This window comes from Nocardioides sp. BE266, assembly GCF_031457855.1.
In the GTDB taxonomy this organism is placed as follows: Bacteria; Actinomycetota; Actinomycetes; order Propionibacteriales; family Nocardioidaceae; genus Nocardioides.
In genome coordinates this window covers 732,169-787,527 of sequence record NZ_JAURTI010000001.1, presented here as the reverse complement: position 1 = coordinate 787,527, position 55,359 = coordinate 732,169, and the positions used below count along the sequence as shown (strand labels likewise).

61 protein-coding genes (2 of these 61 cut by a window edge) are annotated in these 55,359 nt (G+C 71.1%); 39 read left to right on the top strand and 22 right to left on the bottom strand.

Annotation, left to right across the window (positions count from 1 at the left end):
- The 21 genes from rplB to J2X46_RS03695 all read left to right on the top strand — a co-directional run.
- On the top strand, nt 1-756 hold the 3' portion of the coding sequence (gene rplB / locus J2X46_RS03795; protein ID WP_310247067.1) for a 50S ribosomal protein L2. The gene continues 81 nt to the left of window position 1, outside the view; 756 of the gene's 837 nt are visible here — the last part of the coding sequence; the start codon falls outside the window, past its left edge; its stop codon occupies nt 754-756.
- 5 nt (nt 757-761) lie between these two features.
- Nucleotides 762-1,043, top strand: coding sequence for a 30S ribosomal protein S19 (gene rpsS / locus J2X46_RS03790; RefSeq protein WP_056906592.1), 282 nt, complete (start codon nt 762-764; stop codon nt 1,041-1,043).
- Nucleotides 1,040-1,474 (top strand): 50S ribosomal protein L22, encoded by a 435-nt coding sequence (rplV, locus tag J2X46_RS03785; protein ID WP_310247066.1) that lies wholly within the window; start codon nt 1,040-1,042, stop codon nt 1,472-1,474. The genes rpsS and rplV overlap by 4 nt, the downstream gene beginning before the upstream one ends.
- The gene (gene rpsC / locus J2X46_RS03780) at nt 1,474-2,280 is read left to right on the top strand and encodes a 30S ribosomal protein S3 (RefSeq protein ID WP_310247063.1); all 807 of its coding nucleotides are present in this window, start codon (nt 1,474-1,476) and stop codon (nt 2,278-2,280) included. The genes rplV and rpsC overlap by 1 nt, the downstream gene beginning before the upstream one ends.
- A 4-nt stretch (nt 2,281-2,284) precedes the next feature.
- Nucleotides 2,285-2,704 carry a 50S ribosomal protein L16 gene (gene rplP / locus J2X46_RS03775; protein ID WP_135838849.1) on the top strand — a complete coding sequence of 140 codons (420 nt, stop codon included), beginning with the start codon at nt 2,285-2,287 and terminating at the stop codon, nt 2,702-2,704.
- Nucleotides 2,704-2,949 (top strand): 50S ribosomal protein L29, encoded by a 246-nt coding sequence (gene rpmC, locus J2X46_RS03770; RefSeq protein ID WP_310247061.1) that lies wholly within the window; start codon nt 2,704-2,706, stop codon nt 2,947-2,949. Before rplP ends, rpmC begins: the two co-directional genes overlap by 1 nt.
- Nucleotides 2,946-3,215, top strand: a complete 270-nt coding sequence (gene rpsQ / locus J2X46_RS03765; protein ID WP_310247060.1) for a 30S ribosomal protein S17 — start codon at nt 2,946-2,948, stop codon at nt 3,213-3,215. The genes rpmC and rpsQ overlap by 4 nt, the downstream gene beginning before the upstream one ends.
- A 102-nt stretch (nt 3,216-3,317) precedes the next feature.
- Entirely contained in the window at nt 3,318-3,686 is a 369-nt protein-coding gene (gene rplN, locus J2X46_RS03760) for a 50S ribosomal protein L14 (RefSeq protein ID WP_056599693.1), read from the top strand.
- A 3-nt stretch (nt 3,687-3,689) separates the two neighbouring features.
- Nucleotides 3,690-4,043 (top strand): 50S ribosomal protein L24, encoded by a 354-nt coding sequence (rplX, locus tag J2X46_RS03755; RefSeq protein WP_310247057.1) that lies wholly within the window; start codon nt 3,690-3,692, stop codon nt 4,041-4,043.
- A gap of 1 nt (nt 4,044) precedes the next feature.
- Complete coding sequence (gene rplE, locus J2X46_RS03750; RefSeq protein WP_310247054.1) at nt 4,045-4,608, top strand: 50S ribosomal protein L5; 564 nt, start codon at nt 4,045-4,047, stop codon at nt 4,606-4,608.
- 1 nt (nt 4,609) lies between these two features.
- Nucleotides 4,610-4,795, top strand: a complete 186-nt coding sequence (locus J2X46_RS03745; RefSeq protein WP_011757321.1) for a type Z 30S ribosomal protein S14 — start codon at nt 4,610-4,612, stop codon at nt 4,793-4,795.
- 69 nt (nt 4,796-4,864) lie between these two features.
- Nucleotides 4,865-5,284 (top strand): 30S ribosomal protein S8, encoded by a 420-nt coding sequence (gene rpsH, locus J2X46_RS03740; RefSeq protein WP_310247052.1) that lies wholly within the window; start codon nt 4,865-4,867, stop codon nt 5,282-5,284.
- Between the two features lie 34 nt (nt 5,285-5,318).
- Nucleotides 5,319-5,861 (top strand): 50S ribosomal protein L6, encoded by a 543-nt coding sequence (gene rplF, locus J2X46_RS03735; protein WP_310247051.1) that lies wholly within the window; start codon nt 5,319-5,321, stop codon nt 5,859-5,861.
- A 1-nt stretch (nt 5,862) separates the two neighbouring features.
- Nucleotides 5,863-6,246: a 50S ribosomal protein L18 gene (rplR, locus tag J2X46_RS03730; protein WP_310247049.1), complete on the top strand. Its 384-nt coding sequence runs from the start codon at nt 5,863-5,865 to the stop codon at nt 6,244-6,246.
- 48 nt (nt 6,247-6,294) lie between these two features.
- Nucleotides 6,295-6,915, top strand: coding sequence for a 30S ribosomal protein S5 (rpsE, locus tag J2X46_RS03725; protein ID WP_310247046.1), 621 nt, complete (start codon nt 6,295-6,297; stop codon nt 6,913-6,915).
- Nucleotides 6,915-7,097 (top strand): 50S ribosomal protein L30, encoded by a 183-nt coding sequence (gene rpmD / locus J2X46_RS03720; RefSeq protein ID WP_090969275.1) that lies wholly within the window; start codon nt 6,915-6,917, stop codon nt 7,095-7,097. Before rpsE ends, rpmD begins: the two co-directional genes overlap by 1 nt.
- A gap of 1 nt (nt 7,098) precedes the next feature.
- Nucleotides 7,099-7,539, top strand: a complete 441-nt coding sequence (rplO, locus tag J2X46_RS03715) for a 50S ribosomal protein L15 (RefSeq protein WP_310247043.1) — start codon at nt 7,099-7,101, stop codon at nt 7,537-7,539.
- Nucleotides 7,540-7,729: 190 nt separating this feature from the next.
- Nucleotides 7,730-9,025, top strand: coding sequence for a preprotein translocase subunit SecY (secY, locus tag J2X46_RS03710; protein WP_310247041.1), 1,296 nt, complete (start codon nt 7,730-7,732; stop codon nt 9,023-9,025).
- Nucleotides 9,025-9,600, top strand: coding sequence for an adenylate kinase (locus J2X46_RS03705; protein ID WP_310247039.1), 576 nt, complete (start codon nt 9,025-9,027; stop codon nt 9,598-9,600). The genes secY and J2X46_RS03705 overlap by 1 nt, the downstream gene beginning before the upstream one ends.
- Before the next feature lie 19 nt (nt 9,601-9,619).
- Nucleotides 9,620-10,444, top strand: a complete 825-nt coding sequence (map, locus tag J2X46_RS03700; RefSeq protein WP_310247036.1) for a type I methionyl aminopeptidase — start codon at nt 9,620-9,622, stop codon at nt 10,442-10,444.
- Nucleotides 10,445-10,649: 205 nt separating this feature from the next.
- Complete coding sequence (locus J2X46_RS03695) at nt 10,650-11,678, top strand: TerC family protein (protein ID WP_310247034.1); 1,029 nt, start codon at nt 10,650-10,652, stop codon at nt 11,676-11,678.
- A 30-nt stretch (nt 11,679-11,708) separates the two neighbouring features.
- Here the strand turns inward: J2X46_RS03695 and J2X46_RS03690 are convergent, their stop codons facing one another.
- The 3 genes from J2X46_RS03690 to J2X46_RS03680 are packed head-to-tail and all read right to left on the bottom strand — an operon-like array spanning nt 11,709 to nt 14,916.
- The gene (locus tag J2X46_RS03690; protein WP_310247032.1) at nt 11,709-12,386 is read right to left on the bottom strand and encodes an HNH endonuclease family protein; all 678 of its coding nucleotides are present in this window, start codon (nt 12,384-12,386) and stop codon (nt 11,709-11,711) included.
- A complete protein-coding gene (locus tag J2X46_RS03685) occupies nt 12,374-13,774 on the bottom strand; it encodes a serine/threonine-protein kinase (protein ID WP_310247029.1) in 1,401 nt (466 codons plus the stop codon). Before J2X46_RS03685 ends, J2X46_RS03690 begins: the two co-directional genes overlap by 13 nt.
- The gene (locus J2X46_RS03680; protein ID WP_310247027.1) at nt 13,771-14,916 is read right to left on the bottom strand and encodes an FHA domain-containing protein; all 1,146 of its coding nucleotides are present in this window, start codon (nt 14,914-14,916) and stop codon (nt 13,771-13,773) included. Before J2X46_RS03680 ends, J2X46_RS03685 begins: the two co-directional genes overlap by 4 nt.
- 192 nt (nt 14,917-15,108) lie before the next feature.
- On the opposite strand from J2X46_RS03680, the gene J2X46_RS03675 reads away from it, so the two are divergent.
- The 11 genes from J2X46_RS03675 (at nt 15,109) to rplQ (ending at nt 30,116) form a co-directional block, all read left to right on the top strand.
- A complete protein-coding gene (locus J2X46_RS03675) occupies nt 15,109-21,384 on the top strand; it encodes an Ig-like domain-containing protein (RefSeq protein ID WP_310247026.1) in 6,276 nt (2,091 codons plus the stop codon).
- A gap of 53 nt (nt 21,385-21,437) precedes the next feature.
- Nucleotides 21,438-22,409 carry a MoxR family ATPase gene (locus J2X46_RS03670; RefSeq protein WP_310247025.1) on the top strand — a complete coding sequence of 324 codons (972 nt, stop codon included), beginning with the start codon at nt 21,438-21,440 and terminating at the stop codon, nt 22,407-22,409.
- Between the two features lie 8 nt (nt 22,410-22,417).
- Nucleotides 22,418-23,599, top strand: coding sequence for a DUF58 domain-containing protein (locus tag J2X46_RS03665; protein ID WP_310247024.1), 1,182 nt, complete (start codon nt 22,418-22,420; stop codon nt 23,597-23,599).
- Entirely contained in the window at nt 23,596-26,055 is a 2,460-nt protein-coding gene (locus tag J2X46_RS03660; RefSeq protein ID WP_310247022.1) for a transglutaminase-like domain-containing protein, read from the top strand. Before J2X46_RS03665 ends, J2X46_RS03660 begins: the two co-directional genes overlap by 4 nt.
- Nucleotides 26,056-26,259: 204 nt before the next feature.
- Nucleotides 26,260-26,481, top strand: coding sequence for a translation initiation factor IF-1 (infA, locus tag J2X46_RS03655; protein WP_056599768.1), 222 nt, complete (start codon nt 26,260-26,262; stop codon nt 26,479-26,481).
- A 30-nt stretch (nt 26,482-26,511) separates the two neighbouring features.
- On the top strand, nt 26,512-26,625 hold the full coding sequence (rpmJ, locus tag J2X46_RS03650; protein ID WP_004008316.1) for a 50S ribosomal protein L36: 114 nt from the start codon (nt 26,512-26,514) through the stop codon (nt 26,623-26,625).
- Between the two features lie 238 nt (nt 26,626-26,863).
- Nucleotides 26,864-27,238, top strand: coding sequence for a 30S ribosomal protein S13 (gene rpsM / locus J2X46_RS03645; protein ID WP_116570804.1), 375 nt, complete (start codon nt 26,864-26,866; stop codon nt 27,236-27,238).
- A 64-nt stretch (nt 27,239-27,302) separates the two neighbouring features.
- The gene (gene rpsK / locus J2X46_RS03640) at nt 27,303-27,698 is read left to right on the top strand and encodes a 30S ribosomal protein S11 (RefSeq protein ID WP_056906616.1); all 396 of its coding nucleotides are present in this window, start codon (nt 27,303-27,305) and stop codon (nt 27,696-27,698) included.
- 28 nt (nt 27,699-27,726) lie between these two features.
- Complete coding sequence (gene rpsD / locus J2X46_RS03635) at nt 27,727-28,335, top strand: 30S ribosomal protein S4 (RefSeq protein WP_230441858.1); 609 nt, start codon at nt 27,727-27,729, stop codon at nt 28,333-28,335.
- Nucleotides 28,336-28,450: 115 nt separating this feature from the next.
- Complete coding sequence (locus J2X46_RS03630) at nt 28,451-29,467, top strand: DNA-directed RNA polymerase subunit alpha (RefSeq protein WP_299922660.1); 1,017 nt, start codon at nt 28,451-28,453, stop codon at nt 29,465-29,467.
- A gap of 73 nt (nt 29,468-29,540) precedes the next feature.
- A complete protein-coding gene (gene rplQ / locus J2X46_RS03625) occupies nt 29,541-30,116 on the top strand; it encodes a 50S ribosomal protein L17 (RefSeq protein ID WP_310246985.1) in 576 nt (191 codons plus the stop codon).
- A 346-nt stretch (nt 30,117-30,462) separates the two neighbouring features.
- Here the strand turns inward: rplQ and J2X46_RS03620 are convergent, their stop codons facing one another.
- The 6 genes from J2X46_RS03620 to J2X46_RS03595 form a co-directional block, all read right to left on the bottom strand.
- Complete coding sequence (locus J2X46_RS03620) at nt 30,463-31,419, bottom strand: 2-dehydropantoate 2-reductase N-terminal domain-containing protein (protein WP_310246982.1); 957 nt, start codon at nt 31,417-31,419, stop codon at nt 30,463-30,465.
- Nucleotides 31,420-31,462: 43 nt separating this feature from the next.
- Entirely contained in the window at nt 31,463-32,062 is a 600-nt protein-coding gene (locus J2X46_RS03615; RefSeq protein ID WP_310246979.1) for a dihydrofolate reductase family protein, read from the bottom strand.
- The gene (locus tag J2X46_RS03610; RefSeq protein ID WP_310246976.1) at nt 32,059-32,637 is read right to left on the bottom strand and encodes a TIGR03086 family metal-binding protein; all 579 of its coding nucleotides are present in this window, start codon (nt 32,635-32,637) and stop codon (nt 32,059-32,061) included. Before J2X46_RS03610 ends, J2X46_RS03615 begins: the two co-directional genes overlap by 4 nt.
- Nucleotides 32,637-33,158, bottom strand: coding sequence for an SRPBCC domain-containing protein (locus J2X46_RS03605; RefSeq protein WP_310246974.1), 522 nt, complete (start codon nt 33,156-33,158; stop codon nt 32,637-32,639). The genes J2X46_RS03610 and J2X46_RS03605 overlap by 1 nt, the downstream gene beginning before the upstream one ends.
- Nucleotides 33,155-33,520 carry a metalloregulator ArsR/SmtB family transcription factor gene (locus J2X46_RS03600; protein ID WP_310246971.1) on the bottom strand — a complete coding sequence of 122 codons (366 nt, stop codon included), beginning with the start codon at nt 33,518-33,520 and terminating at the stop codon, nt 33,155-33,157. The genes J2X46_RS03605 and J2X46_RS03600 overlap by 4 nt, the downstream gene beginning before the upstream one ends.
- Nucleotides 33,521-33,600: 80 nt before the next feature.
- Nucleotides 33,601-34,080 (bottom strand): hypothetical protein, encoded by a 480-nt coding sequence (locus tag J2X46_RS03595; protein WP_310246968.1) that lies wholly within the window; start codon nt 34,078-34,080, stop codon nt 33,601-33,603.
- Nucleotides 34,081-34,142: 62 nt separating this feature from the next.
- Here J2X46_RS03595 and truA point away from each other — a divergent pair, with 62 nt between their 5' ends.
- Both truA and J2X46_RS03585 read left to right on the top strand, forming a co-directional pair.
- Nucleotides 34,143-34,979, top strand: coding sequence for a tRNA pseudouridine(38-40) synthase TruA (gene truA, locus J2X46_RS03590; protein ID WP_310246966.1), 837 nt, complete (start codon nt 34,143-34,145; stop codon nt 34,977-34,979).
- Nucleotides 34,972-35,568, top strand: a complete 597-nt coding sequence (locus J2X46_RS03585; protein WP_310246965.1) for a methyltransferase — start codon at nt 34,972-34,974, stop codon at nt 35,566-35,568. The genes truA and J2X46_RS03585 overlap by 8 nt, the downstream gene beginning before the upstream one ends.
- Here J2X46_RS03585 and J2X46_RS03580 read toward each other — a convergent pair.
- The 3 genes from J2X46_RS03580 to J2X46_RS03570 are packed head-to-tail and all read right to left on the bottom strand — an operon-like array spanning nt 35,565 to nt 38,523.
- Nucleotides 35,565-36,494, bottom strand: a complete 930-nt coding sequence (locus J2X46_RS03580) for a phosphotransferase (protein ID WP_310246964.1) — start codon at nt 36,492-36,494, stop codon at nt 35,565-35,567. The two genes, J2X46_RS03585 and J2X46_RS03580, sit on opposite strands and share 4 nt — an antisense overlap.
- A 42-nt stretch (nt 36,495-36,536) precedes the next feature.
- A complete protein-coding gene (locus tag J2X46_RS03575; RefSeq protein WP_310246962.1) occupies nt 36,537-37,232 on the bottom strand; it encodes a class E sortase in 696 nt (231 codons plus the stop codon).
- A 28-nt stretch (nt 37,233-37,260) separates the two neighbouring features.
- Nucleotides 37,261-38,523, bottom strand: a complete 1,263-nt coding sequence (locus tag J2X46_RS03570) for a cytochrome P450 (protein WP_310246961.1) — start codon at nt 38,521-38,523, stop codon at nt 37,261-37,263.
- 99 nt (nt 38,524-38,622) lie between these two features.
- Here J2X46_RS03570 and mgrA point away from each other — a divergent pair, with 99 nt between their 5' ends.
- From mgrA to J2X46_RS03555, 3 genes are all read left to right on the top strand, one after another.
- Nucleotides 38,623-39,657 carry an L-glyceraldehyde 3-phosphate reductase gene (gene mgrA, locus J2X46_RS03565; RefSeq protein ID WP_310246960.1) on the top strand — a complete coding sequence of 345 codons (1,035 nt, stop codon included), beginning with the start codon at nt 38,623-38,625 and terminating at the stop codon, nt 39,655-39,657.
- Nucleotides 39,654-41,030, top strand: a complete 1,377-nt coding sequence (locus J2X46_RS03560) for an FAD-dependent oxidoreductase (RefSeq protein ID WP_310246959.1) — start codon at nt 39,654-39,656, stop codon at nt 41,028-41,030. Before mgrA ends, J2X46_RS03560 begins: the two co-directional genes overlap by 4 nt.
- Before the next feature lie 134 nt (nt 41,031-41,164).
- Complete coding sequence (locus J2X46_RS03555; protein WP_310246957.1) at nt 41,165-41,902, top strand: N-acetyltransferase; 738 nt, start codon at nt 41,165-41,167, stop codon at nt 41,900-41,902.
- A gap of 3 nt (nt 41,903-41,905) precedes the next feature.
- Here the strand turns inward: J2X46_RS03555 and J2X46_RS03550 are convergent, their stop codons facing one another.
- Nucleotides 41,906-43,165 (bottom strand): Nramp family divalent metal transporter, encoded by a 1,260-nt coding sequence (locus J2X46_RS03550; protein ID WP_310246954.1) that lies wholly within the window; start codon nt 43,163-43,165, stop codon nt 41,906-41,908.
- 97 nt (nt 43,166-43,262) lie between these two features.
- Here J2X46_RS03550 and J2X46_RS03545 point away from each other — a divergent pair, with 97 nt between their 5' ends.
- Nucleotides 43,263-44,951 carry an ATP-binding cassette domain-containing protein gene (locus J2X46_RS03545; protein ID WP_310246953.1) on the top strand — a complete coding sequence of 563 codons (1,689 nt, stop codon included), beginning with the start codon at nt 43,263-43,265 and terminating at the stop codon, nt 44,949-44,951.
- A complete protein-coding gene (locus tag J2X46_RS03540) occupies nt 44,948-45,982 on the top strand; it encodes a GNAT family N-acetyltransferase (protein WP_310246951.1) in 1,035 nt (344 codons plus the stop codon). Before J2X46_RS03545 ends, J2X46_RS03540 begins: the two co-directional genes overlap by 4 nt.
- 116 nt (nt 45,983-46,098) lie before the next feature.
- Here J2X46_RS03540 and J2X46_RS03535 read toward each other — a convergent pair whose 3' ends face one another.
- From J2X46_RS03535 to J2X46_RS03495, 9 genes are all read right to left on the bottom strand, one after another.
- On the bottom strand, nt 46,099-46,677 hold the full coding sequence (locus J2X46_RS03535; protein WP_310246949.1) for a GNAT family N-acetyltransferase: 579 nt from the start codon (nt 46,675-46,677) through the stop codon (nt 46,099-46,101).
- A 39-nt stretch (nt 46,678-46,716) separates the two neighbouring features.
- The gene (locus J2X46_RS03530) at nt 46,717-47,865 is read right to left on the bottom strand and encodes an acyl-CoA dehydrogenase family protein (protein ID WP_310246948.1); all 1,149 of its coding nucleotides are present in this window, start codon (nt 47,863-47,865) and stop codon (nt 46,717-46,719) included.
- Nucleotides 47,865-49,001, bottom strand: coding sequence for an acyl-CoA dehydrogenase family protein (locus tag J2X46_RS03525; RefSeq protein ID WP_310246945.1), 1,137 nt, complete (start codon nt 48,999-49,001; stop codon nt 47,865-47,867). The genes J2X46_RS03530 and J2X46_RS03525 overlap by 1 nt, the downstream gene beginning before the upstream one ends.
- A gap of 10 nt (nt 49,002-49,011) precedes the next feature.
- A complete protein-coding gene (locus tag J2X46_RS03520; RefSeq protein WP_310246943.1) occupies nt 49,012-50,163 on the bottom strand; it encodes an acyl-CoA dehydrogenase family protein in 1,152 nt (383 codons plus the stop codon).
- 72 nt (nt 50,164-50,235) lie between these two features.
- Entirely contained in the window at nt 50,236-51,498 is a 1,263-nt protein-coding gene (locus J2X46_RS03515) for a trypsin-like peptidase domain-containing protein (RefSeq protein ID WP_310246940.1), read from the bottom strand.
- A gap of 101 nt (nt 51,499-51,599) precedes the next feature.
- Nucleotides 51,600-52,100, bottom strand: a complete 501-nt coding sequence (locus J2X46_RS03510) for a GNAT family N-acetyltransferase (protein ID WP_310246938.1) — start codon at nt 52,098-52,100, stop codon at nt 51,600-51,602.
- A 27-nt stretch (nt 52,101-52,127) separates the two neighbouring features.
- Complete coding sequence (locus J2X46_RS03505; protein ID WP_310246937.1) at nt 52,128-52,661, bottom strand: SigE family RNA polymerase sigma factor; 534 nt, start codon at nt 52,659-52,661, stop codon at nt 52,128-52,130.
- A 1-nt stretch (nt 52,662) separates the two neighbouring features.
- On the bottom strand, nt 52,663-53,358 hold the full coding sequence (locus tag J2X46_RS03500; RefSeq protein WP_310246933.1) for a hypothetical protein: 696 nt from the start codon (nt 53,356-53,358) through the stop codon (nt 52,663-52,665).
- A 119-nt stretch (nt 53,359-53,477) separates the two neighbouring features.
- On the bottom strand, nt 53,478-55,359 hold the 3' portion of the coding sequence (locus J2X46_RS03495; protein WP_310246930.1) for a helix-turn-helix domain-containing protein. The gene runs 428 nt beyond the window's last position; the window shows 1,882 of its 2,310 coding nt (coding positions 429-2,310); its start codon lies off the right edge, out of view — the gene reads right to left on this strand; it ends in the stop codon at nt 53,478-53,480.

Here is a 55,359-nt window from a genome sequence, read left to right as displayed (position 1 = left end):
ACGCCGGAGAAGTCGCTGACGCGCCCGCTGCCCAAGAACGGTGGCCGCAACAACCAGGGCCGCATCACCACCCGGCACAAGGGTGGCGGTCACAAGCGTGCCTACCGCGTCATCGACTTCCGTCGCTACGACAAGGACGGCGTGCCGGCCAAGGTCGCTCACATCGAGTACGACCCCAACCGCACCGCTCGCATCGCGCTGCTGCACTACTTCGACGGCGAGAAGCGCTACATCGTGGCGCCCAAGGGCCTCGAGCAGGGCACCGTCGTGGAGTCCGGCCCGAACGCCGACATCAAGCCCGGCAACAACCTGCCGCTGCGCAACATCCCGGTCGGCTCGACCATCCACTGCGTGGAGCTTCGTCCGGGCGGCGGCGCCAAGATCGCCCGCTCGGCCGGCAACTCCGCCCAGCTGGTCGCCCGTGAGGGCAGCCGCGCCACGCTGCGCATGCCCTCGGGCGAGATGCGCTTCGTCGACGTGCGCTGCCGCGCGACGATCGGCGAGGTCGGCAACGCCGAGCAGTCGAACATCAACTGGGGCAAGGCCGGCCGCATGCGGTGGAAGGGCGTCCGCCCGACCGTCCGCGGTGTCGTCATGAACCCGGTCGACCACCCGCACGGTGGTGGTGAGGGCAAGACCTCCGGTGGTCGCCACCCGGTCTCCCCCTGGGGCAAGCCCGAGGGCCGCACGCGCAAGCGCAAGGCCAGCGACTCCCAGATCATCCGTCGTCGCAAGTCCGGCAAGGGTAGGAAGTAACCGACATGCCTCGTAGCCTCAAGAAGGGTCCCTTCGTGGACGGCCACCTCCAGAAGAAGGTGGACGCCGAGAACGAGAAGGGCTCGCACAACGTCATCAAGACCTGGTCGCGCCGGTCGATGATCGTGCCCGACATGATCGGTCACACCATCGCCGTGCACGACGGTCGCAAGCACGTCCCGGTCTTCGTGACCGACTCCATGGTCGGCCACAAGCTCGGGGAGTTCGCACCCACCCGCACCTACCGCGGACACGTCAAGGAAGACCGGAAGGGACGCCGTCGATGAGCACCACCGAGCGCAGCCGCACCAGTGCGCGCCGCGAGTCGCTGCTCGGCGACCAGCCGGGCGCGTTCGCCAGCGCACGCTACGTGCGGATCACCCCGATGAAGGCCCGCCGTGTCGTCGACATGGTCCGCGGCCTCCAGGTCGACGAGGCCCTCACCCTGCTGCAGTTCGCGCCGCAGGCCGCCTCCGAGACCGTATACAAGGTGCTGGAGAGCGCCGTCGCCAACGCGGAGACCACCGAGGGCCTCAACCGGGCCGACCTCGTGCTCACCGTCGCCATGGTGGACGAGGGCCCGACGATGAAGCGTTGGCGTCCGCGTGCCCAGGGCCGCGCGACCCGCATCAACAAGCGCACCAGCCACATCACCCTCGCGGTGCAGCCGGCCGACGCGCTGACCACCAAGCAGGGCAAGAACGGAAAGGGTGCCTGATGGGCCAGAAGATCAACCCGAACGGCTTCCGCCTGGGCATCTCCACCGACCACAAGAGCCGTTGGTACGCCGACAAGCTCTACAAGTCGTACGTCGGTGAGGACGTCGCTATCCGCAAGCTGCTCTCCAAGGGCATGGAGCGGGCCGGCATCGCCAAGGTCGAGATCGAGCGCACCCGTGACCGCGTCCGTGTGGACATCCACACCGCGCGTCCCGGCATCGTCATCGGTCGCCGTGGCGCCGAGGCCGACCGCATCCGCGGCGAGCTCGAGAAGCTCACCGGCAAGCAGGTGCAGCTCAACATCCTCGAGGTGAAGCAGCCCGAGATCGACGCGCAGCTGGTCGCCCAGGGCGTCGCCGAGCAGCTCGCCGGTCGCGTGCAGTTCCGCCGCGCGATGCGCAAGGCCATGCAGACCTCGATGCGCTCGGGTGCCAAGGGCATCCGGATCCAGTGCTCGGGTCGTCTCAACGGCGCCGAGATGTCCCGCACGGAGTTCTACCGCGAGGGCCGCGTGCCCCTGCACACGCTCCGCGCCGACATCGACTACGGCTTCTACGAGGCCAAGACCACCTTCGGCCGCATCGGCGTGAAGGTCTGGATCTACAAGGGCGAGGTCGCCGGCACCCGTGCCGAGCGTCAGGCCCAGCAGGCCGCCCGCGCCGGTGCCCCCGGTCGCGGCGGTCGTCCCAACACCCGTGGCGGCGAGCGCCCGAGCCGTGGCTCGCGCGGCGACCGCGCACCTCGCACCGAGTCCTCCGAGGCTCCGGCTGCCGAGGCTGCTCCGAGCGCAGGAACGGAGGCCTGACCTCATGTTGATGCCCCGTCGCGTCAAGCACCGCAAGCAGCACCACCCCAAGCGCCGTGGCGTTGCCAAGGGTGGCACGTCGCTGGCCTTCGGTGACTTCGGCATCCAGGCGGTCGAGGGTCACTACGTGACCAACCGACAGATCGAGTCCGCTCGTATCGCCATGACCCGTCACATCAAGCGTGGCGGAAAGGTCTGGATCAACATCTACCCGGACCGCCCGCTGACCAAGAAGCCTGCCGAGACCCGCATGGGTTCCGGCAAGGGTTCCCCCGAGTGGTGGGTTGCCAACGTCAAGCCCGGCCGCGTCATGTTCGAACTCTCCGGTGTCGACGAGGTGACTGCTCGTGAGGCCATGCGCCGCGCGATGCACAAGCTTCCGATGAAGTGCCGGTTCATCTCCCGTGAGGCCGGTGAATTCTGATGGCTACCAAGCTGAACGCCCACGAGCTCGACGAGCTCAACGCCACCGACCTGGAGGCGAAGCTGCGCGAGGCCAAGGAGGAGCTTTTCAACCTCCGGTTCCAGGCGGCCACCGGCCAGCTCGAGAGCCACGGCCGACTCCGCGTGGTCAAGAAGGACATCGCCCGGATCTACACCGTGGTCCGCGAGCGCGAGCTCGGGATCCGCACCACCCCGGGCGCGAACAACGAAGAGGCGAAGGCATGAGCGAGAACACTGTCGAGCGCAACCAGCGCAAGACCCGCGAGGGTCTCGTCGTCAGCGACAAGATGGACAAGACCATCGTCGTCGCGGTCGAGGACCGCGTGAAGCACGCCCTCTACGGCAAGGTCCTGCGCAAGACGTCGCGCCTGAAGGCCCACGACGAGACCAACCAGTGCGGCATCGGCGACCGGGTCCTGATCATGGAGACCCGTCCGCTGTCGGCCACCAAGCGCTGGCGCCTCGTCGAGGTCCTCGAGAAGGCCAAGTGACCTGAGGCCCACCGGCCTCGAGCTCCACATCCACACATCAGTTCGGCCAGGCTCGCTCTCCGCTGAGAGGGCGAGAACCAGCTCGACAACCAGGAGAAACCAATGATCCAGCAGGAGTCGCGACTCAAGGTCGCCGACAACACCGGTGCGAAGGAGATCCTCTGCATCCGTGTTCTCGGTGGCTCTGGGCGTCGCTACGCCGGCATCGGTGACGTCATCGTCGCCACCGTCAAGGACGCGATCCCCGGTGGCAACGTCAAGAAGGGCGACGTCGTCAAGGCCGTGGTCGTACGCACCGTCAAGGAGCGTCGCCGCGCCGACGGTTCCTACATCCGCTTCGACGAGAACGCCGCCGTCATCCTCAAGAACGACGGCGAGCCCCGTGGCACGCGCATCTTCGGCCCCGTCGGCCGCGAGCTGCGCGAGAAGCGCTTCATGAAGATCATCTCGCTCGCCCCGGAGGTGCTCTGAGACATGGGTAAGAACATGAACATCAAGAAGGGCGACACCGTCAAGGTGATCGCAGGCAAGGACAAGGGTGCCCAGGGCAAGGTCATCTCGGTGCTCCGCGAGGAGGACCGCGTGATCGTCGAGGGCGTCAACCTCGTCAAGCGCCACACCAAGTCCGTGCAGCAGACCAACACCACCGGCGGCATCATCACCCGCGAGGCGCCCATCCACGTCTCCAACGTGATGCTGGTCGAGGGTGACGGCGTCACCCGCGTCGGCTTCCGTCGCGACGAGGTCACCAAGCGCCGTCCCGACGGCTCGACCTACAGCGCCACCCGCTCGGTCCGCGTGTCCCGCAAGACCGGCAAGGAGATCTGAGATGGCTGAGACCACCACCGAGATTCCTCGTCTGAAGGCCCGCTACCGCGAGGAGATCATCCCCGCGCTGCGCTCCGAGTTCGAGATCGCCAACATCATGCAGGTCCCCGGCCTGACCAAGATCGTGGTCAACATGGGTGTCGGCGAGGCTGCTCGTGACTCCAAGCTGATCGAGGGCGCGATCCGCGACCTCACCGCGATCACCGGCCAGAAGCCGGCCGTGACCAAGGCCCGCAAGTCCATCGCGCAGTTCAAGCTGCGTGAGGGCATGCCGATCGGCGCTCACGTCACGCTGCGCGGCGACCGCATGTGGGAGTTCCTCGACCGGCTGCTCTCGCTGGCCCTGCCCCGCATCCGCGACTTCCGCGGCCTCTCGCCGAAGCAGTTCGACGGCAACGGCAACTACACCTTCGGTCTCACCGAGCAGGTCATGTTCCACGAGATCAACCAGGACCGGATCGACCGGTCGCGCGGCATGGACATCACCGTGGTGACCACGGCGACCAACGACGACGAGGGTCGGGCGCTGCTCAAGCAGCTCGGCTTCCCGTTCAAGGAGAACTGACATGGCGAAGACTGCACTCAAGGTCAAGGCCGCTCGCAAGCCGAAGTTCGCTGTCCGCGGCTACACCCGCTGCCAGCGCTGCGGCCGCCCGAAGGCCGTCTACCGCAAGTTCGGCCTGTGCCGGATCTGCCTGCGGGAGATGGCCCACCGCGGCGAGCTCCCCGGCGTCACCAAGTCCTCCTGGTAATCACCTCACACACGTTGCAGGTCCCCCGACCGCGGGTCTGGGGAAACCACGACGAGAAAGAACCACATCATGACGATGACTGACCCGATCGCAGACATGCTCACGCGTCTGCGCAACGCCAACCAGGCGTACCACGACGTGGTGTCGATGCCTTACAGCAAGATGAAGGCCGGCCTCGCGGAGATCCTCAAGCAGGAGGGCTACATCACCTCCTACGACGTCGCGGACAACCTCTCCGCCGAGGGCGAGCCCGCCGTCGGCAAGACGCTGACCGTCACGCTCAAGTACGGCCGCAACCGGGAGCGCTCGATCGCCGGCGTCCGCCGCATCAGCAAGCCCGGCCTGCGCGTGTACGCCAAGCACACCAACCTGCCCAAGGTCCTCGGTGGCCTCGGCGTCGCGATCATCTCGACGTCGCAGGGCCTGTTGACCGACCGCCAGGCGAACCAGAAGGGCGTGGGCGGCGAAGTCCTCGCCTACGTCTGGTGACCCGGACCTACTGAGACCAGGAAGAGAGAGAAGCATGTCGCGCATTGGCAAGCTCCCCATCGCGGTCCCGTCCGGTGTCGACGTCGCGATCGACGAGTCGCTGGTGACCGTCAAGGGCCCCAAGGGCACCCTGTCGCACACCGTCGCCTCGCCGATCACGGTCGCCAAGGGCGAGGACGGCATCCTCGAGGTGCAGCGCCCGGACGACGAGCGCAACAGCCGCTCGCTGCACGGCCTGACCCGCACGCTCATCAACAACATGGTGGTGGGTGTCACCGAGGGCTACGAGAAGAAGCTCGAGATCGTGGGCGTGGGCTACCGCGTCCTGCCCAAGGGCCCGACCCAGCTGGAGTTCCAGCTCGGCTACTCGCACCCGATCATCTTCGACGCCCCCGAGGGCATCACCTTCACCACCGAGGGCCCGACCAAGCTCGGTGTCGTCGGCATCGACAAGCAGCTCGTCGGCGAGGTTGCGGCCAAGATCCGCAAGCTCCGCAAGCCCGAGCCCTACAAGGGCAAGGGCGTGCGTTACGCCGGCGAGCACATCCGCCGCAAGGTCGGAAAGGCCGGTAAGTGACATGGCGATCTCGCTGAGCAACAACAAGCACACCGCGAACCGCGTCCGTGCCCGTCTGCGCCGCCAGGCGCGCGGTCGCAAGCGGATCCACGGCACTGCCGAGCGTCCCCGCCTGGTGGTCACCAAGTCGGCCAAGCACCTCTCGGTGCAGGTCGTCGACGACCTCCAGGGCGCCACGCTGGCGTACGCCTCCACCATGGAGGCCGACGTCCGCGGCACCGACGGTGACAAGACCGCCAAGGCCAAGCTGGTCGGCGAGCTCGTCGCCCAGCGCGCCAAGGCCGCTGGCATCGAGGGCGTCGTCTTCGACCGCGCCGGCAACAAGTACCACGGCCGCATCGCGGCCCTCGCCGATGCCGCCCGTGAGGGCGGATTGTCCTTCTGATCGCGCTCGTCGCGAGAAGAGAGAGAACCTAGATATGGAGCACATCTCATGAGCGGAGCCCAGCGCGGACAGCGCAGCGGTGGCTCGGGCGACCGTCGCGGACGCGACAACGGTCGCGGTCAGGCCGAGAAGTCTGTCTACATCGAGCGGGTCGTGGCCATCAACCGTGTCGCCAAGGTCGTGAAGGGTGGTCGTCGCTTCAGCTTCACCGCCCTCGTGATCGTCGGTGACGGCGAGGGGATGGTCGGCGTCGGCTACGGCAAGGCCAAGGAGGTCCCCGCCGCGATCGCCAAGGGTGTCGAGGAGGCCAAGAAGCACTTCTTCAAGGTCCCCCGCATCCAGGGCACCATCCCGCACCCGGTCCAGGGCGAGAAGGCCGCAGGCGTCGTCCTGCTGCGTCCCGCCGCTCCCGGTACCGGTGTGATCGCCGGTGGCCCGGTGCGCGCGGTGCTCGAGTGCGCCGGCATCCACGACGTGCTGAGCAAGTCGCTCGGTTCGTCCAACCAGATCAACATCGTCCACGCGACGGTCGAGGCGCTGCGGATGCTCGAGGAGCCCGAGGCCGTGGCCGCTCGCCGCGGCATGCGCGTCGAGGACGTCACCCCGGCTGCCCTGCTCAAGGCGCGTGCCGAGGGCCAGCTCGAGGCGACGGCGGGGGTGCAGCAGTAATGGCACAGCTCAAGGTCCAGCAGAAGCGCGGCACGGTCGGCCTCAAGGCCAACCAGCGCGAGACGCTTCGTTCCCTCGGTCTCAAGCGCATCGGCGACGTCGTCGTGAAGGAAGACCGCCCGGAGATCCGGGGCATGATCAACACCGTCCGTCACCTGGTGACGTTCGAGGAGGTGGAGTGACATGACGCTCAAGCTGCACCACTTGCGTCCCGCTCCGGGTGCCAAGACCGCCAAGACCCGCGTGGGTCGCGGTGAGGGCTCCAAGGGCAAGACCGCCGGCCGCGGTACCAAGGGCACCAAGGCGCGCTACCAGGTTCCGGTTGCCTTCGAGGGTGGCCAGATGCCGATCCACATGCGCCTGCCCAAGCTGAAGGGCTTCAAGAACCCCTTCCGCGTGGAGTTCCAGGTCGTCAACCTCGACCGCCTCGGCGAGCTGTTCCCCGAGGGTGGCGCCGTGACCGTCGCCGACCTGGTGGCCAAGGGCGCCGTCCGCAAGGGCCAGCCCGTCAAGGTCCTAGGCCAGGGCGACATCTCGGTCGCCCTCCAGGTCAGTGTCGACGCGTTCTCGTCCTCCGCCAAGGAGAAGATCGAGGCTGCAGGCGGCACCGCGACCGTGGCCTGAGGCCAGAGATCGCACATTCGGTGAAGGCCCGGCCGCACAGTGGGAACTGTCGGCCGGGCCTTTGTCGTTAGCGGGGAAGCGGGCCACTCCTGCGACTTGTTAGGCTTCCCCGGGCCCTTCGCCGTACGACGGTGAGGGTCTCTCGTCCGCCCGCCCCACCAGGCCGGGCACCCTTACGAAAGAGGAACCAGTGCTAGGCGCGTTCGCCAACGCTTTCCGGACCCCGGACCTGCGGAAGAAGCTGCTCTTCGTCCTGCTGATCGTCACGATCTTCCGGCTCGGCTCCCAGGTCCCCACCCCAGGTGTCAACGTCGCCAACGTCCAGGCCTGCATCAGCGACCTGGAGCAGGGCGGGCTCTACAGCCTGATCAACCTCTTCTCCGGCGGTGCGCTGCTCCAGCTCACCATCTTCGCGCTCGGGATCATGCCGTACATCACGGCCTCCATCATCCTGCAGCTGCTCGTCGTGGTGATCCCACGGCTCGAGGCGCTGAAGAAGGAGGGCCAGGCCGGCCAGGCGAAGATCACCCAGTACACCCGCTACCTGACGCTGGGCCTCGCGGTCCTGCAGGCGACCGGCATCGTGGCGCTCGCGCGCAACAAGGCGCTGCTCCAGGGCTGTGACCGCGACCTCCTGCACAGCGACGGCACCGGCACGTTCCTGGTCATGGTCGTCACCATGACCGCGGGCACCGCGGTCATCATGTGGCTCGGTGAGCTCATCACCGACCGCGGCATCGGCAACGGCATGTCGATCCTCATCTTCACGCAGGTCGTCGCCACCTTCCCGGCGTCCCTGTGGAGCGTCCAGACCTCCAAGGGCTGGGTCACCTTCGGCATCGTGATGATCATCGGCCTGATCCTGGTCGCGGCGGTCATCTTCATCGAGCAGGCGCAGCGCCGCATCCCGGTGCAGTACGCCCGCCGCATGGTCGGACGCAAGATGTTCGGCGGCAACTCGACCTACATCCCGCTCAAGGTCAACCAGGCCGGCATCATCCCGGTCATCTTCGCCTCGTCGCTGCTCTACCTTCCGGCGATGGCGGTGCAGTTCAACCCCGACAGCAAGAACCCGGTGCTCGACTTCGTCGGCACCTACCTCGTGCGCGGCGACCACCCGCTCTACATGATCGCGTACTTCCTGCTCATCATCTTCTTCACGTACTTCTACGTCTCGATCACCTTCAACCCTGAAGAGGTGGCGGACAACATGAAGAAGTACGGCGGCTTCATCCCCGGGATCCGGGCGGGCAAGCCGACCGAGGACTACCTGTCCTACGTCCTGTCCCGCATCACGTTCCCTGGAGCCATCTACCTCGGCCTCCTCTCGTTGATCCCGCTGGTGGCGTTCTCCATCGTGCAGGCCAACCAGAACTTCCCCTTCGGCGGCACGTCCATCCTCATCATGGTGGGTGTCGCGCTCGACACGGTGAAGCAGATCGAGAGCCAGCTCCAGCAGCGCAACTACGAAGGATTCCTCCGTTAATGAGACTCATCCTCATGGGCCCGCCGGGTGCGGGCAAGGGCACCCAGGCCAAGTTCGTCGCCGACCACTTCGGCATCCCGGCCATCTCGACGGGTGACATCTTCCGCGCCAACGTCTCGCAGGGCACCCCGCTGGGTGTCGAGGCCAAGCGCTACATGGACGCCGGCGAGTACGTCCCGGACGAGGTCACCAACCTCATGGTCCGCAACCGCATCGACGAGGACGACGCGGTCCCCGGCTTCCTGCTCGACGGCTACCCGCGCACCCTGGCGCAGGTGACCGAGCTCGACGGGATGATCAAGTTCACCGGCCACCAGCTCGACGCGGTCGTCGTGCTGACGGTCGACCCCGAGGAGCTCGTCCAGCGCCTGCTCCAGCGGGCGCAGACCGACGGCCGCGCCGACGACACCGAGGACGTCATCCGGCGCCGCCAGGAGGTCTACTCCGAGCAGACCGAGCCGCTCATCGAGGTCTACCGCGAGCGCGGCATCCTCATCGAGGTCGACGGGATGGGCGAGGTCGACGACGTGACGGCGCGCATCTTCGCCGCCCTCGACGTGGTCCCGCAGAGCTGACCCGACCCGAGGACTGAGCATGGCGTTCCGGGACCGGGGGATCGAGATCAAGACCCCCGAGCAGATCGACCTGATGCGCGTCGCGGGGCGGCTGGTGGGGGAGACCCTCGAGCTGCTCCGCGACGCCGCTCGACCGGGCGTCACCACCAAGGAGCTCGACACGCTCGCGGAGACCAACATCCGCGACCACGGTGGCGTGCCGTCCTTCCTCGGCTACGGCGTACCCCCGTTCCCGGCGACGATCTGCGCCTCGGTCAACGACGAGGTCGTCCACGGCATCCCCGGCCCGCGCACGCTGGCCGAGGGTGACGTGATCTCCATCGACTGCGGCGCGATCGTCGAGGGCTGGCACGGCGACGCCGCCATCACCGTCCCGATCGGCGAGGTGGCCGACGACGTGCACGAGCTCCTGCGCGTCACCGAGGAGTCGCTCTGGCGCGGCATGGCCGCTGCCCGCCTCGGTGGCCGCGTCACCGACATCAGCCACGCCGTCGAGACCTACGTCCGCTCCCAGGGCCGCTACGGCATCCTCGAGGACTACACCGGCCACGGCATCGGCACCGAGATGCACATGGCCCCCAACGTGCCCAACTACGGCCGTCGCGGCCGCGGCCCCTCGATCGTCGAGGGCCTCGCGCTCGCCGTGGAGCCGATGGTCACGCTCGGCAGCAAGCACACCGACCTGCTCGAGGACGAGTGGACCGTCGCCACGGTCGACGGCTCGATGTCGGCGCACTTCGAGCACACCTTCACCGTCACCCCGCGGGGTGCCTGGGTGCTCACCGCCGTGGACGGCGGCGAGGCCCGGCTGGCCGCGCTCGGCGTCCCATTCGGTGGACGCTGACCCCGAAATCGCCTGCTCCCCGCCGGACGTGAAAGACTAGGCGGGCTGGAGGGGAGTATTTCCCCGCGGTGGTGTCGTCATCACGGTGTCCGCGCGAGCGGTGCCCGGTGCCACTGGTTCACCCGACTAGGTGAGCGGAAGAGACCTCCGGTGGACGCGCGCTGCGCGGACACCGAACTCACCTTCATCCCTAGGAGCCAACAGCGTGGACGTCCCCACCTGGGTCTGGATCGCGACCTTCGCGGTGACCATCGTCGTCTTCACCTTCGACCTCGTGATCGTCGGCCGCCGGCCGCACGAGCCGAGCATGAAGGAGTGCGCGACCTACCTCTCGCTCTACGTCGGCCTCGCGATCCTATTCGGCATCGGCGTGTGGCTGACCTGGGACCACCAGCACGGCCTGGAGTTCTTCTCCGGCTGGCTGGTCGAGTACTCCCTGTCGATCGACAACCTCTTCATCTTCATCATCATCATGGCGAAGTTCGCCGTGCCCAAGGAGCTCCAGCAGTACGCCCTGATGATCGGCATCGTGATGGCGCTGGTCATGCGCGCGATCTTCATCGGCGTCGGCGCGGCCGCGATCAACAACTTCAGCTGGGTCTTCTACCTCTTCGGCCTGTTCTTGGTCTACACGGCCATCAAGCTCGCCAAGGAGGGTGCGGAGGACGAGGACGACGAGTTCGAGGAGAACAAGCTCGTCGCCTTCGTGGAGCGCCGCTTCCCGGCCACGTCGGAGTGGCACGGCCGGAAGCTGCTGGTCGCGGGAGAGGGCGCCAAGAAGATGATCACGCCGATGTTCATCGTGATCATCACCCTCGGCACGACCGACCTGCTGTTCGCCCTGGACTCGATCCCAGCGATCTTCGGCATCACCAAGGAGCCCTACCTGGTGCTCACGGCCAACATCTTCGCGCTGATGGGCCTGCGCCAGCTCTACTTCCTCATCGGCGGCCTGCTGGAGCGCCTGATCTACCTGTCCTACGGCCTGGCGTTCCTGCTCGCGTTCATCGGCGTGAAGCTGATCCTGCACGCGATGCACGAGAACGAGCTGTCGTTCATCAACGGCGGCCACCACATCGGGTGGGCGCCGGACATCCCGATCTGGCTCTCGCTGGTGGTCATCCTGGCCACGCTCGCCGTCACGGCCGTGCTGTCCCTGTGGGCCTCGAGCCGGATGACCCCGGAGCAGCAGGACGCGGCCACGGGTCCCCGCCGCGACTGGGAGGACGACTGAGCCGAGCGCCGCTCGGCACGCCGGGGTCGCTCAGCAGGTCTGGGCGACCCGGCGTACGGCCTCGGCGTCGGCCGTGGTGAGGGGCAGGTCCCACGTCAGGGCCACCCGGAGGTACTTCGTCACGTAGGTGCAGCGGTAGCGCCGCCACGGGGGCAGCCAGTCCGCCGGCCCGTCGGCCTCCTTGGCCTCGTTGGTGCGTGCGGAGACCGCGAGCAGCTCACGACGTACGTCGTTGGCGAAGGCCACGCGACGGCGCGGGGTCCACGCCCACGCCCCGGCGTGCCAGGCACGGGCCAGCGGGTAGACGTGGTCGATCGAGATGTAGTAGCCGTCGTCGCGCCAGGTCATCCGCTCGCCGGAGTACGGGTCGCGCAGCCGCGCCTGGTAGATCCGGCACTTCGACCCCCAGCGCATCTCGATGTCCGTCATCTGCATGAGCAGGACGTCCTCGCGGGTGGTGCAGCCGTTGTGGCCCTTGGGGCCGTCGTGGTCGTCGGTCCACGGCTCGCCGAAGACGCAGGCGCCGGGGTCGCAGTCGCGGTCGTAGCCGGGCTGGTAGCCGATGTCGTCGACGATGCGAGCCCGGCCGAGCAGGTCGAGGACCCGGTCGGCGCCCGGAGAGGCACGCGTCGGGTCGGGCGCGGGCGCCCCTGCGGCCGTGCCCGAGACGCCCAGCACGAGGACGCAGGCCGCGATCAGGTGACGCACTGGCTCGCGCTCGGTGAGCTGTCGGACCCGCGGGTCATCCGCAGGTCGAGGCAGATCGGGTCGGGCGTGCGCACCAGCAGCTGCTTCTTGACGGTGCTGCCGAACTCCTCGGTGTCGTCGCGGTAGTAGCTGAACGCGTCGCCGTCCTCGAGCGGGACGGGTGCGTTCCACTCGAACAGCACCCCCCGTGCCGTACGACGACCAGTGAGCGTCGGGGCCTCGGTGAGCGTGTCGGGCACGAGCGGGGAGGGCGTCACCGACTCGGTCGGCACCACCACGCCCGGGTCCTCCTCCTTGCCCCCGCCGAACACCAGGTAGCCCAGCAGGACGGCCAGCACGGCCGCACCGACGCCCGCCCACACGAGCCGGGAGACACCACCGCCCTCCTGCTCTTCCTGCTCCTCGGCGGGAGCCTGGGCGGCGATGCGACGGGGGCCGCTGGCCGAGATCACGGTCACCGGCTTCATCGCCGTGGCGTCCTCGGGTGCCTCGGGCACCTCCGGCGCCGCGACCGAGGCGTCGGGGCGGTCGCCCTCGACCGCGACGGCGGTGCGCGACCAGCCGGCCGCGGACTCGATGCGCTGGAGGGCGCGGGCGAGCTCGAGGGCGCTCTCGGGGCGGTGCTCGGGCTTCTTGGCCAGGCACTGCTGCAGGAGGCGGTCGAGCGCCGGCGGCACGTCGGGTCGCTGGGTCGCCGGGGGAGCGGCGTGCAGGATCCGGGCGCTCAGCGCGCGCGTGGAGTTGTCGCCCGACGGGATGGAGAAGGGCGAACGCCCGACGAGGAGGTGCCAGATGGTGGCGCCGAGGGAGTAGACGTCGGAGGCCACCGAGCCGTTGGACCGGCCGTCGAGCAGCTCGGGCGGCGACCACGGGTAGGAGATGCGGACGTCGTTGTCGCCCTCGACCTCGGCCATGTGGCCCGCGATGCCGAAGTCGGTGAGCGCGGGCTCGTGGTAGGTGGTGACGAGGACGTTGCTCGGCTTGATGTCGCGGTGCAGGATCCCGGAGCGGTGGGCGGTCTCGATGGCGCTGGCGAGCTTGATGCCGGTGGAGACCGCGTCGACCGGAGCCATCGGGTTGGAGCGCACGCGCACGCCGAGGTCGGGCGGCGGGCAGTAGCGCATGACGAGGAACGGACGGCCGCCCTCGGCGGTCACGCCGGCCGTGATCACCGAGACGATGTAGGGGTGGTCGGCGAGCCGGGCCATCGCGTTGGCCTCGGCCGTGAAGAGGTACTTCTCGCGATCGGTCAGCGGCACGTCGGGCCGCACGACCTTCACCGCGACGCGCTGGCGCGGCCACTGCTGCTCGTAGAGGAAGACGTCGGCGAAGCCGCCGCTGCCCAGGTGCTCGATGAACGCGAACCCGGGGATGACCGGGGCGCTCACCGGGCAACCGCCCCCGTCTCGAAGCGGACGGCATAGACGTGCGCCATGTCGAGGACCGTACCGGGCTCGAGGACGTAGGCGTCCCCGGGGCGCATCCGCTGCGGCTCGCGGCCGGGCGGGGCGATCGTCGTACCACCGCGGCTGTCGAGGTCGCGGGCGATCACGTCCCAGCCGTCGAGCTCGATCTGCAGGTGGCGCCGCGACACGAAGGAGTGGTCGCTGGGCAGGTGCACGAGGTGCGGCCAGTCGGTGCTGCCCTCGGCAGGCGCGGGCTTGCGGCCGAGGATCACCCCGCGGTCCAGCGGCACGACCTCGCCGGTCGGCAGCCGCAGCCCGCCGAGGGACGGCCGCTCGACGCGGCGCGGCTCCTGCGGGGCGATCCGCTGGTGGCAGACCCGGCACTGGGGCGCGACCGGGGGAGTGAGGTGCCCGAGCGGGCAGCTGACGGCCAGCACGGTCGGCACGCTGCTCTGGGTGAGGTGCGCCGGCCGGTGGGAGGTCGATCCGTCGTGGTCGTCGACCGCCTCGGGTGACGTGTGCGGCTCGGAGGGCTCGCGGATCGTGGTGTGGGCACCCTCCTCGATCCGCTCGACCATCAGCGGGTCGGGCTCCGAGGTGTCGGGCAGCGCACCGGTGTCGTCCACCGGCCGCAGCATCCGGGTGCGCGGCGGCGGGCCGTCGGGACCGCGGGCGGCGAGGATGTCGGCGGGGATCCCGTCGATCAGGGCGGCCGAGGCGGGGGGTGCCTCGACCGACTGCGCGTGCGGGGCGGGCGCCGTGCGGGTCGAGATCGGCTGGAGCTCGACCCGGTCCGCGGCGACCACTCCGCCGACGAGGCGCCGCGTCGTCGCGAGGTGGTCGGGGTCGCTGCCGCTGTCGAGGCTGAGGACCCGCGAGGGGCCGGCGAGGCGGACGTGGCCGGTGCCGCGGGAGAGCGTGGAGGAGGCCCCCGAGGTGAAGTCGACGAGCGCGAGACCGGGCGGGTCGCCGTCGAAGTGCTTCTCCACGATCGCCATCACGCGCTCGACGACGGGCGAGCCCGAGGGCGCGGTCATCGCCAGGACGTCCCAGATCTCCTGGACGACCTGCTCGTCACCGGGATCGGTCACCAGCACCCAGTGGGCACCACTGCCGAGAAGCACCCCGCCCCCTGCGGAGTACCTCGCTTCCACGATCAACGTCGGCTCCCCTCGTACGCGCCCACGCCACCATCATCACCCATCACGTGGTGCGGACGCACGCGGTCCCGACTTGTCGGAACCTTGACGCCCTACATACTCTCCTTCCGGGTGACTGCCGTGGGCGCACGTCATCCGTGGCCAAGGGGGGCTGGCGTGACGCGAACGTCGTTCGTGCGTCGACACCGAGCGGGCATCGCGTCCGGTGCCGCGCTGCTCGTCGCTGCCTCCGCCCTCGTGGCGTACGCCGTGACGGCCGACGGCTACAAGGCGCACGAGGCCGACCTCAACGACGGCGGCGTCTGGGTCGTCAACGGCCAGAAGGGCTGGTCGGGTCGGATGAACAAGCCGATCAACCAGCTCGACGGCGTGGTGCCCAGTCAGGACGGCAAGTCCCGCCTCGACGTCGTGCAGGACGGTGCGGCCGTCGTGACCCTCAACCTCGACGCCGCGCGCGGCCAGTCGATCGAGACCTCGCGGCTGGAGGCCCAGGACGGCGGCTCGGCCGCGGTCCCCACGGAGGGCGACGTCGGCATGGGCGGCGGCACCCTCGCGACCGTCGACGCCGAGTCCGGCCACGTCTGGGCGGTGCGCTACGACAACCAGGTCGGCGGCCCGGTGATGAGCGCGGTCGACCGGCAGGTCGACCCGATCGCCAAGGCGGGCAAGGACGCCGCGCTCGCGGTCGGCCTCGACGGCACGGTCGTCGTCACCTCGGCCGACAAGGGCACCGTCACCACGATCGCCCCGAGCGGCCAGGTGCTCGGCAAGCCCACCACGGCGGACCTGCCGGGTGATGCGGGCCAGGTCAGCGCCGTCACCACGGTCGGCGAGCGCGTCGTCACCCTCGACGCCGACGCCGGCGTGCTGCGGGTCCTCGACGGCGCGACCGTCACGGTGCCCGCCGACAGCGAGCTCCAGCAGCCCGGGCCCGGCGCCGACACCGTGCTGGTAGGCGCGGGTGACGGACTGCTCAGCATCGACCTCGACTCCGGTGAGGTCGCGACCGTCTCCACGCGGTCCGGCATCCCGGTGGCGCCCGTCCGCCTCGGCGCGTGCGTCTTCGGAGCCTGGTCCGGCGGCCAGGGCGCGGTGACCGTTGAGTGCGGCGGCCAGGTCGTCACCGACGAGGACCTCGGCGGCGACGCCACCACCCTCGCCTTCCGCGTCAACCGCGGCGAGATCGTCCTCAACGACGCGGTCAGCGGCACCGTGTGGGACGTCCAGCAGCAGCACCCGGTCAAGATCGACAACTGGGAGGCCTTCACCTCGAAGAAGAAGAACGACGAGGAGGAGGACAAGGACGAGAACCAGAGCGAGGCCGACCGGCGTCCGCCGCGGGCCAAGCCCGACGCGTACGGCGTCCGCGCCGGGCGCACCACGGTCCTGCACCCGCTCGACAACGACTCGGCGCCCGAGGGCCGGCTGCTCAGCATCATCGACGTCGACCAGCCCACCGGCGGCGCGCGCGTCGAGATCAGCCCGGACGGGCAGACCCTGGTCCTCCAGATGCCCGAGAAGGGCAGGGCGTCGACCTTCGACTACTTCATCGACGACGGCCGCGACGGCCTCCAGGCCCACGCCGCGGTCACCGTCGACGTGCGGGGCACGAGCGAGAACCAGCCGCCCGACCTGCGTCAGGGCTACCAGAAGCCCACCTACAAGGTGCCCCACGGCGGGGCGCTCGACGTCCCCGTGCTCGCCGACTGGCGCGACGACGCCGACGGCGACACGCTGCTCCTCGACTCCGCGCAGGCGATCGGCGGGGAGGAGTCGGGCGCCGTGGCCCGCACCACGGCCGACGGCCGGATCCGCTTCACCGCCCCGTCCACCCGCGCCGACGGCCAGCAGCTGGTCCGGGTCGAGTTCGCCGTGACCGACGGTCGCTCCACCCCGGTGAGGCGGTCGATGAACTTCCAGGTCCAGGCGCCGCAGGACCAGGACTCCTTCCCGCCCAGCGCCGAGCCCGACGTCGTACGCGGCGAGGTGGGCAAGCCCATCAAGATCCGTCCGCTGCTCAACGACCTGCCGGGCTCCGACCCGGCCGCCCCCAACGCCGAGCTGGTCCTGGGTGGCAAGGTCCCCCAGCAGCCGGGTGTGAAGGTCGTCTCCGACCTCGACGCCGGAACCGTGACCTTCACCGGTGACCGCGCGGGCACCTACTTCCTCAACTACGACGCCGGCTACGGCAACGCCGACCTCGACCAGGGCACCATCCGGGTCGACGTGAAGCCGCGCCCGAAGCGGGCCGCCGACCCGATCGCGATGCCCGACACCCTGACGGTCTACGGCCAGGCGCCCGGGGTCGTCGACGTGCTGGCCAACGACCTCGATCCGGCCGGCGGCCTGCTGGTCGTCACCCGCGCGACGTCCGACCGCCCGGGCAACCTCGCCGTCGCGATCATCGACGGCCGCTGGCTGCGCATCTCGTCCGTGCAGCCGGACCTCGTGCCCGTCACCCAGACCGTCTCCTACGTCATCAGCAACGGCGCCAATTCCGGTGTGCGTGGCGAGGTGGTGGTCACCCAGCGCGCGGCCCCTGCCGACAACACGCCGATCACCGTGGCCGACAAGGTCGTCGTACGTGCCGGGTCCTCGGTCTCCGCGCCGGTCCTCGACAACGACGTCTCGCCGTCCGGCGACCGGCTGACCCTGGTCAGCAGCCTCGTCGACGCCGAGGTCCCCGGCCAGCTCGAGGTGGTCGCCCCGATCGACGTGACCGGTGACGTCGGCAAGGCCTTCGTCTCCGGCCGGATGGTCCGCTACATCGCGCCCGCGAAGATCAAGGAGCGCGACACCTTCACGGTGCCCTACGTCGCGCAGAACCTCGACGGCAAGCGCGCCACCGGCCGCCTCCAGGTCACGATCGTGCCCGCCGACGACCCCAACGACCCGCCCGAGCCGCCGACGCTGGAGGGCCGCGTGGTCTCCGGCGGCACGGTCAAGGTGCGGGTCCCGGGCGTCGGGGTCGACCGCAACGGCGACCCGGTCACGGTCACCGGCATCACGTCCGCGCCCCGGCTGGGCCGCATCGTCTCCTTCGGCGGCAACTTCCTCGAGTACCAGGCCTATCCGCGCACCGTCGGGACCGACGAGTTCAGCTACTCGGTCGTCGACTCCCAGGGCGCCTTCGCCACGGGAACCGCTCGCGTCGCCGTCGTCGAGCCCGGTCAGCCCCAGCCCCCGCTCGCGGTCGAGGACCGGCTCACGGTCGAGCCCGGCCGGACGGCGACCTTCGACCCGCTCGCCAACGACTTCGTCGCGCCCGGCGACACGGTCGACGTCACGTTGCTCGACGCGCCCGACGACGCCAAGCTCGACCCGAAGACCAACCTGGTCACGGTCACGGCGCCCGACGACCTGGCCGCCCCCTCGGTCGTCATCGTCTACAAGGTCACCAACGGCCTCGACGAGTCGCGCGCGACGATGACGCTCGAGACCGCCGAGGACTACAACAACCCGCCGGTGGTCTACGACGCCTTCGGTCGCGCCGGAGAGAGCGGCAGCGTCGTGGTCGACGTGCTCGAGGGCGCCTACGACCCCGACGGCCCGGCGGAGGACCTCGAGGTCGTCGACGTCGCCGGTGGGGCACGCGTGGTCGATGGGGTCGAGGTGCGCGCCGACCGCGGGCCGGCGCCGCAGGTCCTGCCCTTCGAGGTGCGCGACGGCGCAGGTGCTGCCGCGTCCGCCTCGGTCTACATCCCCCCGACCGGCACCGGCCTGCCCTCCGTGCGCCCGGACGCCCTGATCCAGCTCGACCCCGGCGAGACCACCAGCGGGAAGATCACCGACTACGTCGACGCGCCCGAGGGATTCGACGTACGCGTCGCCTCCGGCCGGCGGTCGTACTCCGCCTCGCCGACCGCGCTCGCGGTGAACCCCGACGGCGACAACCGCTTCGAGCTCTCGGCACCCGCGTCCTACCGCGGCCCCGGCGCGCTGCTGGTCGAGGTGACCACGGCGACCGACGCGAGCGGCAACGAGGACACCACGACCACCGACGACGGCGCCACGGTGCTGCTCTCCATCCCGGTCTACGTCGGCGACAACAAGCCGTCGCTCGAGTGCCCCTCGACGGTGCTCCCGATCTCGTCGGGCCAGCGCATCGACCTCGACATCTCCACCTTCTGCACCGTCTACACCGACGACCCGCGCGACGCCGCGGGACTGGACTACGCCGCCGAGTGGAGCCAGGGGCTCGACGGCCTCGACGCCGGCAGCCCCGACGGATCCGTCGTCGAGGTCACGGCGGCTGACACCGCCACCGAGGGCGGTGAGGCGGAGCTGTCCGTCACGGCCGGTGAGAGCAACACCGAGGTGGTGCGCTTCCGCCTCGCCCAGGCGCCGCCCCCCACGCTGAACCCGATCAAGGTGGAGACCATGGAGGCGGGCCAGTCCCGCACCATCGACGTCGCCTCCTACCTCACCGCAGGCGTGGCCGAGCCCGACCCGACCATCGTCTCGGTCGAGAACCTCGGCAGCCCCGGTGTCCGCGCGAGCTTCGAGGGCAGCCGGCTCACCCTCACCGCGGCCAAGGACGCACGCGGGGAGGAGGCGCGCTTCGCGATCGTGGTCAGCGACATCGGCTCGTCGGGCCCACCGGCCACGCGCCGCGCCGAGGGCCGCATCCAGTTCGAGGTCGTCGGCGCACCCTCCCCGCCCGGCGAGCCGCGCCCCTACCCGAACTCCGACCAGGCCGGCACGGTCACCATGTCGTGGGCACCTCCGGACGACGACGGCGGTGCGCCGATCCTCTACTACTGGGTCCGCGAGGAGCGCTCGGGCGACAAGCAGCGCTGCGACACCAACGAGTGCGTCTTCCGCAAGCTCAAGACCGGCGGTCGCTACAGCTTCCGTGCCGCGGCCGTGAACCGGGTGGGCATGAGCGACTGGAGCGAGCTGTCGCGGTCCGCGCAGGCCGACACGGCGCCGGGACGCGTCCAGAACATCCGGATGGTCGACCGTGGCGACGGCACCATCACCGTCGCTTGGGACAAGCCGTCGACGCAGACCTCGAAGATCCTCGACTACACCATCACCTGGGTCGGCGGGAAGGACGTCGTGACCGGCGACCAGACGTCCTACATGGCGACGGGGCTGAACAACAACGAGAAGTACGTCTTCACGATCAAGGCGCACAACAAGGTCGACTACTCGCTGCCGCGCCCGGGTCCGGAGATGCAGCCGCTCGGCACTCCGCCGGCTCCGCCCGCGCCGACGGTCACCGACCTGGAGTCGGGCGCCAACGAGACCAGCCTCCGCATCGGCTGGCAGGACGTCCTGCCCGAAGGCCCCGGGCCGACGGTCTACACCGTCACCTACAGCAACGGTCGTACGACGGGTGCGGTGCCTGGTTGCCAGAAGATCGCCTCCCTGACCTGCGTGCACGCCGGCGTGCCCTACGACGGGCTGACCTACACCTACCGGGTGACCGCGGCCAACATCCAGAACCGGTCGCAGCCGAGCGACGGGGCCTCGATCGAGGCGGTGGGCCGCCCCGCGCAGTGGGGTGCGTTCACCGCGACGCCGACCGGCACCAGCCAGGAGGCCCAGATCACCTACACGGTGCCCGACGCGCGTGGCGCCGAGAGCCACGTCACCATCCTCGTCAACGGCATGCCTGCGAGGGACCTCCCGCAGCAGACCGGCACCAACTCCGAGCGGGTCAACGTGCCGAGCAACGAGCAGCCCTACCAGGTGCAGCTGCGCGTGTGCAACGAGAACGCACCCGCCGGCTGCACGCTCAGCGGCACGCAGAACGTCCAGACCTACGGCCGCCTCGACCGCGCGCTGGCCAGCGTCCAGCCGATCGTGAACGGCCGGTCGATCCAGTGGGTCATCTCCGGCACGAGCAACGGCAACCCCGCGATCGTCGAGTACGTCGTGCGCAACAAGCGGACCTCGACCAGTGGCGGCAGCACGGCGCCGACCCAGACCTTCCGCCCGACGGGGCCCGGTGCCTTCAGCTTCACGACGCCCGCCTACCTCACCGAGGAGTACGAGCAGGAGCAGGAGATCTTCGTCCGGGTGTACGACGACTCGCCGGGCGGCCGCGACGAGTCCAACGGATCCAACAGCGTCTTCGCCCCCAAGCCCCCACCGCCGTCCATCGGCATCAGTCGGGGAGCCAGGTGCCAGGACGACTCCGCCGACCAGCCGGCCTGTGCCGATGCCGTCGACGTGGCCGCGGGCCGCAAGTGCACGGTCGACTCGTGCGCACTCGCGGTCCTGACCATCCGCTTCGCGGAGGGAACCCCGTCGAAGGACTGGACCTGCGACTTCGACAAGTTCTGGCCCCGCCGCTCCGAGAGCGGGACCGGTGACTTCTCGGCCCAGATCGCCCCCTACTACTCATCCGGGGAGCCAGTGAAGGGGAACTGTCGCTTCGGCGGCTCCCTCGGCACCGTCTACATCAACACCACGTTCCCGTAGCTGCGACCGCCCGCCAGACACCTTCGACCCGCACCGACGACCAGGAGCACCGCGTGACGATCAGCCATGAACAGGCCGAGTGGTTCAAGTCCACCTTCGACCAGCTCACCGACAACATGGAGAAGGCCGTCCTGGGCAAGCGCCACGTCGTACGGCTGGCGTTGACCTGCCTGCTCTCCGAGGGCCACATCCTGCTCGAGGACTTCCCGGGCACCGGCAAGACGATGCTGGCGCGGGCGCTGGCCAACACGGTGCAGGGCAGCCACGCGCGCATCCAGTTCACGCCCGACCTGCTGCCCTCCGACGTGACCGGCGTGACGGTCTACGACCAGCACAAGGGCACCTTCGAGTTCCACCCCGGTCCGATCTTCCACACCATCGTGCTGGCCGACGAGATCAACCGCGCCTCGCCCAAGACCCAGTCGGCGCTGCTCGAGGTGATGGAGGAGGGCCGGGTCACCGTGGACGGTGTCGCCCACCCCGTCGGCAAGCCGTTCCTCGTCATCGCGACGCAGAACCCCATCGAGCAGGCCGGCACCTACCGCCTCCCCGAGGCGCAGCTCGACCGCTTCCTGATGAAGACCTCTGTCGGCTACCCCGACCGCCAGGCGACCGTCGAGCTGCTCAACAACGCGGCCGTGCGCGACCGCGCCGCGCTGGTGACGCCGGTCATCACCGCCGCCACCATCGCGCAGATGAGCGGCCTGGCCGACGAGGTGTACGTCGACCCGGCCGTGGTCGGCTACGTCGCCGAGCTCGCCGAGGAGTCGCGCCGCCAGCCGCACGTGAAGCTCGGCCTCTCGGCCCGCGGCTGCCTGGCCTTCGTGCGCGTCGCCAAGACCTGGGCGGCCGCCGACGGCCGCGACCACGTCGTGCCCGACGACATCAAGGACCTCGCCGAGCCGGTGCTCTCGCACCGCCTGCTCCTCGACGCCGAGGCGCAGTTCAGCGGCATCGACGTGCAGACGGTGATCTCGCGCCTGCTCGACGCCGTCGCCCCGCCGACCGACCGCGTGGGGGCCTGAGCGATCCCATGAGGCAGCGGTTGAACGATGCGCTCGAGGTCATCAAGCCGATCGGCTGGTTGGTCCTCGGGCTCGGCCTGGGCGCGGCGATGGTCGCCACGTTCACGGCGTGGCGCGAGCTCGCCGTGCTCGGCACCGCCTGCCTGCTGCTGCTCGTCCTCGCGGTGCCGTTCCTGCTCGGCCGCACGTCCGTCTCGGTCGACCTGAGGCTCCAGCCCGAGCGGGTGGCGGCGGGGGAGTCGGTCGCAGCGGGCGTCCTCGTCGTCAACCGCGCGACCACCCGCCTGGTGCCGACCACCCTCGAGGTGCCCGTCGGGTCGGCGATCCACCGCTACGGCGTCAGCTCGCTGGCCCCCGGGGCGGCGCACGAGGAGTCGTTCACGATCCGCACGGAGCGGCGCGGGGTGATCTCGGTCGGTCCCGCGATGACGCGGCGCGGCGACCCGGTCGGCCTGTTCTCCCGCGACATGGTCTGGACGCCCGTGCGCGAGGTGCTCGTGCGCCCGCACCTGGTGCCGATGGAGTCGCTCGGTGCCGGCCTGCTCCGCGACCTCGAGGGCGTCTCGACCGATGCGGTCAGCCAGAGCGACCTCGCCTTCCACGCGCTGCGGGAGTACGTCCCGGGTGACGACCTGCGCCACATCCACTGGCGCTCCTCGGCCAAGGTGATGGCCTCGAGCGGCGAGTCGGCGCTGCTGGTGCGCCAGTACCTCGACACCCGTCGCAGCCACGCCACGATCGTCGTCGACGACCGGCTCTCGGCGTGGGCCGACCCGGACGACTTCGAGACCGCGATGGCGGTGGCCGCCTCGATCGCGGTGCGCGCGGTCCTCGACGAGTTCGACGTCTCCTTCGTCTGCGGCCAGCACGCGTCGACCGGCTCCGACGGCTACCTCGCGCTCGACGCGGTGTGCCGTGCCGAGTTCGGTGACCGCGGCCTCATCGAGTCCGGGCGGCAGGCGAGCACCCTGGCCCCCGACACCAGCCTGGCCTTCTTCATCGGCGGCAACCGGAGCCAGTTCACCGACATGCTGCGATCGGCAGCCGCCTTCCCGCCCGAGGTACGCCGCTTCGGCATCGTCGTCGACCCCGAGGGCACCAGCCGCGTCACCGAGACCGGCGGCCTGCCGGTCCTGCACCTGGCCGCCAAGGAGGACCTCGGCGGCCTCCTGCGCTGGAGCGTCCGGTGAGCCCGCGCAACGCAGCCGCCACCGGCACCCGCACCCGGGTCCGGTCGCACCCGCTGCTGCCCGACCTGCACTCGTGGATCGACATCGCCTTCACGTTCGCGCTCTCCGCGGTGGCGCTCAGCGCCTTCGGCTCGTCCTTCACCGGGTCGGCCTACCTCGTCGTCGGGATGCTCGGCGCCCTCGTCGCCGTCGTCGTCACCCACCTGACCCGGGCGGCCGGCTGGCCGATCGTCTCCGCCGTGGTGATCTGCCTGGTCGTCTTCTTCCTGCTCGGCGGGCCGCTCTGCCTGCGCTCGCTCGGAGACACGTCCGTGCTCCCGGGCGCCTCCACGCTCGCCCGGGTGGCCGACGAGGCGATCTTCGGGTGGAAGGACCTCCTCACCACCCTGCCCCCGATCGACGGCGACGGCCCCCTGCTCGTGCTCCCGTGGCTGTCGGGCATGGTCGCCGGCATCGTCGGCCTCGGGCTCGCCCACCTGCCCGTGCGCCGCGCCTGGCTGGCGGCGGCGCTGCCCGTGGTCGGCATGACCATCGTGCTGTCGGGCGCCATCCTGCTCGGCGTACGGCACCCGGAGTCGCTGCTGCTGCAGGGTGTGGTCTTCGCTGGCCTCGCCCTCGCGTGGCTCGCGGTGCGCGCCCGCCGGGCCAGCGCCGCGGTGCAGGGCGGCAGCACGTCCTACGTCCGGGGAGCCGGCGCGGTCGCGATGCTCGCCCTGGCCGCAGGCCTGGCCTACCCGGCGAGCGCCTGGCTGGCGGGCGGCGACGCCGATCGTGCCGTCGCGCGCAACTGGGTGGAGCCGCCGTTCGACATCGGCCGCTACCCCTCGCCGCTGGCCGGCTTCCGCAAGTACGTCGACCTGAAGGGCCGTGACGACAACAGCAACGTCTACGACAAGACGCTGCTCGACATCGAGGGCGTCACGCCCGGCACCCGCGTGCGCTTCGCGACGATGGACCACTACGACGGCATGGTGTGGGGGGCCACCGACGACGCCCTGCCCGAGCCTGCCGACGACTCCTTCCAACGCGTCTCCTCCACGATCGACAACCCGGTGAAGGGCAAGGAGGTCGACGTCACGGTCACCCTCGGCGAGGGCTACTCCGGCGTCTGGCTGCCCACCGTCGGCGCGCTCCAGTCGATGCAGTTCGAAACCGGCGACGCGCGCGCCAAGGCCGAGATCTTCCGCTACAACCTCGCCACGTCCACGGCCGTGGTCCCGAGCGGGCTCCAGCCCGGCGACCGCTACGAGTTCACCGCCGTCGAGCCCGACGACGAGCTGACGCCCGAGACGGTCGGCTCCGCCGAGGTGACCCCGCTGCCGCCGGGCGCCGCCTTCATCCAGGGCCCCGCGGAGAAGTGGACCGAGCAGGCGGCCAGCGACCCGATGGACCGGGTCTTCGCCGCGGCCGAGCACCTGCGCTCCGAGGGTCGCTACTCCGACGGCGTCGGGCGCACCGAGCGCATCTACGTCGGCGGCCACAGCGTGTGGCGGCTCTCCGACGAGTTCGTCAACGCACCGCAGATCGTCGGCAACGACGAGCAGTACGCCGCCACCATGGCGCTGCTCGCCAACGACATCGGCGTCCCGGCCCGCGTCGTGCTCGGCGCGGTGGTGCCCGAGGGCGGTCAGGTCACCGGCAAGGACGTCTCGGCGTGGGTCGAGCTCCGTGCCGCCGACGGCTCGTGGCGGACGCTGCCGACCGAGGCGTTCATGCAGAAGACGCCTCCGGCCGACCAGATCCCCGAGACCAACACCCCGATGTCGGGCACGGTCATCCCGCCGCCCAACCCGATCCCGCCGCCGTCCGACGCGGGGGAGCAGAGCGACGCCGACCTCAAGGAGCGCAAGGCCACCCGCAAGAAGGCCGACGAGGACGAGGGCCTGATCCCCGGCCTGCCGGCCTGGGTGGGCACCGTGGTGAAGTACGTCGGCACCCCGATCCTGCTCGCCGCCCTGCTGCTCGGCGCGATCGTCGGCTTCAAGGCCTGGCGGCGCCGGCGCCGCCGCAACGCCGACTCGGCCTCGGCCCGCTTCGTGGGGGCGTGGCGCGAGCTGGTCGACCACGCCCGCGACCTCGGCCAGGTGGTCCCGCTCGGCCCGACCGTGACCCGGCGCGAGCAGTCGGTCGGCATCGTGTCCGGCCAGGCCGGCGCCCTCGCCCGGCGGGCCGACAGCTTCGTCTTCGGCCCCAGCGTGCCCGAGGCGGCCGCCGCGGCGACCTACTGGGAGTCGATCGACGCCGAGCGGAGGGCGATGTCCCACGAGGTCGGGCGGCGGCAGCGCCTCCTCGCCGCGATCAGCCTGCGCTCGCTGCGTCGTACGGCACCGCGGGCGCCGCGCGAGACCGCCCCCGCCGTCGAGGGGGAGGCCTCCGTCGCCGATGGGCGGCTGGCCGGGGCCCTCGCGCGGCTGCGCTCCCTCCCTGATTGGCGTTCTCGAGGGACGCCTGACTAAACTGGTGCGTCGGCCCAACGTGGGCTGTGTTTCGTGGTGCCTCGCGGCTGCCCGGAATCACGACGACTCGTCCAGCGTGACGGTTCGGCGCGTGCCCGGGAAGAGGTTCCCGGATCCGCCCACGAGGTCCACCGGCCTCCTGCGAGCAGGAGCCGGGCGGTTCCCGGGCCACGGTAGACAACGAGACAACAGATTGTGGAGGACATGCCGAAGAAAGAAGGCGTGATCGAGATCGAGGGCACCGTCGTGGAGGCCCTTCCCAACGCCATGTTCCGTGTGGAGCTGGCCAACGGGCACAAGGTGCTCGCGCACATCAGCGGCAAGATGCGACAGCACTACATCCGGATCCTCCCCGAGGACCGGGTCGTGGTGGAGCTCTCGCCGTACGACCTCACCCGGGGTCGGATCGTCTACCGCTACAAGTAACCAGCCAGCCGAGTAGCAAGGAACGTTGACATGAAGGTCAACCCCAGCGTCAAGCCCATCTGTGACAAGTGCAAGGTCATCCGCCGTCACGGCCGGGTCATGGTCATCTGCGAGAACCCGCGCCACAAGCAGCGCCAGGGTTGAGGGATCTCATCCAGATCCGGCGGAGCCGGAGCTGAACGAGCAGCCCCGAGCCTCGCAGCCGCTTGCGGCAAGAGGGCCTGAAGCTCAACCAGCAACACCGCACAACCCACAACGTGATCGCTAGGTCCGCCCAGGCGGACTGAAGTCACTTCCGGAGCACCGGCCGGAACCCACCCGAGGCGGGATGGGACGCGACACGAACCGAAACCGATGCGAGAACAGACAAGGAAACCGCCACATGGCACGCCTCGTTGGTGTTGACCTCCCGCGCGACAAGCGCATCGAGGTCGCTCTCACCTACATCTACGGCATCGGCCGTACCCGCGCCCAGCAGCTGCTCGCTGCCACCGGCGTCGACCCGAACGCCCGGGTCCACACGCTCGGTGACGAGGAGCTGGTCAAGCTTCGCGACGAGATCGAAGCCAACTTCAAGATCGAGGGTGACCTCCGCCGTGAGGTCCAGGCGGACATCCGCCGCAAGATCGAGATCGGCAGCTACCAGGGTCGCCGCCACCGCATGGGCCTCCCGGTCCGCGGCCAGCGCACCAAGACCAACGCGCGCACCCGCAAGGGCCCGAAGCGCACCGTCGCCGGCAAGAAGAAGGCGAAGTGATCGGCGCCCTGCGCTGATCACCGTCATCGAAGCTTCCAGACCAGAACCTCACAGGAGTTACTGAATGCCTCCCAAGAGCCGCGCGACCAAGGTCCGCCGCAAGGAGAAGAAGAACGTCGCCCAGGGCGAAGCCCACATCAAGAGCACGTTCAACAACACCATCGTCACGATCACCGACCCGACCGGTGCGGTGATCTCGTGGGCCTCTGCCGGCACCGTCGGCTTCAAGGGCTCGCGCAAGTCCACCCCCTTCGCCGCCCAGATGGCTGCCGAGGCCGCCGGCCGTCGCGCCATGGACCACGGCATGAAGAAGATCGACGTCTTCGTCAAGGGTCCGGGCTCGGGTCGTGAGACCGCCATCCGTTCGCTGGGTGCCATCGGCCTCGAGGTCGGCACCATCCAGGACGTCACGCCCACCCCCCACAACGGATGCCGGCCGCCCAAGCGCCGCCGCGTCTGACCCGAGACTGAGAAAGAGAGACTGAAACATGGCCCGCTACACCGGTCCCATGACCCGCAAGTCGCGCCGTCTCGGTGTCGACCTCGTCGGCGGCGACGCTGCCTTCGAGAAGCGTCCCTACGCCCCCGGCCAGCACGGCCGCGGTCGCATCAAGGAGTCCGAGTACCTGCTGCAGCTCCGTGAGAAGCAGAAGGCTCGCTTCACCTACGGCGTGATGGAGAAGCAGTTCGTCCGCTACTACAAGGAGGCCAGCCGTCGCCAGGGCAAGACCGGCGACAACCTCCTGCAGCTGCTCGAGTGCCGCCTCGACAACGTGGTCTACCGCGCCGGCTTCGCCCGTACGCGTCGCCAGGCCCGCCAGCTCGTCGTGCACGGCCACTTCCTGGTCAACGGCAAGAAGGTCAACATCCCGTCCTTCCAGGTCACCGACCACGACATCATCGACGTGCGCGAGAAGTCGCTGGAGATGACCCCGCTGATCGTGGCCCGTGAGACCCACGGCGAGCGCGTCACCCCGGCGTGGATGGAGGTCATCCCCTCGCGGATGCGCATCCTCGTGCACCAGGTCCCGGTCCGCGCGCAGATCGACGTGCCGGTCCAGGAGCAGCTCATCGTGGAGTACTACTCCAAGAAGTGACTTCCAGTCGGTGGTCGCCCGTCGTGCGGGCGGCCACCGACGCCCCTCTTCCACACCACTCCTCACCATGTTCGGATCCGTCAAATAGCGGGTGGATCCGGAAAGGAAAAACTCCGTGCTCATCGCTCAGCGCCCCACCCTCACGGAAGAGACCGTCGACGAGTTCCGCTCGCGGTTCGTCATCGAGCCCCTGGAGCCGGGCTTCGGCTACACGCTCGGCAACTCGCTGCGCCGTACGCTCCTCAGCTCGATCCCGGGTGCGTCGGTCACCAGCATCAAGGTCGACTCCGTCCTCCACGAGTTCTCGACCATCGAGGGCGTCACCGAGGACATGACCGAGATCATCCTCAACCTCAAGGGCATCGTCGTCTCCTCCGAGCACGACGAGCCGGTCGTGATGTACCTGCGCAAGTCCGGTGCCGGTGACGTCACCGCCGCCGACATCACCCCGCCCGCCGGTGTCGAGGTGCACAACCCCGACCTGAAGATCGCCACCCTGTCCGACAAGGGCAAGCTGGAGATGGAGCTCGTCGTCGAGCGTGGCCGCGGCTACGTCTCGTCCGTGCAGAACAAGGGCGCGGACAACGAGATCGGCCGCATGCCGGTCGACTCGATCTACAGCCCCGTCATGAAGGTGACCTACAAGGTCGAGGCCACTCGCGTCGAGCAGCGCACCGACTTCGACAAGCTCGTCATCGACGTCGAGACCAAGCAGTCGATCCGTCCCCGCGACGCGATCGCCTCGGCCGGCAAGACGCTCGTCGAGCTCTTCGGCCTGGCCCGTGAGCTCAACGTCGAGGCCGAGGGCATCGACATCGGCCCGTCGCCCGTCGACGAGCAGCTCGCCGCCGACCTGGCCCTGCCGGTCGAGGACCTGCAGCTCACGGTCCGCTCGTACAACTGCCTCAAGCGCGAGGGCATCCACACCGTGGGTGAGCTCATCTCCCGCTCGGAGCAGGACCTGCTCGACATCCGCAACTTCGGCGCGAAGTCCATCGACGAGGTGAAGGCCAAGCTCGTCGAGATGGGCCTCTCGCTCAAGGACAGCGCGCCCGGCTTCGACCCGCACGCCGCCCTCGCCGCCTACGGCGACGACGACGACGATGCGTTCATCGAGGACGAGCAGCTCTGACACCAAACCGACCAGCAGCCCGCTGGTCGTCTACCCGGGTACCTGACACGGCCCGAGAGAAGGAAGGCACCACATGCCCAAGCCCAAGAAGGGTCCCCGCCTCGGCGGCAGCCCTGCCCACCAGCGCCTGATCCTGTCGAACCTGGCCACCGCCCTGTTCGAGCACGGTCGGATCACCACCACCGAGACCCGCGCGCGCCTGCTGCGCCCGGTCGCGGAGAAGCTGATCACCAAGGCCAAGCGTGGCGACCTGCACAACCGTCGTGAGGTCCTCAAGACCGTCCGCGACAAGTCGGTCGTGCACACCCTGTTCACCGAGATCGCGCCGGTCATGGCCGAGCGTCCCGGTGGCTACACCCGCATCACCAAGATCGGCCCCCGCAAGGGCGACAACGCCCCCATGGCGGTCATCGAGCTGGTGACCGAGGCCTACAGCCCCAAGGCTCCCTCGACCAAGAAGACCGAGAAGGCCGCCGCCCCGGCGCCGGCTGCCGAGGAGACCGAGGTCGTCGAGGCCGAGGAGACCGAGGCTCCGGAGTCCACCGAGGCCGAGGCCACGGAGACCGAGGCTGCTGCCGAGGAGACCACCGAGGAGCCGGCCGCCGAGGCCGACGCCGAGGAGTCCACCGAGGACGACGCCAAGGCCTGATCCAGGCTGACACCGCGAGGCCCGTCACCCCACTGGGGTGGCGGGCCTTCGTGCATCCCCGCCGGGCGGCGGTGGTCCACCTACATTCGGCGGGCGGGAAATGTGGGTGGACCACCGCTCGTGGGAATGTCGTACGACGACGCGCCGGTGGGCGGTGGTGCACCTACATTCGGCGAGCGGGAAATGTGGGTGGACCACCGCTCCGCAGATCGAGCGGTGAGTGGGGGGCATTCCGAGCCGCAGGAATCCCCCTCACGCACCGCTCACGGGCATGTCGTACGAGGACGCGCCCGGTGGCGGTGCGCCAGGCGGATTCGGGGCCGGGCGAATCCTCCTCACGCACCGCTCAGAGGCGGGCCAGGACCTCGGTGGCGTCGAGGGAGCGGGGTGCGCCGCCGGTGGCGGCGAGGTGGCGGGTGGCGGCGACCACGGCGTCGTTGACGGGGGTCGGGTGGCCGAGGAGGCGGCCCTGGAGGACGATCTCGCCGCTGAGGTAGTCGATCTCCGAGTCGCCGGTGCCGCGCTGGAGGCTCTGCCACGTCGAGCCGCCGCGGCGCTCGAGGTCGGGCCGGCGCTGGAGGATCGAGCCACGGCGCGTCTTGTCCTCGTCTGCCGAGACGACAGTCAGCCCGGCGGCGGCGAGCACGGCCTCGCCCTCCGCGAGCGCGCGCTCGGCGAGCTCGTCGGCGGCCTCACCCTGGGCGAAGGAGGCATCGATGCCGTTGCCCAGGTTGAGCAGGAGCTTGCGGCGCTTCCAGGCCATGATGTCGTCGCGCTCGACCGACTCGATCCCCGCCAGGTGGAGGTCCTCGGCGATCGCGGCCGTCGTCGCGTCGGTCCCGGCGGGGATGCGGCCGATGTCGAGGATGGCCGGCGTCGGGTGGCACGCGGAGACGACCACGCCGGGCTCGAGGTGTGAGGCGGGCAGCATCACGCACACGGCGTACGTCCGGGGGAACAGGCGCAGCGCGGCCACCTCGGTGGCGATGCCGTTGGTCGCGCAGACGATGCGTACGTCGTCGGGCGCGTGCCGGCGCAGGTCGGCCAACGCCGCCGCGGCCTGGTGCGACTTCACCGCCAGCACGACCACGGTGTCGTCGGTCCAGGCGACGTCCGCGGCGGTGTCGGTCGCCGGCGCCTCGATGGTGTGGCGGCCGTCGCCGGCGTCGAGGACCAGGCCGTGCTCACGGATCGCGGCGAGGTGCTCGCCGCGGGCCACGAGCGTCACGCCGAGCCCGCCCAGCGCGAGCCGGCCGCCGATGGTGCCTCCGACGGCACCCGTGCCGTACACGACGTAGTCCATGTCCTCGACCCTACGAGGAAGGCGACACCTCGCAGGTGACAGGTCAGCGGCGGACCTTGAACCGCAGGTGCAGGACGCGGTCGCCCTGGATGACGACGTGGGGGTCCTCGAGCAGGTGCTGGCCGTCGACGGGGCCGAAGAACGGCTTGCCGGTGCCGAGCACGACCGGCGCGACGTCCATGGCCACTTCGTCCACGAGCCCGAGGGCGAGGGCCTGACCTCCGACGTCGCCCGCGGCCACCGCGACCGTCCGGTCGCCGGCGAGCTCGCGCGCGGTGGCGATCGCCGCGGCCACGTCGTCGACGAAGTGGTACGACGCCTCCGGGTGCCAGCCCCCCGGCTTCGGACGGTGCGAGACCACGACGACGTGGTCACCGGCTGGCGGCTTGCCCTCCCACCCGTTGGTGATGTCGAACAGGTGGCGGCCGATCACCGTGGACCCGATGCTGTCCCACATCGGGTGGACGTAGTCGTAGGAGGTTTGCGAGATCCGCAGGCCGCCCGGTTCGGGGTCGGACATGTCCTGCGCGGACAGGGGACGGTCGCCGTTGAAGTACCAGTCGAACAGCGGCCCGGGGTCGTCGTCGAGCTGGGCGACGTACCCGTCGAGGGAGACGACGTTGTGCAGCACGACCGTGCTCACGACGCACCTCCGGCGGCGGGCTGCCAGGCGGGGTCGCGGCCGATGAAGCCCATCAGCCGGTCGACGACGGGCGCGTCGTCGGGGACGGGCACGGCCGGACCGTACTGGCCGGAGTCGCGGAGCATCGCCTCGATCGGCTTCATGCCCTCGAGCATCTGGGCGGCGAATTCCTCGTCGAGGCCGGGGTCCTGGCCGCCGGCGCGGGCGAGGTCCCAGGAGTGCATGTAGACGTCGGCGGTGTAGAACCGGTCGACGGCCTCGGCGAGCGTCTGGGTGCCGACGTAGGGGTGCGTGAACTCCTCGTCGGGGCGCTCGTCGATGAGGGCCTGTACGGCATCGGCGTGGTGCTGCCAGGCGACCTGCGGGTCGTCCGCGACCGACGGGCCGGCCGGCAGCGACACGCCGCCGGCGGCCAGGAAGCCCGGGAACCACTCGACGAGGTGGCCGACGACGTCGCGTGCGGTCCACCCGTCGACGGGGGAGGGGGCCGACCAGTCGGGCGTCTGCGCGACCAGCCGGCCGAAGCCCCCGGCGACCGCCGCGTGGCGGCCGGCGGGGGTCTCGGGGAGCGACATCAGAGCACGCCCTCCGCCAGGAGGCGGTCGATGGCGGCGTAGCCGTCGTGCACGCCGACCTCCATGCCGCTGCGCAGCCACGCGTCGCGACCCTCGAAGGAGTCGCACAGGCTGAACGCGTGGAGCCGGGTGCGGCCGTCGCCGAGGTCCTCGAAGGTCATCGTCTCGAGGGCGACGTCGTCGGGCATGCCGTCCCAGGTGAAGGTCTGCACGATGCGGTCCTCTCGCACGGTGTGGAAGCACCCGTGGAAGGACGTCTCGAACCCGTCGCGACCGTCCATGCCGCGGGCGGTGTAGCGCCAGCCGCCACCCTCGCGGGCGTCCCACTCGGTGATCTCGGCGCCGACGCTGCTCGGCCCGCTCCACTGCGCGAACAGCTCCTTGTCGGTGTGCGCGCGGAACAGCTGGGCGGGCGTGGCAGCGAAGTCTCGCCAGATGTGGATGGCGGGGACCTTCTCGTCGGCCTCGATCGCGGCCTCGGGGTAACGGGTCGTGGTGTCGGGAGACTGCATGGTGGTCATGATGCTGTTCCTTCCTGCGGGTTGGTAGAGCTCGGGTCGTCTGCGTCCTGCATACGCGCGAGCACGGCGTCGAGGCGCGAGTAGCGCTCCTCGGCCTGTCGGCGGTAGCGCTCGATCCACTTCGTCATCAGGTCGAACACCTCGGCTTCCAGGTGCACGGGCCGGCGCTGGGCCTCCCTCGTCCGGGTCACCAGCCCGGCCTCCTCGAGCACCTTGAGGTGCTTGGAGACGGCCTGGAGGCTGACGTCGTACGGCGCTGCGAGGTCGTTGACCGTGTGGTCGGCCTCCGTCAGCCGGGCCACCATGTCGCGCCGGGTGGGATCGGCGAGGGCGGCGAAGACGCGGGAGAGCTGGTCGGTCACGAGGCACCTTCTTCAACTGATTGGTTGAATAGAAGGTAGGACGGGTGTGCGGCGTTGTCAACCCATTGGTTGAACAAGGATCAGGAGCGAGGCACGCGCACCGTCCGTGACGTCGTCGTCGCGCACTCGGCCAGGCCCGGGCTGTAGGACGCGGAGACCTTCACGTAGTAGCGGGCACCGCCGGGCACCTTGAAGCGGTGGCGTCCGCGGAACGACGCGTCGGAGGAGAGCAGCTTGTCGGGACCGCTGCGGCGGTCGAGGAAGAGCTTGATGCGGGCGCGCGACGCGCACGCCTCGACCGGCGAGGTGACCCGGGCCTCGAGCCGGTGCTTGCCGGCGAGCCACGTCAGCGACACGCGGCGCGAGGCGGTGGGGCAGCCCGTCGGGTTGCCGGAGGCCACGGTCGGGCAGCCGTCGAGGGAGTCGTCGAGGCCGTCGCCGTCGGTGTCGACGAGCAGCGAGGCCGGCGCGGCTGACGACGCGGTCTCGAGCACCAGCGGGGCCGGGCCGGCGAGGACCAGCAGCGAGGTGGTGAGGGCCAGGAGGGCGCGGCGCAGCACCCGACCAGACTAGGCGCACGTCCGGCGTGCCCGCCTCCGGGATGGCCGCCTAGGATCGGTCCGTGCGCCTGCGGATCGACTGTGCCTACGACGGCGCCGACTTCTCCGGCTGGGCCGCTCAGCCCACGTTGCGCACCGTCCAGGGCACTCTGGAGTCGGCCCTCGCGACGGCGCTGCGCGTGCCCGAGGTGCGCGTCACGGTCGCCGGACGCACCGACGCCGGCGTGCATGCCCGGGGCCAGGTCGCCCACCTCGACGTCGACCCCGACGTGGTGACGTCCTCGGCCGGACGGTCGACCGACCCGCCGCTCGACGCCCTCGCCCGCCGGGTCGACGGCATCCTGCCCCCCGACCTGCGCGTACGACGGATCAGCGAGGCGCCCGAGGGCTTCGATGCCCGCTTCTCGGCGATCTGGCGCCGCTACGCCTACCGGATCGCCGACGCCCAGGAGCTCGCCGACCCGCTCGTGCGCGGCCACGTGCTGACGTGGGGCCGACCCCTCGACGTGGACGCGATGAACCAGGCGTCGGCGCCGCTGGTCGGGCTCAAGGACTTCGCCGCGTTCTGCAAGCAGCGCGAGGGCGCCACGACCGTGCGCACCCTCCTCGACCTGGCCTGGCGCCGCGACGACGCCGGCCTGGTCGTCGGCGATGTCCGTGCCGACGCCTTCTGCCACAACATGGTCCGTGCCCTGGTCGGCAGCCTGATCGCCGTCGGCGAGGGCCGCAAGCCGGTCGACTGGCCCGCCGAGGTGATGGCCGGGCGACGCCGCGACGCCGGCGTGCGCGTCGTACAGGCGCACGGGCTGACGCTCGAGGAGGTCGGCTACCCCGACGACGTCGAGCTGGCCGCCCAGGCCGACCGCGCCCGCGCCCGACGAGAGGCCATCGATGCCTGAGCACTACTTCTCCGCCGACCCGAGCGTGCCGTTCGAGCGGGAGAGCTTCACCGCCGAGCTGTGGGGCCACGAGCTGACCTTCGAGACCGGGTCGGGCGTCTTCAGCCGCGGCCACCTCGACCACGCCACGGCCGTGCTGTTCAAGGAGCTCGAGCCGCCGGTGCAGGGGCAGTTCCTCGACCTCGGCTGCGGCTACGGCGTGATCGGGCTGGCCATCGCGAAGGCGGTGCCCCTGTCCAACGTGACCGGCGTCGACGTCAACGAGCGGGCGATCCTGCTCGCCAACGACAACGCCCGCGCGGCCGGGCTGGACCCGTCGTTCGTCGCGTGCACCGCCGACCAGGTGCCGGGCAACCAGGTCTTCGACGAGATCTGGTCGAACCCCCCGATCCGGATCGGCAAGGAGGCGCTGCACGAGCTGCTGCTCACCTGGCTGCCGCGGCTGGCTCCCGGCGGCCGGATGGTGATGGTCGTGGGCAAGAACCTCGGCGCCGACTCGCTCCAGCGGTGGCTCACCGACCAGGGGTGGCCGACCGAGCGACTGGCGAGCAGCAAGGGCTTCCGGGTGCTGGAGACCAAGCGCGGCTAGGGCTTCCCGTCCAGGAACATCTTCAGGCGCACGTGGGTGCGCTCGGGGTCCTGCGGCAGCGCGCCGTTGATCGCCCGGCACACCCAGCCGAGCCGCATCGCAAGCCGGGCGGCCTCCCGCAGCTCGGCGAGGTCCCGGCCGGTGTGGGCGACGTACGGACCGAGGTAGGCCGCGAGGTAGGGCTCGAGGTCCTCGGAGTCCTCCACGTCGTCGACGCCCCACGAGATCACGCCCTCGAGCGTGACGGCGAGGGTGAAGAACGGGTGCGAGACGCACGCGTCGCCCCAGTCGAGGATGTGAGCGTGGCCGAACGGCACGAAGACCTGACCGTCGTGCAGGTCGTCGTGCTGCACCGTCTCCCGGATGCCGTACGACGCCAGCCGGGCGCAGAGCTCCCCGATGGCGTCCGGGCCGGGCAGCCGGGGATCGGGGTCGGTGAGGGTGGTCAGCAGGTCGGCGTACTGCCCGGGGAGCGTGGCCAGCCGGCAGTCGGGCAGCCCGAGCGCGAGCAGCTCCTCGACCTCGTCCTCGCAGGCGATCTGGATCCGGGCGTAGGCCTCCAGCACGTCGAGCCAGCGCACCAGTGTGCGTTCCTCGGCGATCACCTCGCGCAGCCGCGGCGACATGTCCACCCACAGCATCCAGCCCGTGTCGGGGTCCAGTGCGGACGGACGGGGGACTCGTTCGCCGGAGCGTGGCGCGAGGAACGCCGTCACCGCACCCTCGTGCCGCATCGTCTCGTCGTTGGCCTTGAACCACTTCACGCCGAAGCGGGTCCGCACGCGCATGACGGTCGACCAGTCGGTGACGTGGGTCTGCTCGATCTCGACCACGGGTTCGACCGTCCGGTCGAGCTGGTCGTGGATCCACTGGTGCGCGGCGGCGACGAAGGCCGGGTCGCGCCATCGGTCCGCCGGTTCGGTCATGGCCGCATCCAACCGGGCGGTCCGCCGGTCGGGCAACGGATTTCAGGCCGGCCGGGTCGCGACCAGGACGCCGATCTTGTCGATGCGGTGCTCGGGGTTGTCGAACTGGTCGAACCAGTAGTTGCCGGCCGCGTGGTCCTCGAGCGTCGCGCAGGTGGAGAGCGTGATCATCGGCCGGGTCGCGTCCTCGCCCGGCCGACCGGGCACCTCGGCGCGCTGGGCGCGCAGTGACGGGGGCTGGCGGAACGACGTCCAGCGCGTGCGGCGGATCTCGTAGACGAAGACCGTGTCGCCGGTGCGCACCCGGATCCGGTCGCCGCGGCGCAGCGACGGCGAGTAGCGGAGCGGTGCCGGACCGGTCAGCCGGTGCCCCGTGACGATGTAGTTGCCGACCTCGCCGGGCCCGGTGCCGCCGCGCGGCCCGCGGGGCGAGGCCATCTCGCCGGCGTTCTGGATGTCGGTGCCGGGGGCGTCGTCAGGGGAGCCGCGGTAGCGGACCACGGGGAAGTCGCGCAGCCCGATCGCCGGGATCGACACGAACGACCGGCGCGGCTCGGGCCGCTCGGGCTCGGGTTCGGGGCTCGGCGTCTCGCTGGGCGTGGGGCTCGGTGTCGTCACGCTCGGCGTCGACGTCGTACGTCGCTCGGCCGGCAAGGTGCGGCGTGGCTCCTCGGCGGTGCAGGCGGCGGTGGCCGCGACCGCCGCCGCGGCGAGGACGACACCGACCCGGACTGCCACCCGTTCCACGGTACGGCGGCGCTGGTCGTCAGCCGAGCCGCACGGGCAGCCTCTCCACGCCGTGCACGATGGCGAGCTCGGTGAACGTGAGGTCGGCCGGGTCGCATGCGAGCGACAGGTCGGGGAAGCGTTGCGCGAGGGCCACCAGGGCGGTGCGGAGCTCCATCCGGGCGAGCTCGGCGCCGACGCAGCGGTGCATGCCGTGGCCGAAGGCGAGGGTGCCGGTGGCGGGGGTGGTCGGGTCGAAGTGCTCGGGGTCGACGCGGTGCGCGGGGTCGCGCTCGGCACCGGTCAGCGAGACGAGCACGATGTCGCCGGGCTGCACGACCTGTCCGCCGATCGTCACCTCGTGGCGGGCGATCCGCGGGAACGCCATCTGGACCGGGCAGACGAAGCGGAGCAGCTCCTCGACGATGCGGTCGACCTCGGCGGGCTCGCCGCGCTGCAGCTCCTTCCACGACGCAGGGTGCTGGAGCAGGACCCAGGTGCCGAGCGAGAGCATGCTGGCGCTGGTCTCGTAGCCGCCGAGGAACACCCCGTCGGCCAGGCCGCCGAGCTCGACGTCGTCGAAGTCGGCACCGTGGTCGGCGACCATCCGCTTGACCAGCCCCTCGGGGAGGTGCGGCTCGCGGCGCTCGGCGGCGACGAGGTCGATGAGGAACTCGCGGGTGCCGGCGGCGGTGTCGAAGATGCCGGCACCGGCGTCGCGCAGGTCGAACCGCGCGGCTCCTCGGGCGCGGAACGCCTGCCGGTCGACGTCGGGCATGCCGAGCAGGTCGCAGATGACGCCGAAAGGCACGTGGAAGCCGAACCGCTCGACCAGGTCGACCTCGGGGCCGTGGGCCTCCATGTCGTCGAGGGCGGCGGCGACCACGCGGTCGATGTCGGTCTGGAGGTCGGCGAGGCGGCGGCGGGTGAAGTACGGCGTGAGCACGCCGCGCAGGCGACCGTGGTCGGGCTGGTCGGTCATCCCGAGCCCGCCGATGCGCTCGGCCGGGGCGCGGTCCTGGCGTCCGATGATGTCGCGCACGTCGTTGGCGTAGGCCCCGGAGTCGGCGAGCACGGCCCGGGCGACGTCGTACCCAGTCACGAGCCAGACGCGCGTGCCGAGCAGCCCGGCGAACCGCACCACGTCACCGCGCTCCCGTGTCGCGGCGAGCCGGGCGACCGGGTCGACGCCGTCGCGTTGCAGCGGGAAGCGGATGCCCGCCGGCACCCGGCGGACGTAGGGAATGCGACGCGCGGTGTTCAGCGCGAGCTTGAAGGCTGTGCCTCGCCAGGAGGAGCTCATGCCACCAAGTGAATCCCACGCGTCCCACCAGAGTCGATCAGGATTCACCCCGAGTCGCCCCCGAAGATGACCCACACAGGGACCGGGCAGGATGGGTCCATGGCCTACGAAGCAGCCCCCGAGAGGTACGACGACGCGACCGGCATGCACTACCGGTTCACCGGGAGGAGCGGGCTCCAGCTCCCCGCGCTGTCGCTCGGGCTGTGGCAGAACTTCGGCACCGACCGGCCCGAGGAGACCCAGCGCGCGATCCTGCGCCGGGCCTTCGACCGCGGCGTCACGCACTTCGACCTCGCGAACAACTACGGCCCGCCCTACGGCCGCGCGGAGGAGAACTTCGGGCGCTACCTGAAGGACGACTTCTTGCCCTACCGCGACGAGCTGGTCATCTCGACGAAGGCGGGCTACGACATGTGGCCCGGTCCCTACGGCCAGGGCGGCGGCTCCAGGAAGTACGTCCTCGCCTCGCTCGACCAATCGCTCGAGCGGCTCGGCCTCGACTACGTCGACATCTTCTACAGCCACCGCTTCGACGCGGACACGCCCGTCGAGGAGACGATGATGGCGCTCGACACGGCCGTGCGGTCCGGGCGGGCGCTCTACGCCGGCATCTCGTCGTACTCCGCGGCGAAGACGCAGGAGGCGGCCACGATCGCCCGTGAGCTCGGCACGCCTCTGCTGATCCACCAGCCGTCCTACAACATGCTCAACCGGTGGGTGGAGGGCGGCCTGCTCGACGAGCTGGAGCAGCAGGGGATGGGCTGCATCGTCTTCACCGCGCTCGCCCAGGGGCTGCTCACCGACCGCTACCTCGACGGCATCCCGGCCGACTCGCGGGCCGCGCGCGACAACTCGACCATCGCCGGGCTCGACGACGACGTGCTCGAGCGCGTGCGCGGCCTCAACGGCCTCGCCGAGCGCCGCGGCCAGAAGCTCGCGCAGCTCGCGCTGCAGTGGGTGCTGCGCGACGACCGCGTGACCAGCGCGGTGATCGGCGCCTCAAGCGTGGAGCAGCTCGACACCAACCTCGACGCGCTGTCGTTCCCGCCGCTGACCGGCGTCGAGCGCGCCGAGATCGACCGCTACGCCGTGGAGTCGGGGATCAACCTCTGGGCGAAGCAGACCGAAGAGTGAGCGAGGAGAGCGAGCGCGTCGTCGTCGTGGGGGCCGACGCGGCGGGGATGTCGGCTGCCCACCAGGCGCTGCGCACCGCGAAGCGGACCGGCCGCGAGCTCGCGATCACCGTCCTCGACAAGGGCACGCACACGTCGTACAGCGCCTGCGGGATCCCGTACTGGATGGCCGGTGAGGTGGGCAGCGGCGACGACCTCGTCGCCCGCACCGCCGACCAGCACCGCGCGTCGGGGATCGACCTGCGCACGGGCGTGGAGGTGGTGGCCGCCGACCTGGAGGCGCAGACCGTGACCACCGCCGACGGTGAGGTGCTGGCGTACGACGAGCTGGTCGTGGCCACCGGCGCCCCGGCCGTCATGCCCGACTGGGCGCTGCGCGAGGACGGGGCGCCCCATGACGGCGTCGGGGTGGTGAAGACCCTGGATGACGGCGCCGCCTGGCTCGACCGGTTCGCGGCCGTCGGTGACGGCGCGCACGTGGTCGTCGTCGGTGCCGGCTACATCGGCGTCGAGGTCGCCGAGACGGCCCTGCGCCGCGGCCTCGGGGTCACCGTGATCACGCGCGGTCGCGGCATGTCGATGCTCGAGGACGAGATGTCCGACCGGGTCAACGCGGCCCTCGTCGAGGCCGGCGCCGAGCTGGTGCTGGGCGCCGAGGTGACCGGGCTCGACCTCGACGGCGACACCGTCACGGGCGTGCACTGGGAGGGCGGCAGCCGTGAGGCCGACCTCGTCGTGGTGGCGATCGGCGTGCGACCCGCGACGGCCTTCTTGGAGGGCACGGGTCTCGAGCTGGCCGACAACGGCGCGCTCCGTCCCGACCCCCATGGGCGCGTCGCCGAGCACGTGTGGGCCGCCGGCGACTGCTGCGAGGTGCGCCGCCGCCTCGACGACCAGTGGGTCTTCCGCCCCCTCGGGACGTACGCCAACAAGCACGGGCGCGCGCTCGGCGACAGCCTCGCAGGTGGCTCGCTCACTTTCGACGGGATGGTCGACACCGCCATCACCCGCTTCTCGGTCGGCGAGGTCCACCTCGAGATCGCCCGCACCGGGCTGTCCCGGGCCGACGCGGAGGCCGCCGGCCACGACCCGGTCGCCCTGCTCACCGAGGGCACGACCGCCAGCGGCTACATGCCCGAGGCGGAGTCGATCGCGATCTGGGTGATGGCCGACCGCACCACCCGCCGGCTGCTCGGCGTGCAGGTCGTCGGCGGCCACGGCGCGGGCAAGCGCATCGACGCCGCGGCGGCCGTTCTGTGGGCCGGCGGCACCGTCGACGACCTGGCCTGGATGGACCTGTCCTACGCGCCACCCTTCGCCACGGCGTGGGAGATCCTGCAGGTGGCGGCGCGGCGGGTCGCCGAGCGGCTCTGACCGGGCTGTCGTTGCAGTGATCCCCGGCTAACCGGGGATCACTGAACTTGTCAGCCCGTGCATGGCCTGACAACTTCAGCGAGCGCCTGACAAGTCAGTAGCACCACCGGCGGCTGCACGACGAGAATCGCGCCATGGATCTCGAGATCGTCACGCTCGCCGAGCGGCCGCAGCCGTGGGACGTCTTCTGGGACATGGAGACGTCGTGGCCGGAGTTCATGAAGCACGACCCGATCGGCAACTCCTACTACTCCTGCCTGGAGGAGTACTTCCTCGAGTGCGTCCTGGTCGCGCTCGACGAGACGGGCCGGATCGTGGCCAAGGCGTTCAGCGCGCCCTTCCAGCTGCCCGACGGTGACCTGCCCGACGCGGGCTGGGACTACGCCCTCCGCAACGCCCTGCTGACCCGGATCTGGGGCGAGACACCCAACGCCATCACCGCCGCGGAGATCGCCATCGAGCCTGCACTGCAGGGCACCGGGCTCTCGGGCGTGATGCTGGCCGCGCTCCGCGACAACGCCGGCCGGCTCGGCTACTCCGAGCTCCTTGCGCCGGTGCGACCCAACGGCAAGACCGACGTCCACGAGCCGATGCAGGAGTACGCCTTCCGCACCCGCGACGACGGGCTGCCCGTCGACCCGTGGCTGCGCGTCCACGTCCGCGCCGGCGGGGTGATCGACCGCGTGACGCCCCGCTCGATGTGCATCCCCGGCACGCTCGAGGAGTGGCGGGAGTGGACCGGCCTGCCGTTCGACACGACCGGCCCCGTCGTCGTACCGGGTGCGCTGGCTCCGGTGTGGTGCGACGCCGAGCACGGCGTCGCGACCTACGTCGAGCCCAACGTGTGGATCAGGCACGCCACCGGCGTGTGAGGCTCACGCGGCCTGGATCGCCTTGCGCACCTCGTTGACGCACAGCGCGAGGAAGGCGAGCGCGCACAGCGCCATCAGCACGTTGGAGTGCAGCTTGTTGCGCCACTCCTGCGGCGTGCGGTCGGTGTTGAGCAGCCACAGCAGGGTGATCGCGAGGAACGGCATGAAGAAGGCGCCGAGCACACCGTAGGCGAGGATCAGCCAGACCGGCTTGCCGAGGAACATCATCACCATCGGCGGGAAGGTCAGCCACAGGATGTAGGCCCTGTACCACTTGCCGCCGGCCCGGGCGTCGGGGTCGTCGCTGTCGCCGCCGGTCACGTTGGTCATGAAGTCGGCGAACATCAGGCTCACGCCGTTCCACACGCCGACCAGCGACGACATCGCGGCGGCCCAGAAGCCCAGCAGGAACAGCTTGCCCGCCCACTGGCCGTAGCGGTCCTGGAGCACCACGCCCAGGTCGAGCAGCCCCGCGTCACCGGTCTCGATCGCCACGCTCGTCGAGTAGAGCAGCTCGGCCCCGACCACCAGCGTGGCGAGCACGAAGATGCCGGTCACGACGTAGGCGACCGTGTTGTCGATCCGCATCACGCGCATGTACGACGGGGTGCTCCAGCCCTTCTCCCGCAGCCAGTAGCCGTAGGCCGCCAGCGTGATCGTGCCGCCCACGCCGCCTGCCAGGGCGAGGGTGTTGACGAGGCCGCCGTCGGGGATCCGGGGTGCGAGGCCCGTGGCGAGCTCGCCGAGATTCGGCAGCGTGAGCAGGGCGGCGCCCACCATCGTCACGAACATGATGCCCACGAGCGCGGCCAGGACCTTCTCGAAGACGCTGTAGCGCCCGGTCCACACGAGCACCAGGCCGAGCAGGCCGGAGACGATGCCCCACCACGTCGTCGACAGGCCGCCGAGCAGGCCCTGGAGCGCGAGCCCGGTGCCCGCCATGGCCGCGGCGCCGTAGACGAAGCCCCAGATGACGATGTAGGGCGCGAAGTACCAGGTCGTCCAGGAGCCGAGCGAGCGCCAGCCCTCGAAGATCGTGTTGCCGGTCGCGAGCGAGTAGCGACCGGCGCCCTCGACGAGCACGATCTTCATCACGCAGCCGACGACGACGCACCACAGCAGCGTGTAGCCGAACTTCTGGCCGGCGATCAGGGTGGCCACCAGGTCGGCGGCCCCGACACCGGTCGCAGCCACGACGAGCCCGGGCCCGATGATCTTCCAGCGCGGGACGGCGGACTGCTCGGTCGAGGTCGTTTCAGCCATGCACAGCACCCTAGACCCGGTCTAGACCGGATGGCGTCCGGCGGCGACGCGGATAACCACGCGACGGGGTGCGGGATCGCTTGCGACAATCCTCCGCGTGGGACACGTCGACGTTGCAGGTGTGAGGTACGAGCTGCCGGACGGTCGGGTGCTCCTCGACGACGTCAGCTTCCGGGTCGGCGACGGCCAGAAGGTCGCCCTCGTGGGCGCCAACGGGGCCGGCAAGACCACCCTGCTGCGGATCGTCACCGGCGACCTGACCCCGCACGGGGGCGTCGTCACCCGGTCGGGCGGGCTCGGCGTGATGCGCCAGTTCGTCGGCCACGGCGGCGGCGACGAGACCGTCCACGACCTGCTGCTCAGCGTCGCCCCACCGCGGGTCCGCAGCGCCGCGGAGGCGGTCGACGCCGCCGAGCTCGCGCTGATGGACGCCGACGACGAGGCCACCCAGATGTCGTACGCCACTGCGCTGGGGGAGTACGCCGACGCCGGCGGGTACGACGTCGAGGTGACGTGGGACGTGTGCACGACCGCAGCGATGGGAATGCCGTTCGACCGCGCACGCCACCGGCTGCTCAGCACGCTCTCGGGCGGTGAGCAGAAGCGGCTGGTGCTGGAGTACCTCCTGCGCGGGCCCGACCAGGTCCTGCTGCTCGACGAGCCGGACAACTACCTCGACGTGCCGGGCAAGATCTGGCTCGAGGACCGGATCCGTGAGTCGGCCAAGACGATCCTGTTCATCAGCCACGACCGCGAGCTGCTCAACAACACCGCGACCCGCATCGTCACCGTCGAGCTCGGCAGTGACGGCAACCTCGTGTGGACCCACCCGGGCGGCTTCGCGAGCTACCACGAGGCGCGCTCGGACCGGTTCGAGCGGCTCGAGGAGATGCGGCGGCGCTGGGACGAGGAGCACGCCAAGATCAAGGCACTCGTGCTCCGGCTCAAGATCAAGTCCGAGTACAACGACGGCATGTCCTCGCAGTACCGCGCGGCCCAGACGCGGCTGAAGAAGTTCGAGGACGCCGGTCCGCCGACCGAGCAGCCGCGCGAGCAGCAGGTGAAGATGCGGCTCAAGGGCGGCCGCACCGGCAAGCGGGCCGTGGTCTGCACCGACCTCGAGCTGAGCGGGCTGATGAAGCCGTTCGACCTCGAGGTCTGGTACGGCGAGCGCGTCGCGGTGCTGGGCTCCAACGGCTCCGGCAAGTCGCACTTCCTGCGGCTGCTGGCCGCCGGCGGCAGCGACCCCGACATCGAGCACCAGCCGGTCGGCGACCCGCCTGCGCCGGTGCTGCACACCGGCAACGCCAAGCTCGGTGCGCGGGTGCGCCCGGGCTGGTTCGTGCAGACGCACGAGCACCCCGAGCTGCTCGGCCGCACGCTGCTGGAGATCTTGCACCGCGGCGACGGGCGACCCGACGGGCGCACCGGCATGGGCCGCGAGGCCGCGAGCCGGGTGCTCGACCGCTACGAGCTCGCCCACGCCGGTGAGCAGAAGTTCGAGTCGCTCAGCGGTGGCCAGCAGGCGCGCTTCCAGATCCTGCTGCTCGAGCTCTCCGGCGCGACGCTGCTCCTGCTCGACGAGCCCACCGACAACCTCGACGTGCAGTCCGCCGAGGCGCTCGAGGCCGGCCTCGAGGCCTTCGAGGGCACCGTGCTCGCGGTGACCCACGACCGCTGGTTCGCCCGCGGCTTCGACCGCTTCCTGGTCTACGGCGCCGACGGCGAGGTCTACGAGTCCGACGGACCGGTCTGGGACGAGGGCCGGGTGGCGCGCAGCCGATGAGCGCCCCACCGGCCGGGCTCGAGGTCGTCGACCTCGATCCCTTCGACGACGCAGCCTTCGAGGCGTGGCACGCGGTCTACCTCCGCGCCCAGCATGCGCTGGGTGCCGCGGCGACGCCGTGGCAGCTCGAGGAGCTGCGCGCGGTCATGCAGCACCCCGGGTCGGCCGCGTGGTCGGGCGGCTGGTCCGCGGTCGTCGCCGGTGAGGTCGTCGGGGCCGGCTTCATCCGCACGCCGCTGCTCGACAACCTCGAGCTCGCCGAGCTCGACGTGCACGTCGACCCGTCCCGGCAGCGGCAGGGGATCGGCACCGTCCTGCTCGCGCGCGCCGAGGACGAGGCGCGGCGCCGCGGCCGGACGGTGGTGACCGGCCTGGTCGGGTGGTCGTGGGACGCGGGGCCTCTGGGTGACGGCGAGGCCGGGCCGCTGTTCGCGCGTGCCCGCGGCTACGAGCTCGCGCTCAACGAGGTGCAACGCGAGCTCGCGCTGCCGGTCGACGACGCCGTGCTGGCGGACCTGGCGGAGTCGGCGGCCGCGGCCCACGCGGCGTACGAGCTGCGCTCCTGGGAGGGGCCGGTGCCAGACGAGCTGCTGCAGGGGTGGGCCGAGCTGACGTCGTCGCTGGCGACCGAGGCACCGACGGGCGAGCTCGAGCTCGAGCCCGAGGCGGTCAGCACCGAGGTGGTGCGCGAGCGCGAGGCGACGATCGCCCGGCAGGGGCGCACGAAGTACAACACCGTCGCGCTCTCGGCCTCCGGCGAGCTCGTCGCCTACTCCGACCTCGCGACGACGGTCCACGAGCCGGGCCGCGCCTACCAGTGGGGCACCCTCGTCCTGGGCGAGCACCGCGGCCACCGGCTCGGCATCGCGGTCAAGGTCGCGAACCTCCGGCTGCTCCAGGCCTCGCGGCCCGACGTCACCCGGCTGACGACCTACAACGCCGAGGTGAACAGCCACATGATCGGCGTCAACGAGGCGCTGGGCTTCCGCCCCGTCGCGCGGTTGGGGGACTTCCAGAAGCGGCTGGTGTGAGAGTCCCCGGATATCCGGGGATTCCACCGACAGCGTGGTCCTGGTGACGCGCAAGGCACGTCACCAGGACCACACAGGCCTCAGTCTGAGCACGGACGCCGATGAAGCGCCAGCGGTCAGAGGTGGCGGACGGCGAGCACCCGGTCGGGCCCGAGGCGGCCGGTCTCGCTGAAGCCGGCGGAGGTGAAGGCGGCGAGCGTGCCACCGAAGAGCTCGTCGGGGGTGACGTGCTCCGCGGCCTCGGTGTCGAGGGGGATGCCCTCGACGCTGGTCGCACCCCGATCGCGGGCGTGGGCGACGGCGGCGGCGAGGAGTACGTCGACCAGGCCGGAGCCGCGGGCCGCTTCCGTCACCACGAAGCAGGTCACCGCCCAGCGCCCGCTGAGGTCCTCGCCCTCGGGCCGCAGCGCGGCGAAGTACGGCGAGGTGGTGATCCGGACGAGCTCGGACAGCGGCGCGACCGAGCACCAGCCGACCGGTTCCCCGTCGTCGTACGCCACCAGGCCGGGGCGCAGGCCGCCCTCCACGAGGGCGCGCAGGTCGACGGTGTTCTGCGACACCGGGCGCGCGTCCCAGTCCTCGCGCGGGTGGCGGAAGACCTGGCACCAGCAGGCCTCGGGGTCGCCCGGCGTCTGCATCACCCGTGCGACGTCCGCCCACCGGTCGGCGGAGGCCGGGAGCACCTCGATGCCCATGGAGCGATGGTGCTCCCGCCGGGACCCGCCGTCCAGAGGTCAGAAGGCGCTGACGCCGGTCTCCGCGCGGCCGATGAGCAGCTTCTGGATCTGCGAGGTGCCTTCGTAGAGGGTCATCACGCGGGCGTCGCGGAGGTACTTCGCGACGGGGAAGTCGTCGACGTAGCCGGCGCCCCCGTGCACCTGCACGGCGTTGTTGGCTGCGCGGACCGCGGCCTCGGAGGCGAAGAGCTTGGCCTTCGACGCGGCCACGCCGTAGGGCTCGCCGCGGTCGATCAGGTCGGCGCAGCGCCAGGCCAGCAGGCGGGCCGCGTCGGCGTCGACGGACATGTCGGCGATGAGGTCCTGGACGAGCTGGAATGACGCGATCGGCTTGCCGAACTGCGTGCGCTGCGTGGCGTACGACACCGACGCCTCGAGGCAGCCCTGCACGATCCCGACGCAGCCCGAGGCCACCGCCAGCCGGCCCTTGTCGAGGGTGCCCATCGCGATCTTGAAGCCCTGGCCGACCTCGCCGAGCCGCGCACCGTCCGGCACCCGTACGTCGTTGAGGAACAGCTCGGCGGTCGCCTGGCCGCGCAGCCCGAGCTTGCCGCGCACCTCGCGCGCCTCGAAGCCGCCGCTGTCGGTCGGCACCAGGAACGCCGTGACGCCGCGTGGGCCGTCGTCGCTGGTGCGTGCGAAGACGAGCGCGACGTCGGCCCAGGTGCCGTTGGTGATGAAGAGCTTCTGCCCGTTGATCACCCAGTCCGACCCGTCGCGGGTCGCCCGGGAGGTGAGGTTGCCGGCGTCGGAGCCGGTGCCGGGCTCGGTGAGGCCGAAGCAGCCGAGCGACGTTGCCGCCGCGAGCTGCGGCAGCCACTCCTGCTTCTGCTCCTCCGTGCCGTGGAAGAGGATCGACTTGCCCACCAGTCCGCTGCTCACCGACACGATCCCGCGCAGCGCGGAGTCGGCCCGGCCGAGCTCCTCCATGGCGAGGGAGTAGGTGACGTAGTCGCCGCCGACGCCGCCGTACTCCTCGGGGATGGTGAGCCCGAAGAAGCCGAGGTCGGCCATCTTCGGCACGATCGCCAGGTCGACCGACTCGTCGTGGTCCCACTGCATCCGGTGGGGCACCGCCTCGCGCTCGAGGAAGTCGCGCGCGAGCGCCCGGAAGGCCTGCTGGTCCTCGGTGAGCGAGAGGTCCATCAGATGGCTTCGACGAGGTCGTGGTCGTCGACGCGTGCCGCGAGCCGGGCCAGGTGGTGGCCGCCGTTGCCGAGCCACTGCTCGAGCACCTCGAGGTGCGCGGTGCCGACCCCGACGGCGTACTCCGCGGTCATGCCGATGCCGCCGTGCAGCTGGATCGCCTCCTGACCGACGTGGCGGCTGGTGCGGCTGATGGTCAGCCCGACCCGGTCGGCGGCGTCGGCCACCGCGTCGGCGTCCCCGAGGGCGATCGTCATCGTCGCCCAGTCGACCATGCTCTGGGCCATCTCGAGCGAGACGTACATGTCGGCCGCCCGGAAGTTCAGCGCCTGGAAGGTGTTCAGGGTGACCCCGAACTGCTTGCGTGACTTCAGGTAGTCGGTCGTGGCGCGCACCTGGCTCTGCATCACGCCGAGCGCCTCGTTGGCCCCCATGATGCGGGTCAGGTCGCTGATGGTGGCGATGCTCGGGCCGACGTCGCGCCCGGGCTCGCCGAGCGGCGTGGCGGCCGTCGCGTCGAAGCGCACGGAGGCGGCGCGGGTGAGGTCGGCGGCGACGTAGCCGGTGCGCTCGACGTCGGCGCCCGCCACGAGGAAGACGCCGGTGCCGCCGTCGGGCAACGCGGCCGTGACCACGAGGTGGTCCGCGCGAGCGCCACCGACGACCGGGTCGGCCACGCCGTCCAGGCTCCACGCGTCGCCGTCGACGGAGGCCGTGACCCCGTCGGTGGCCGACGCCCAGCGCGCGCCGGGGGAGGTGTCGGCAGCGGCGAGGACGACCTCGCCGGCGCTCAACCGGCCCAGCAGGTCGGCCTTCTGCTCGGCCGTGCCGATCGCGGCCACGAGGCCGCCGGCGTGCACGACGCTGGCGAGGTAGGGCTCGGGCGCGAGCACCCGGCCGAGCTCCTGGCACACGATGCCGATCTCGACCGGACCGGCGCCGACGCCGCCGTCGTCCTCGCTGAAGGGCAGGCCGAGGACGCCCATCTCGGCCAGCCGGCCCCACAGGGCCTCGTCGAACCCGGGATCGTCGGCCACGGTGCGTCGCCGCGCCTCGTGGTCGGCGTACGTCGTCGCGAGGAGGCCGCGGACGGCCTCACGCAGGGCCTGCTGCTCGTCGTCGTAGGTGAAGTCCATGGTCAGCTCCTCACAGTCCCAGGATCGTGCGGCTGATGATCTGGCGCTGGATCTCGTTGGACCCGCCGTAGATCGAGGCCTTGCGCAGATTGAGGTAGGTCGGCGCGGACCGCCTGGCCCAGCCGGCCTGCGGTGACCCGTCGTCGGCGCGCGCGGCCAGCGACGCCGGGCCGGCGAGGTCCAGCGCGAGCTCGCTCACCGCCTGCTGGAGCTCGGTGCCACGGAGCTTGAGCACCGACGAGGCCGGGTGGGGCGCACCGTCGGAGGAGTGCGCGACCACGCGCAGCGCGGTGAGCTCGAGGGCGAGCAGGTCGTTCTCCAGCTCGGCGACGCGGGCGCGGACGAGCGGGTCGTCGAGCAGCGGCCCGGCGTTGGCCTTGAGCGCGGACAGCGCCCGCTTGGTCGCCCCGACCGGCGCGACCCCGACGCGCTCGTTGCCGAGGAGGAACTTGGCGATCGTCCAGCCGCCGTTGAGCTCGCCGACCAGCAGGTCGCCGGGCACGCGGACGTCGGAGAACCACACCTCGTTGACCTCGTGGCCGCCGTCGATCAGCTCGATCGGCCGGACCTCGACGCCGGGGGAGGTCATGTCGATGAGGAGCATCGAGATGCCGGCCTGCTTCTTCACCTCGGGGTCGGTGCGCACGAGCGTGAAGATCCAGTCGCCGTGCTGGCCGAGCGTGGTCCACGTCTTCTGGCCGTTGACGACCCAGTCGTCGCCGTCGCGCACCGCGGTGGTGCGCAGGCTCGCGAGGTCGGAGCCCGCGTCGGGCTCGGAGAAGCCCTGCGACCACCAGATGTCGAGGTTGGCCGTGGCCGCGAGGAAGCGCTCCTTCTGCTCCTGGGTGCCGAACTGTGCGAGCACCGGGCCGATCATCGAGGCGTTGAACGCCAGCGGGATCGGCACGCCGGCACGCTGCATCTCCTCGTGCCAGAGGTGCCGCTGGAGCTCGGTCCAGTCCTGCCCGCCCCACTCGACCGGCCAGTGCGGCACCGCGAGCCCCTCGGCGTTGAGGCTGCGCTGCGCCTCGACGATCTGGTCCCGGCTGAGGTGGCGCCCCTCGAGCACGGTGTCGCGGATCTCCTGGGGGACCTTGGTGGTGAAGAACTCCCGCATCCGGTCACGGAACTCCGCGTCCTCGGGACTGAGCTCGAGCTGCATGTGACTCCTCGGTAGGAAAGGGCCGGCCGCACCATCATGGCGCGGCCGGCCGAATCCGGGCGAGGGGGTCAGTCAGCTGGTGCTGCTCGTGGCGTCGCTGTCGAGCACGAGGTCCGCGCTCTGCTCCTTGCCGTTGCTGGACCAGGTGACGCTGACGGTGTCGCCGGGGCGGTAGGACCGGATCGTTGCCACCAGCGAGTCGGCGTCGGTGATGCGCTGGTCGTCGACCTTGGTGATCACGCTGCCGGAGGCCAGCCCGGCCTTGTCGGCGGTCGACCCGGACGTCACGTCCTTCACGACCGCGCCGGCGTCGTCACCGGTCTGCGGGTTGCCGACGGTGATGCCGAGCCGGGCGTGGGTCGGGGTCTCGCCCTTGGCCATCTGGTCGACGATCGGCATGACCTCGTCGATCGGGATCGCGAAGCCGAGGCCGATCGAGCCGGACTGGCCCGAGGAGCCGTAGCCCGAGCTCGACGCGGCGGTGCGGATCGAGGAGTTGATCCCGATCACGGCTCCGGTCATGTCGGCCAGCGGCCCGCCGGAGTTGCCCGGGTTGATCGCCGCGTCGGTCTGGATCGCGGGGTACGTCGTGGAGTTGCCCTGGTCGTCGGTGCCGACGTTGACCGGGCGGTTGAGCGCGCTGACGATGCCGCTGGTCACGGTCGCGTCGAGGCCGAACGGCGAGCCGACGGCCACGACGCCCTCGCCGACGCCGAGGTTGGCGGACTTGCCGATCGTGGCGGGCGTCAGGTCGGAGACGCCCTGGGCCTTGATCACCGCGGTGTCGGTCAGCGGGTCGGTGCCGAGGATCTCGGCGTCGGCGCTGGTGCCGTCGTTGAAGGAGACCTTCAGCGAGCCGCCGTCGGCGGCCAGCTCGACGACGTGGTTGTTGGTGAGGATCGTGCCGTCGGCGGTGAGGATGATGCCGGACCCCGACCCGCTCTCCTGGGCGCCGGACACATCGATCTTCACCACGCTCGGCAGCACCTTCTGCGCCACCGACTCGACCGACCCGTCGGCAGCGGGCGTCTGGGTCTGGCTCACGGTGGAGGCCGTCGGGCTCTGCGAGCTCGCGGTGCTGGTGGGTTCCTCGTGGGTGGCGTCCCAGAAGGCCGCCCCGCCGACTCCGGCGCCGCCACCCACGAGGAGGGACGTGGCGACGACCGCGGCAGCGAGTCCCGTACGACGCCGACGCGGCGCAGGGGGCTGCTGGGTCGCCGTGACACCGCCGCCCGACCCGCCGCCCGGCCACGAGGTGGTGGGGTGCTGGTAGGGGTTCTGCGCGGCCGGCTGGGGAGCCTGGCCGCCGTCCTGGGGTGTCTGTGCGTCGCTCATGACTCCGAGCGTGCTCCGCGACCCTGTGGATGCCCTGAGAAGTGGCTGGGAAGCTGCAGAGACCTCGGTCGAGCGTCGTGGGGCGGGGATCCCGGCGTGGATCATCGCGGCAGGTCCGGCAGCGCGAGCCACTGCGCCCACGACAGGTCGCGTCCGACGTAGCGCGGGTTCGTGAGGGGCCAGTCCTCGGCGATCCAGCGAGGGACGAGCTCGTCCAGCGCCTGCTCGAGCTCCGTGCCGACGCACTCGTCCACCACCCACCAGGAGATCTCGGCGTCGGCACCGGGCTTCTCGGGCGGGTCGATGTAGACACAGCCCAGCAGCGCCGTCTCGTCGGTGTCGAGGAGGGCGTAGTTGAAGGACTCGTGCGTCTCCATCTCGGCCGCGTGGCGCGCCAGGTCGGCCCGGTCCGCTTCGTGCGTCATCCCCGCCGGCGGCCACCCCCACGCCTCCCCGTAGATGCTCCACAGCCGCTCGCGCGAGCCCATCACGGCCACCATGTCGAGGTCGGTGTCGTCGGGTCTGATCGGGCGCAGGTGGTGGCCGAACGGCACGTCCACCCGGGTGGGGTGGCGGAAGTCGGCGGGCAGCCAGGCGGTCATGGCGTTCCTCTCGCGTGGGTCAGGGGGTCAGCCGGCCAGCGCCGTGTCGGTGGCGAGCCGGCGGAGCGCGGCCAGGCCGCGACTGGTGTTGGACTTGACGGTGCCGGTGGAGCAGCCGAGGACGGTCGCGGTCTCGGCGACGCTGAGCTGCTCGTAGAACCTCAGCGCCACGGCGGCCCGCTGCTGGTCGGGCAGGGCCAGGACGAGGGCCCACAGCTCGCCGTCGTCGTGCGGATCGGTCTCGTCGACGTGGCCGACCAGCTCGGGCAGCAGGTCCGAGGGGCGCTCGTCGCGCCGCCACGGCTGGCGCTGCCAGCTGACGTGCAGGCGGGTGATGGTGCGGCGCACGTAGGCGTCGGCGGCCGCCTCCTCGCGCAGGCCGCCCCAGTGGGGGAGGACCCGCACGAGCGAGGCCTGCAGCAGGTCCTCGGCGGTGTGTGGGTCGCCGGCGACCGCCCGCGCCCAGCGGAGGAGCGCGGGGCGTCGCGCAGCGACGTACGACGCGAAGCCGGCGTCGGCACGGTCGTCCGTCGCGGCGACGACCCGCAGCCCCGTCGTCATCTCACGCCTCGCGCGCGGTGCGGAGCAGGCCGAGCGACACCACGAGCAACCAGACCGGGCCCGTCATGCCCGCCATGTACTGCAGCGGGCTGACCAGGAAGAGGGCGGTCAGTCCGCCCAGCCCCAGGCTGGTCCAGCGCAGCCACGGGGCGTAGGCACCCTGCTTCGCCGCGCGGGCGAGCGCGAGACCGGCGAGTCCGGCACCGCCCCACAGCCACGGGATCGTGCCGATCCAGTGGTTGAAGAACGCCGCGCTCTCCGGCAGCACCAGGTCGGTGTCCTCGGCCAGCGCGAACGCGAACTCGGTGGTGAGCCCGGCCCCGAGGAGCTGGGCGACGGCGACCAGGCCGAGTCCGGCGGCTGCCACGCCCGGGACCAGGCTGCCCGGTGCCGTACGACGCTGGAGCTGGGCGTGCAGCCCGACGCTGAACAGCACGAGGAGCACGCAGGACACCATGGTCGCGGTGTGGAAGACCAGGATCTGCGGCAGCTGGTCGGCGAGCCGGGCCGTGATCGCGTCGGGGTCGCCCGAGACGTCGGCGTCGTAGACCGCGTCGACCATCCCGCTGGCGACGCCGCCGACGATGCCCAGGACGGCGGCGCCGATGCCGGCGAGCACCCAGCCGCGGCCCGGCGGGCCGGCGCTCGCGGCGTCGTCGTCGGTGCGGGTGGTGGTCGGGTCGTAGGTGGTGCTCATGGCGGCTCCTGGCGAGTGCGATGGCGGCGGCACGGTCGTGGCGCCGTGGCACCACCCTCGGAGCGTGCGAGCCCGCACACCACGGACAGCCGCAGGTGTACGAGTGGTGTGCGGGTGGCTCAGGCGGGCGTCGCGTGGAGCAGCGCCGCGGCGTCCGCGGTGGAGTAGCCGCGGCCGGTGTCGAGGGCGTCGTCGTAGCGGTCCTGCCCGAGGTGGGCGCGGGCGTCGTCGGCGGCCGCGTCGATCGCCGCGGGGTCGGTCCGGTAGTAGCCGTAGCCCCGCGCGCCCTGCGCCTCGCGGATCGCCTGGGCGGCGCCGAGCAGGAGGGGAACCCGGGCGTGCTGGCCCGATGCCGCTGAGAGCACCGCGCCGGCGTCGAGCAGGTAGGCGAGGTTGGCCTGGTCGCCCGTCTCCAGCGAGAGTCGGGTGCCCTCCTCGAGGTGACGCCGGGCGGCCGCGTGGTCGCCGCGACCGACCTCGACCTGGAACAGGTTGTAGAGCGCGATGTAGGACGTCAGTCGGTCCTCGCGCCGCCGGGCGGAGCCGAGCCCCGCCTCGACCCAGCGCACGGCCTCGTCCGCGTCGCCGCCCAGCAGGGCCACGGTGCCGAGCCAGATGTGGGCCAGCGCCCAGGTCCACTCGACCTCCTCGCCTGCCTCCTCCGCGTGCATGATCGCCTCGTCGAACCACGCCCGGGCCGCGGGCAGGTCGCCGGCCACGAGCGCGACCAGCCCGTGTCCGGCGACGGCGTTGGACAGCGTCACGGGGTCGTCGCCGGCGTGCTCGTGGGCGCGGGTCCACCACGCGCCGGCCGCGTCGACGTCGTCCATGGCGAAGGCCATCGTCGCGGCAGCCAGCGCCGCGCGGCCATGCGCGCGCGAGGGCAGCCGGTCGCCGTGGTCGAGCACGCCCTCGGCGAAGCGCCGGCCGTGGTCGTGGTGGCCCCGGAGCCACCAGTAGAGCCACAGCTCCCAGGCCATCCAGGCGGGCGTCTCGGCGTCCCCCTGGGCGAGCGACCGCTCCGCCGCCGCGGTCAAGTTGGCGTGCTCGAGGTCGATGCGGGCGAGGGCCTCGACCTGGCCGCCGTACTTGTAGCTGGAGCTGTTGTCGGTGGCCACGGCCAGGTAGTGCCCGGCGTGCGCCGCGGCGGCGGTGTGCCACTCGTCGGCCTCGCGGAGCAGGTCGCGGGCGTACTGCGCGACGGGCTCGAGCAGCCGCAGCCGGCCCGACGGCTCGGCCACGACGAGGGAGTGCTCGACGAGCGTCTCCAGGCTGGCGACCACGTCGCGAGGGCCGGCGCCCGCCCGGCCGGCGACCGCCTCGAGGTCGTCGAGGGTGGTGCCGCCGACGAAGACGCCCATCAGCCGCAGCAGGCGACGGCCGTCGTCGTCGAGCAGCCCGTGGCTCCAGTCCAGGGTCGCGCGGATGGTGCGCTGGCGCGGTGGGAGGTCGCGCGGCCCGGCCCGCAGCGCCGTGTCGAGCCGGTCGAGGAGCGCGCTCGGGTCGAGCAACCGGGAGCGGGCGGCGGCGAGCTCCAGCGCCAGCGGCAGCCCGGCCAGCCGCTCGCAGGTCGCGGTGACCGCTGCCGCCTCGGCCGGGTCGGCGCCCCAGCCGGGTGCCACCCGCTGCGCACGGTCGAGCAGCAGCCGGGCCGCGGGCGACGGCGAGCCGTCCGGCAGGTCGGCCACCTCCAGGGGGTCGACGGCGTACTCCGTCTCGCCCCGGACCTTCAGCGGCGCGCGGCTGGTGGTGAGCACCGTCAGGTCGGGCAGCGCCTCGACGAGCGCGGCCACCTCCGGTGCGGCGTCGAGCACGTGCTCGGCGTTGTCGAGGACGAGGAGCAGGTGCTGGCCGCGCAGCCGCTCGGTCACGTCGTCAGCGACCGGGCGGGACGGGTCGCGAGGGGCGTCGACCGCATCGGCGATCGCCGGAAGCACCTGACCCGCCTCGAGGAGCGGAGCCAGCTCCACCAGCCGCACGCCGTCGACGTACCGCTGACGC

Coding starts and splice junctions, on each gene's coding strand:
- mgrA (WP_310246960.1), top strand. CDS start 38,623: ATGGCCTACGAAGCAGCCCCCGAGAGGTACGACGACGCGACCGGCATG.
- J2X46_RS03665 (WP_310247024.1), top strand. CDS start 22,418: ATGAGGCAGCGGTTGAACGATGCGCTCGAGGTCATCAAGCCGATCGGC.
- J2X46_RS03530 (WP_310246948.1), bottom strand. CDS start 47,865: ATGGACCTCTCGCTCACCGAGGACCAGCAGGCCTTCCGGGCGCTCGCG.
- J2X46_RS03610 (WP_310246976.1), bottom strand. CDS start 32,637: ATGTCGCTCCCCGAGACCCCCGCCGGCCGCCACGCGGCGGTCGCCGGG.
- rpsQ (WP_310247060.1), top strand. CDS start 2,946: ATGAGCGAGAACACTGTCGAGCGCAACCAGCGCAAGACCCGCGAGGGT.
- map (WP_310247036.1), top strand. CDS start 9,620: ATGGCGTTCCGGGACCGGGGGATCGAGATCAAGACCCCCGAGCAGATC.
- rpsS (WP_056906592.1), top strand. CDS start 762: ATGCCTCGTAGCCTCAAGAAGGGTCCCTTCGTGGACGGCCACCTCCAG.
- rpsC (WP_310247063.1), top strand. CDS start 1,474: ATGGGCCAGAAGATCAACCCGAACGGCTTCCGCCTGGGCATCTCCACC.
- J2X46_RS03515 (WP_310246940.1), bottom strand. CDS start 51,498: ATGAGCGACGCACAGACACCCCAGGACGGCGGCCAGGCTCCCCAGCCG.
- infA (WP_056599768.1), top strand. CDS start 26,260: ATGCCGAAGAAAGAAGGCGTGATCGAGATCGAGGGCACCGTCGTGGAG.
- J2X46_RS03505 (WP_310246937.1), bottom strand. CDS start 52,661: ATGACGACGGGGCTGCGGGTCGTCGCCGCGACGGACGACCGTGCCGAC.
- J2X46_RS03525 (WP_310246945.1), bottom strand. CDS start 49,001: ATGGACTTCACCTACGACGACGAGCAGCAGGCCCTGCGTGAGGCCGTC.
- rpmC (WP_310247061.1), top strand. CDS start 2,704: ATGGCTACCAAGCTGAACGCCCACGAGCTCGACGAGCTCAACGCCACC.
- rplF (WP_310247051.1), top strand. CDS start 5,319: ATGTCGCGCATTGGCAAGCTCCCCATCGCGGTCCCGTCCGGTGTCGAC.
- J2X46_RS03555 (WP_310246957.1), top strand. CDS start 41,165: ATGGATCTCGAGATCGTCACGCTCGCCGAGCGGCCGCAGCCGTGGGAC.
- J2X46_RS03620 (WP_310246982.1), bottom strand. CDS start 31,419: ATGGACTACGTCGTGTACGGCACGGGTGCCGTCGGAGGCACCATCGGC.
- rplX (WP_310247057.1), top strand. CDS start 3,690: ATGGGTAAGAACATGAACATCAAGAAGGGCGACACCGTCAAGGTGATC.
- J2X46_RS03535 (WP_310246949.1), bottom strand. CDS start 46,677: ATGGGCATCGAGGTGCTCCCGGCCTCCGCCGACCGGTGGGCGGACGTC.
- J2X46_RS03580 (WP_310246964.1), bottom strand. CDS start 36,494: ATGACCGAACCGGCGGACCGATGGCGCGACCCGGCCTTCGTCGCCGCC.
- J2X46_RS03605 (WP_310246974.1), bottom strand. CDS start 33,158: ATGACCACCATGCAGTCTCCCGACACCACGACCCGTTACCCCGAGGCC.
- rpsD (WP_230441858.1), top strand. CDS start 27,727: ATGGCCCGCTACACCGGTCCCATGACCCGCAAGTCGCGCCGTCTCGGT.
- J2X46_RS03520 (WP_310246943.1), bottom strand. CDS start 50,163: ATGCAGCTCGAGCTCAGTCCCGAGGACGCGGAGTTCCGTGACCGGATG.
- J2X46_RS03550 (WP_310246954.1), bottom strand. CDS start 43,165: ATGGCTGAAACGACCTCGACCGAGCAGTCCGCCGTCCCGCGCTGGAAG.
- J2X46_RS03540 (WP_310246951.1), top strand. CDS start 44,948: ATGAGCGCCCCACCGGCCGGGCTCGAGGTCGTCGACCTCGATCCCTTC.
- J2X46_RS03500 (WP_310246933.1), bottom strand. CDS start 53,358: ATGAGCACCACCTACGACCCGACCACCACCCGCACCGACGACGACGCC.
- rpsM (WP_116570804.1), top strand. CDS start 26,864: ATGGCACGCCTCGTTGGTGTTGACCTCCCGCGCGACAAGCGCATCGAG.
- rplE (WP_310247054.1), top strand. CDS start 4,045: ATGGCTGAGACCACCACCGAGATTCCTCGTCTGAAGGCCCGCTACCGC.
- J2X46_RS03510 (WP_310246938.1), bottom strand. CDS start 52,100: ATGACCGCCTGGCTGCCCGCCGACTTCCGCCACCCCACCCGGGTGGAC.
- rplQ (WP_310246985.1), top strand. CDS start 29,541: ATGCCCAAGCCCAAGAAGGGTCCCCGCCTCGGCGGCAGCCCTGCCCAC.
- J2X46_RS03745 (WP_011757321.1), top strand. CDS start 4,610: ATGGCGAAGACTGCACTCAAGGTCAAGGCCGCTCGCAAGCCGAAGTTC.
- rpmD (WP_090969275.1), top strand. CDS start 6,915: ATGGCACAGCTCAAGGTCCAGCAGAAGCGCGGCACGGTCGGCCTCAAG.
- J2X46_RS03585 (WP_310246965.1), top strand. CDS start 34,972: ATGCCTGAGCACTACTTCTCCGCCGACCCGAGCGTGCCGTTCGAGCGG.
- rpsK (WP_056906616.1), top strand. CDS start 27,303: ATGCCTCCCAAGAGCCGCGCGACCAAGGTCCGCCGCAAGGAGAAGAAG.
- J2X46_RS03705 (WP_310247039.1), top strand. CDS start 9,025: ATGAGACTCATCCTCATGGGCCCGCCGGGTGCGGGCAAGGGCACCCAG.
- rplP (WP_135838849.1), top strand. CDS start 2,285: ATGTTGATGCCCCGTCGCGTCAAGCACCGCAAGCAGCACCACCCCAAG.
- rpsE (WP_310247046.1), top strand. CDS start 6,295: ATGAGCGGAGCCCAGCGCGGACAGCGCAGCGGTGGCTCGGGCGACCGT.
- rplR (WP_310247049.1), top strand. CDS start 5,863: ATGGCGATCTCGCTGAGCAACAACAAGCACACCGCGAACCGCGTCCGT.
- rplO (WP_310247043.1), top strand. CDS start 7,099: ATGACGCTCAAGCTGCACCACTTGCGTCCCGCTCCGGGTGCCAAGACC.
- J2X46_RS03570 (WP_310246961.1), bottom strand. CDS start 38,523: ATGAGCTCCTCCTGGCGAGGCACAGCCTTCAAGCTCGCGCTGAACACC.
- rplV (WP_310247066.1), top strand. CDS start 1,040: ATGAGCACCACCGAGCGCAGCCGCACCAGTGCGCGCCGCGAGTCGCTG.
- rpmJ (WP_004008316.1), top strand. CDS start 26,512: ATGAAGGTCAACCCCAGCGTCAAGCCCATCTGTGACAAGTGCAAGGTC.
- rpsH (WP_310247052.1), top strand. CDS start 4,865: ATGACGATGACTGACCCGATCGCAGACATGCTCACGCGTCTGCGCAAC.
- rplN (WP_056599693.1), top strand. CDS start 3,318: ATGATCCAGCAGGAGTCGCGACTCAAGGTCGCCGACAACACCGGTGCG.